The sequence below is a fragment of the Pseudovibrio japonicus genome (assembly GCF_014651595.1).
In the GTDB taxonomy this organism is placed as follows: Bacteria; Pseudomonadota; Alphaproteobacteria; order Rhizobiales; family Stappiaceae; genus Pseudovibrio; species Pseudovibrio japonicus.
In genome coordinates, this window is the sequence record NZ_BMXE01000004.1 from 226,636 (window position 1) to 284,306 (window position 57,671).

The window sequence follows — 57,671 nt, forward strand, 5'->3', positions numbered from 1 at the left end:
CCGCTTTGCCACGCCGTGCACCATTGGGCGCACTCATGATGAGCCGTTTGGTCATGACGTCAAAACCCCTGCCTGCCTAAGGCTTTCGTTGATCGCATAGCTGAGCTTTTCAACAATCTCCGCAACATGGCTGTCATCAATGATGAAGGGAGGTGCAAGCAAAACATGGTCACCGCGCTTGCCATCAATGGTACCGCCCATCGGATAGCAGATCAGACCTGCCTCTTTAGCAAGAGACTTGATCTTCGCATTAATCTTTAAAGCCGGATCCAAAGGTTCCTTGGTCTCCCGATCCTGCACCAACTCCAGACCGCGAAACAGACCGCGCCCACGAATATCACCCACATTCGGATGCTGACCAAGCGCCTGCTCCAAAGCCGCCTGAAGCTTCTCGCCCATAGCACGCACATGTTCCATACGGCCCGGCTCGGTAATCTGGTCCACAACCGCACTACCAGCAGCTGCAGCCGCCGGGTGCCCCATATAAGTGTGGCCGTGCTGGAAGAAACCTGAGCCCTGTGCAATCACGCTATAGATAGCCTCAGAACACAGCATCGCACCGAGCGGCTGATAACCAGCGCCAAGACCTTTTGCGATGGTAATGATGTCAGGAGCCACACCATCCTCATGGCACGCAAAAACGTGACCGGTCCGGCCCATACCGCACATCACTTCATCAAACACCAGCAGCACACCGTACTTGTCACAGATCTCACGGATCCGTTTCAAATACCCCGGCACCGCCGGAACCACACCCATGGTCGCCCCCACAACAGGCTCGGCGAAGAATGCTGCCACCTTCTCCGGACCCACGCGAAGGATTTCATCTTCCAGTAGGTTAGCAGCACGAAGCCCATACTCTTCCAGCGTTTCATCATCACGCTGATGACGATAGGCATAACACGGATCAATGTGAGACATTTCGATCAGCAGCGGGCCAAACATCTCGCGGCGCCATTTGTTGCCGCCAGCAGAAAGCGCTCCCAGAGTGTTGCCGTGATAACTCTGCCAGCGCGCAATCACGTGCGTACGCTCACTCTCACCTTTTTCGACATAGTACTGACGCGCCAGTTTGATGGCAGACTCAACAGCCTCAGAACCACCGGAAACCAGATAAACGCGATTAATACCTTCAGGGGCCTGTGCAATCAGTTTGTCTGCAAGCACTTCAGCCGCATCACTGGTGAAGAAGCCAGTGTGGGCAAAGGCAACTTTATCCAGCTGGTCTTTAATGGCTTGGATCACTTTCTCATTGGAATGCCCAAGACAGGAGACAGCTGCGCCTCCACTGGCATCAAGGTATCGCTTACCTGTTTCATCAATGAGGTAACACCCATCGCCCTTGACCGCTTTTGGAAGGGAGATACGAGTATTTCTAGGAAAGATGTGGCTCATTTTACAGCCTCCGGGCTGTAGCTTTTTGATTGATTGACCATGTGCGCACACGGAAAACTACCTGTGACAATTTGCACAAGCACCACTTTGCCTGAGCCAACCAAGTTGTCCATAAAAATCTATGAAATATCTCCAGATTGTAAGCGAATGCTCTGGCTCGAAACTGAGTTACGACACGATCCGATAATATCCGGTAATAAAATTAGGCAGGGTCTTACCGACGCCCGTAAATCCGCGCCACCTGACGCAATCGTCAGACAGCAAACAAGAAACACCACCGGCAAACTACATCGAAGTCTAGGCCGCCTCGGAGGGGGAGCGTTGGCTCTGCTGCACTATCCAGTGCGGCCTTTTCTGCATGAACATCCAAAGTGTCATCACCAGCGTCAGTGCCTCAGCCACTGGCAGCGCATAAAACACGCTCATCGGGCCAATCACAAACCACAAGCTCACAATCAGCACCAGCGGCATTACCAGCGAGCGGGACACTGCAATCAACGCAGACTGGGCCGCGCAGTGCATACCGGTAAAATATCCAGAAAAGGCTATGTTCACGCCATTAAACAGGAAGACAGGCCAGATCACACCGATAATCGCAACGGTCAGATCAATCGTCGTCTGATCAGCATCGCCAACAAAGGCACTGGCCAGCATCAGAGGCTGGAAGATCAAGAGAGACGCCAGCAGCAAACCCACTACAAAGTTCGTGCCAACCCCGAGCAATAGGAACTGGTAGATCCGCGTTGGTTTGCGGGCACCGAAGTTCACACTCACCAACGGACCAAGCGCTTCGCCCACACCGTAAAACACCATGATCCCGGTAAAGAATAGGTAGTTCACAATAGTGAAGGCCGCCACGCCCTGTGCACCCATCTCGGTAATCAGGATCCAGTTGAACAGGAAGACCACAATACCGCCGGAACTCTCGTTGATGAACTCTGAAAGCCCGTTGTAAGCCGCTGTAAACATCACTCGCCACGACCCGAAGGGCCGCAGGAACCGCAACTTGGCATCCTTGTTGGCAAAATGCAGAAGAAGAAACAGCATGCCAGCCTGACTGGCGAGTCCGGTCGCCAGTGCAGCACCCCAGACGCCCCAACCCAGATAGCCAATCATCAAGGCATCAAGCACAATGTTGACCACGGTGATCAGCATCATGCCCACAAGAGAAAAGTTAGGCCGCCCATCAACGCGCACGAAATGATTCAAGGCCGCAGCAATGCTCAACCCCGGAAAGAACCAGGCAACGACGAAGATGTAGGTCTCCACCAGCTCGGCAGTTTCGGCATTGGCGCCAAGCAAGCGGGCGGCAGTTGGCGTAAAAACCAGCAGTAAGAACGAAAAGACCAGGGAAAAAAACACAACGCTGACCAGCGCCTTCATGAAGATGTTGGAGGCATCCCTCTCCCGCTGCTCGCCAATGAACTTGCCTGCCATCACAGCAGCGCCAACAGTCAGCATCACCACTACGCCAAAATACAGCGCAAACATTGGCGCAACCAGACTGATCGCCGCCAATGCAGTGGAACCAACAAAATTTCCAACGAAGATACCGTCAACAATGCTGGCAGAGGCAATGGAGAACATGCCAACCACAGCCGGAACGGCAAACCGGAAAAACTCCTTCCCCGGATGCCCCGTTGTCATCTTTTCTTCTGCCAATGCCACGGACATGAAATCACCTTCGTGCTCACGAGGCATCATCCTCGCATTCAATCAACACTAAAACAGAAAGCAAATTGAACATTTGATCAACTTGGACATACGCTCAATTTCATGCTATGTCAAGAATGACCAATTCCAAGAAAGAGTGTGGAAACATAAATGGCCTATCTGGCTAAGGAAGAACGCCGCAAAGCAATCATTCTGGCAACACTGGAAGTTGCAAAGGAAAAAGGGTTCGCTGGCATCACCACCCGCGCGGTTGCCAAACAACTGGATGCTGCAACAGGCATTATCCATCATCACTTCAAGTCTCTCTCCGAGCTGAAGTGTGAGGCCTTGCGCTACCTATCCCAAAAAAATGGCGCCAACTGCATCACAATCTCAAATGACCTGCCTCCCACACAGGCTCTCCTGCGCCTCCTCAGCTTTAACGTCACGCCAGAAGAAAGATCCGAAACCAGCGTCTGGGTCAGCGCGGCAGACGAAGCCAACCGAGACCCCGAGTTTGCCCGTGTCTACGGCGAAGAGACCAACAAAAGCCACGAATGGCTGTGCAGCAACCTCAAGGAAGGCGCCAGAACCGGCGAGTATACCCTTACCCTGCCCGTTGAGTTTGCCGCGTGGAAACTTATGTCGCTGGCCTTCAATCTTTATGATGTTTCCAACCTGCCCGACACCGCCCTGACACCTGACATGGCAGTGCAAATCCTTAAGGACGAACTGAAATCAACCCTTGGCCTTGAAAGCAAAGACCTTGCGTCGCAGCTACTTTCAAGTCATTAAGGTGAGACCCGATCGACACGCAACTTCAGAGAGCTTTCATGAAGAAGATCCTCATCCTCAACGGACCGAACCTGAACCTGCTTGGAATGCGCCAGCCGGAAGTTTACGGCGCCACCACATTGGCGGAGATCGAGGATCAGTGCCGCGCCCACGCAAAACAGCTGGGCGTAGACATTGAGTGCAAGCAGTCCAATCACGAAGGCGAGCTGATCGACTGGATCCACGATACCCGCCAGTCCCACACTGCAATCGTGCTCAACGCAGGCGCCTTCACCCACACCTCCGTCGCTATTATGGACGCAATCGCCAGCGTTGAGCGCCCGGTGATTGAACTCCACCTCTCCAACATTCACCAGCGCGAAGAATTCCGGCACACCTCCTACATCTCCAAGGTGGCAAGAGGCATGATCTGCGGCTTAGGAGCCCACGGCTACATTCTGGCCATGGACGCAGCCCTGCGCATTCTGGAAGAAGACGACTAAGACCCGCAACAACGCGCGGTCCTACCTCACCTAATCGTAGTTCTTGGAGCTGCGCAGCTTCTTGATGTTGCCGCGCTGCTTTTTGCCTTCCACCCGTCGGCGCTTGGAGGCGAGCGTTGGCCGTGTTGCCTTGCGGGTCTTGGGCACATAGGCAGCCTTGCGAATAAGCTCTAACAGCCGCTCCAGCGCGTCTTCTCTGTTGCGCTCCTGCATGCGGAACCGATCCGCCGTCAGCACAATCTCGCCCTTCAGTGTCAAACGCGATCCGGCAATCTTGCGCAAACGCGCCTTCAGATCCTCCGGCAACGTCGTATTTCCATCCAGATTGAATCGCAGCTGCACCGCAGTGGAAACTTTATTCACGTTCTGGCCACCAGGCCCCGACGCTCGGATAAAGTCTTCCCTGATGTCCCGCTCTTCAATCGAAAAGCGCTCGTTCACCCTAATTTTTTTGCGCTCACTCATCTAGCTCGCCCTAGCACCGCAAATGCATAGCATTGATTGTAATAAGAAATTTTACTCTTTGGTCAAAAACAGCAATTATGGGCCCCATGTCCGCTATAAAGCCACGCCGGAAGATTTGCAAAGCTTAACCCGACAAAACTGATTGTCACCAAGGGTATAGGCCTACGTATAATACGCGCATAGGTTTGAAATACCTTGATTTACCTAGGTCTTCTACCTAGTCTCAAACGCATATCCTACCAGAGGGTAATAAAAAACGACGCTCAACCGAACGAACAGAATTCATCTCAAGCGTTCTTGGAGGGGAAATGACAGAGGCAAACATATTGGCGCGGGACGAGACCGAACAGATCGCCGGCCTGACCACAAATAATCTTGATGCCTACTGGATGCCTTTCACGGCAAACCGGCAGTTCAAGAAAGACCCACGTCTTCTGGTGAAAGCCAAAGACATGCACTACACCTCCGCCGATGGCCGCCAGATTCTGGACGGTACTGCGGGCTTGTGGTGCTGTAACGCCGGTCATGGCCGCCAGAAGATCGTTGAGGCCGTGCAAAAGCAGGTCGCTGAGCTGGACTACGCGCCGCCCTTCCAAATGGCCCATCCAATGTCATTTGAACTCGCCGCCCGCCTGGCCGCGCTCCTGCCAGACCCGCTCAATCACGTGTTCTTCACCAACTCCGGTTCCGAGAGTGTTGAGACCGCGCTCAAGATGGCGCTGGCCTATCACAAAGCAAGAGGTGAAGGCGGTCGCACCCGCCTGATTGGCCGCGAGCGTGGCTACCACGGTGTGAACTTCGGCGGCACCTCCGTTGGCGGCATGGTTGCCAACCGCAAGCAGTTCGGAACGCTGCTCGCAGGCGTTGACCACCTGCGCCACACCCACGGCATTGCTGGCAATGAGTTCAGCAAAGGCGTGCCGAAGAACGGCGTTGAGTACGCTGAAGACCTCATGCGCCTCGTCCAGCTTCACGATCCTTCCACCATCGCAGCGGTCATCGTAGAGCCAGTTGCTGGGTCTGCAGGCGTGATCCTGCCGCCAGAAGGCTACCTGAAGCGTCTGCGCGAGATCTGCGACGAGCACGGGATCTTGCTGATCTTCGACGAAGTCATCACCGGCTTTGGCCGTCTGGGCACTCCGTTTGGTGTTGACTATTTCGGTGTTACGCCGGACCTGATCACCACTGCCAAGGGCCTCACCAGCGGCGTCGTCCCTATGGGCGCTGTCTTCGCAAGCTCCAAAATTTACGATGCCTTCATGAACGGACCCGATCACCTGATCGAGCTGTTCCACGGCTATACCTATTCCGCCCACCCGCTGGCCTGTGCCGCTGCACTGGCAACGCTGGATGTTTATGCGGAGGAAGAGCTACTCACCCGCGGCGCATCCATGGCCGAGTACTGGCAGGATGCCCTTCACTCCCTGCGCGACTGCCCGCACGTGATCGACATTCGCAACATCGGACTGGTTGGAGCCGTTGAGTTGGAGCCAATGGCCGGTGAGCCTGCCAAGCGCGCGTTCAATGCTTTCCTCAAGGCTTATGAGAAGAACATCCTCATCCGCACCACCGGCGACACAATCGCCATGTCACCTCCGCTCATTATCTCAAAGGGCGAGATTGATGTGCTGATTGGCACCTTGCGCGAAACCCTCCAGGCTCTGGATTAAGCCACTGTCTCATCACGAACCCTTAGAGAGGCGCTCCGGCGCCTCTTTTGCATTCTGCTGCAAATTCAGCGACTTAAATAAATCTCCTAAAGTTAAACCTCATTAACTTTAACCAGATCCTGAATAGCAACTCACCACATATCAAAAACAGTCGGACAAAGCCTCTCGCCATAAAACAGCGAGCCTGATAGTGTCCGCCCGACTTGCAATAACGAACTTACGCATCAGGATATCCATGCTACCTTCCCGCGACATTTCCCGCCTTATCGAAATCATGAAGGCTCTAAGAACCCCAGTGACCGGCTGCCCATGGGATCTGGAGCAGAACTTCAAAACCATTTCGCCCTACACGATCGAAGAGGCCTATGAAGTTGCAGATGCCATTGAGCGCGAAGACCTACACGACCTGAAAGAGGAACTGGGAGACCTGCTCTTGCAAGTCGTCTACCACTCCCGCATGGCCGAGGAAGAAGACGCATTCAGCTTCGGCGATGTAGTCGAAGCCATCACTAAAAAGATGATCCGCCGCCACCCGCACGTCTTTGGAGATGAGGAGCAAAAGGCCGCTGGCTTCCCAAAAGGCACATGGGACCGCATCAAGGAAGAGGAAAAGCGTGAACGCAAAGCCCTGCGCTCCCAGATGGGCCTCACCGAAAAGCCGCAGGGCTTTCTCGATGAGGTTCCTTCCACATTCCCGGCGCTCACTGAAGCAGAAAAACTCCAGCACCGCGCCTCAAAAGTCGGCTTTGACTGGGGCGCAGCCGAGCCGGTCCTCGACAAGATCAAAGAGGAAGTGGAAGAGCTCACCGTTGAGGTCAAAGCAGGCACACCGGACCGCGCCAAGATCGAAGATGAACTGGGCGATGTCCTGTTCGCAATCGCGAACCTCGCTCGTCATTTGGAAATTCAGCCGGAAGCCGCCCTCAAACGCACCAACGCCAAATTCCGCCGCCGCTTCGCCCATATCGAACACGCCGCTAACGCCGAAGACCGCCCGCTTACAGACCTCTCCCTTGACGAGATGGAAGCCCACTGGCAGGCAGCCAAGAAGTTTGATCCGGCAGGATAGCAAGAAAATCAGGCGAACAGACCTCTGGTTCGCCTGCCCCCATTCACTCAATCAGCGGACAAGTTTCCCGATTGAGCTCACGCAGATAGCCAGCTTCAAGATATGGCTGGATCTTGCCCCACTCATCCAAAACCTCTTGTGCAAACTCAGGGTGCGTTGGCCAGCCCCCCACATCCACCGGATACTTATTCGCTGGCGCAATCATCTTGATAACCTCCGGCCAAAACCGCTCCAGCGTCATCAGATAGCGGCGCGATGCACTCACGCTGCCCACCGCAATCACTGACCCAACGCACTCAAAAAGCCCAAGCTCCTTCAAACGCGCAATCGAGAACTCCACATTTTCGCCCGTATTGGTCGCTCGTGTCTCCAGCATTATGCAGCGTTCAGGTACACCACCTGCAACCAGAGCCGCACACATATCACGCGCCTCAGGCACACCAAGCGCAGTGCGCTCTCCACCAGAAATCAGAATGCGTCGCACAAGCCCGTCACGCCACAGCTTCAACGCCACCTGCACCCGCGCTTCTGCACTTCTGTGCGATCCAAACACCAAACAAAGATCAGCCCTTCGAACCTGTGTCCTGACAAGCAGGTACTGATCGATCTCGGCAATCAACTCAGAGGTAAGCTTCAAAGGCGGATTGGCTGGGCGGGTCGTCATAAAAGATATTCTAGCGCTCCTAGCTATTCTTGTCATGATACGTCATGGACAGGCCTCCCCACCCCGCAACAAAAAGCCCCACTCTTTCAAGCGGGGCTTTCATGTCTTTGTCAGCTCATCAGAGGCAATCAGATTGGCGAGTAACCACCATCATCCTTGTCTTCTTCTGAGGCAGGCTCTTCTGCCAATTCCCGGCCCGCCACGAAGTACTTAGCAAAGCGCGAACGTACGCGGGAGCGGTGAGCATCTGGAACACGTACAGAAAGGCGAATGCCCTCCTCCTCGTCTTCGCGGGAGAGGATTTCGCAGTGCTGGTAAAGCCATGCATGACCTTCCCCATCACTGTGCGGCAGCACCATCACCACTGTATCCAACTGCTCAGCCAAACGGGCTTCGATACGCGCCAACAGATCCGAAATGCCATCACCAGTAAGAGCGGAAACCGCAATCGGCCCCTCATCAACCGCGTTGCCCTCCAGCAACTTGGCCCGGTGTGCCTCATCCAGCATGTCAATCTTGTTGTAGACCTCAAGAACGCGGTCACTCTCAGAGACTTTAAGACCAAGCATCTCCAGCGTTTCATTCACGTCCTGAGACTGCGCTTTGGTGTCTTCATGAGCAATATCGCGCACATGAAGCACAATATCGGCCTGAATAACCTCTTCCAGCGTTGCCCGGAAAGCAGCCACTAGATTATGCGGCAACTCGGAAATGAAACCCACCGTATCAGACAGAATGACCTCGCGGCCATGAGGCAGCTTCAAACGGCGAAGTGTCGGATCGAGCGTTGCAAACAGCAAGTCCTTGGCAAACACCTCCGCATTGGTCATGCGGTTAAACAGCGTAGACTTGCCCGCGTTGGTATAGCCCACAAAGGCAATAACCGGATGCGGCACCTTCTTACGCTGTTTACGGTGAAGCTTACGAGTCCGTTGAACCTGCTCCAACTGCCCCTTCAGCAAGGTGATGCGATCCTGAATGATGCGCCGGTCGGCCTCGATCTGCGTTTCACCCGGACCACCAACAAACCCAAGACCACCACGCTGACGTTCCAGGTGGGTCCATGACCGCACCAGACGGGATTTCTGCCAGGTCAGGTGAGCAAGTTCAACCTGCAGGCGACCTTCCTTGGTCTGTGCCCGATCACCAAAGATTTCCAGAATAAGGCCCGTCCGGTCAATGACCTTGACCTGCCAGTCCCGTTCCAGATTTCTCTGCTGGATTGGAGTAAGCGGATGATCCACGACAACCAGTTCAATATGTTCCAGTTCAATCTGCTGGCGGATTTCCTCCACCTTGCCAGAACCGAACAAACTTCCCGGTTTCACATTTGAAAGTCGCACCAGACCCGAGGAGACAATCTCCAGTTCGATTGCAGCTGCCAGTCCAACAGCTTCTTCCAGCCTGGCTTGTGGGCTACGCTCAGCACCAAAGGGGCGCTCGGGAGCACCTTTCCCTCTCGCCAGAGCTCTGCTTTGAATAATGGGTACGATGACGAGTGACCGGGTTCCCCGGGTCACTCCGTCTTCGCCGGCCTCAACATTCGCGTCGCGTTGCTTAGCGTTCAGACCGGCTTCTTTTTTAGATTGGGGCTTCATCAGCCTCCTGCTTTTTCGCCTTCTTCTTCAGCTGGTTCGAACAGCTGTATAGGGCTATTTGGCATTATTGTTGAAATTGCGTGCTTGTAAACGAGCTGGGAGTGCCCGTCACGCCGCAATAAGACGCAGAAATTATCAAACCAAGTTACTACACCTTGCAGTTTTACACCATTGATCAAAAAGATTGTCAGAGGCGTTTTCTGCTTCCTGACATGATTTAAAAATGTATCTTGAAGATTTTGAGCGCGGTCAGCCATATCTATTTTTTTCCTGTTCTCAGTGGACGCGGCCGCGGCATCCACCATTTACTGTTCCCATCCTCGAGACGGCCATGTGACACTCACCAACAAAAGAGAGATGCCCCAACACATTTAAGGTGCGCCGCCTTCGTAAGTTCCCTTCAGCAAACACCGGGGGCATTACCCCCGGCAACCGTCAGTTTAATCAACTCTGACGCGTCATGGAATGATTTTCTTAAGTCTTGGACGATTGGACCGGGCTGGCCATCACCCAATATTGTTTCGTTAATTTTCACGACTGGCATCACAAGCCCCGAAGCACTAGTTAAAAATGCCTCTCTCGCATTTTTTGCTTCATCCATAGAGAAACCGCGTTCTTCTACGGAAAAACCTTTCTTTTCCGCCAATTTCAAAACGCCCTCTCGTGTAATTCCCCTTAAGATTCCGTGGGTAGCCGGACGTGTTACCAAAGTGCCGTCCTTTAGAATTATCCACGCATTCGTTGAACCACCTTCAGTTATCAGGCCATTTTTATCCACAAACCATGCTTCATGAGCACCGGCTTCCTTAGCCTTTTGTTTAGCAAGGACATTAGGCAAAAGGCCAACAGTCTTGATATCGACCCGATCCCAACGATTCTCTTCTACCGTAACAACACCAACACCTTTAGCCGCAACTTGGTCCATTTTATGTGGAGACACCGATTTAGCTGTCATCACAACAGACGGCGGCGTACCTGCTGGCGGAAAATTGTGCTCACGCGGCGCCACACCGCGCGTGATCTGCATGTAGATGATGCCGTTATTCACCCTATTGAGAGAAATCACCTCTTTCATCACCCGCACCAGAGCCCGCCGCGACATAGGAGCAGGAATCTGCAATTCCTTGAGAGACCGATCCAAACGGTCCAGATGTGGGGTCATGTCTACGATCTGGCCTTTCCAGATCTCACAGACCTCATAAACACCGTCGGAGAACTGGTACCCCCGGTCCTCAACATGCACACTGGCATGAGAATGTGGCACATATTGTCCATTTACGTAGGCAACACGGCTCATCAACCACTCCAATTCAAGCAACAAACAGCAAGTCACACCTAATGGTGTTTATTTCGTATTATCAAGTCGTGATGACTACCCAAAACCGTACATTTCCGCGTCCAAACACTGAGAAACCCTGCATTCGCGCCGCAAAAACGCCGTTTTGTCCACTCCAAAACGGAAAAACCCCAACTTCGAGATGCCTCCCCGCCCTTGAGAGGACCGCAGCAAAGGCCGGGCCCTAGAAGAACTCCAGCGAAACGCGGAACATCTGCTCCACCTGACGAACCTTGTCGGCAACAGCGAAGATCACTACCCGGTCATGGGCCAGAATGCGCTCATCACCTGATGGCGTGATCACATTGCCATCGCGTAAAATACCGCCGATGCGGATGCCCTCTGCCAGCTCAACTTCACGTAAAGGACGGCCAACCAGCGGCGAAGTATCCAGTGCTTCCGCCTCAATAACTTCCGCAGCCCCATTTTGCAGCGCATGAACCGCACGGATACGGCCACGACGCACATGCTGCAGGATCTTGGAGATCGTCACCTGACGCGGGTTCACAAACGCATCAATGCCCAAAGCATTGGCAAACGCTGGATAACTGGTGTTGTTCAGCAGCGAAAGATTGCGCTTACAGCCCATTTTCTTTGCCATCACGCAAGAAAGGATGTTCACCTCGTCCTCGTTGGTGAGCGCCACCATCATGTCCGAGTCTTCCACATCCGCTTCCTGCAGCATCACCTGATCAAGCGCACTGCCATGCAAAACCACAGTTCTGCGCAGTTCATCAGCAATACGAATAGCACGATCACGGGAGTGCTCGATAATTTTTACTTTGGTTCTGCTTTGCTTGTCCTCAAGACGGCGAGCAACATAGGCACCAATATTACCACCACCTGCAATAAGAACACGCTTGGCCTCTGGCTCTTCATGACCAAAAATGCTTAAGGTCCGGCGCACCTGACCGCGCTCGCAGCACACATAAACCAGATCTCCTTCCCGCATCATATCCGAGCTGTGCGGAACAAAGACCTTGCCATCACGGGCAATACCAACCACCACGGCAGAAAGATCCGGAAACAGCTCCGTCAGCTGGCGCAGCGGAGTATCCAGCACCGGACAATCAGCACCGCAATCGATCCCAACGATGATCACTTTGTCATCGCCAAACCGCACTGTTTCCATCGCACCGGGCAGCGACAAGCGCCGGAGGATCATCTCGCCCACTTCGATTTCTGGAGAAATGATCACGTCAATCGGCATGTTATCGCGCGAGAACAAGTTGCGATAATGGGATTGCAGATAGCTTTGCGCACGAACGCGCGAAACCTTGATAGGCACGTTAAACAGCGAGTGCGCCACCTGACAGGCAACCATGTTGATCTCGTCATACAAGGTCACCGCAATAATCATGTCAGCCTGGTCTGCACCGGCTTGCGCCAGTATGTCCGGATGTGCCCCATGGCCGATGAAGCCGCGCACATCCAGCGTATCGCGGATGGCATGAACCAGCTGCGGGCTGGTATCAATCACTGAAACGTCGTTCTGTTCCGCGGCAAGTTTTTCGGCAATACCGTAGCCAACCTGTCCGGCACCACAAATCACAACCTTCATAATTCAGTCCTTTGCTCTGTCTCTAACGTCACCGATCAGGTGAGTCCAAGAGACTTGAGCTTTCGGTGCAATGCTGACCGTTCCATACCAATATATTCAGAGGTACGCGAGATATTACCACCAAAACGCTTAACCTGTGCTTGCAGATACTCACGCTCAAACTGTTCACGTGCTTCACGAAGTGGCAAGGACATCAGCTCCTCACCACCAGAAGCGCCCGGCATACTGGGCACGGTAGACGCCACCTCGGCAGGCAGAAGATCCGCTGTAATCACCGCATCTGCATCTGCCCGCGTCAGGATCATCAACCGCTCAACATTGTTGCGCAGCTGGCGCAGATTGCCTGGCCAGTCGTGTGTCTGCAGCACCGCCATGGCATCCTCACCAATCCGGCGCATAGGCAGACCTGTGGAGTTGGAAATCTGCTTCATGAAAAAGTGGATCAGCTGCGGAATATCCTCGCGGCGTTCTTCAAGCGCAGGCACCCGAAGCGGCACAACAGCCAGACGGTGGTACAAGTCCTCACGGAACAGGCCATCCGCGATCCGGTTCTCCAGATTGTAGCCACTGGAAGACAGGATGCGCACATCCACCTTCACCTTGTTATGCCCGCCCAGACGGGTAAATGTCTGGTCCACCAGTACACGCAGGATCTTGTTCTGCGTCTCCAGCGGCATATCCGCAATTTCATCCAGATAGATGGTCCCGCCATGGGCCTCTTCAAACGCCCCTACCTTACGCGGAGAACTCTCGGTCTCTTCAATCCCGAAGAGCTCCTCTTCCATGCGCTCGGGTGTAATATTGGCCGCCGAAAGCACCACAAACGGAGACTTGGCACGCGGAGACGCCTCATGGATCGTCCGCGCCACGGTCTCTTTGCCAGACCCGGACGGCCCCGTGATCATCACACGGCTGTTGGTCAGGCAGATACGCTCAATGGTCAGGCGCAGGTTGTTCATAGAGGAAGAGCTGCCCACAAGATTGGAAACATCCCCGGCCCGCTGCTTCAGTTCTTTGATCTCGCGCTTCATGGAAGAGGCTTCCAGTGCACGCTCCGTGATCAGAACCAGCTTATCTGCCTTGAACGGCTTTTCGATGTAATCGTAAGCACCCTTTTTGATTGCAGAGACTGCTGTCTCCACGTTGCCGTGACCGGAAATGATCACAACAGGCAGATCCGGGTTTTCTTTCTTGATCACCTCAAGAACCTCAAGCCCGTCCAGCTTGCTGCCCATAAGCCAGATATCGAGAATAATCAGAGATGGACGACGATCTGCAATCGCTGCCAACGCTGCATCACTGTTGCCAGCGGTGCGGGTGTTGTAGCCGTCGTCCTCTAAGATCCCGGCGATCAGCTCACGAATATCTGCTTCATCATCAACAATCAGAATGTCACTTGCCACGGCTTATCACCACCATTCTTAAGTTTCATCATCAGCGGGGGAAGGAACATCAAAACTGCGCAACGTCAGCCGAACCATGGCACCATGGCCTCCCTCGGCAACAGATGGCGCATCCAACAGTTCAATTCCACCCCCATGATCTTCCATTATCTTCCGCACGATCGCGAGCCCAAGGCCTGTGCCTTTCTCGCGGGTCGTCATATACGGCTCAAGCAGTCGTGCGCGCTGCTCGCTCGGCAGGCCAATGCCGTTGTCGATCACATCGATCGTATAAACCGACCCATCCACAGTAAGCCTGACCAGAACACGGCCCTGTTCCGGCGCTTCTTCCCGTGCCAGATAAGCCTCAACAGCCTCCGACGCGTTCTTGATTACATTGCCAACAGCTTGGCCGACCAGACGACTGTCAAACGTCGCCCGCACTGCATCTTCAGGCAGTTCGGTCTCAAAATGAACCTGCGAATTAGCCACCGAGACCATGAACGCAGCTTCCCGGATCACAGACCGCAGATCAGCAACTTCCATCTTCGGTTTTGGCATCCGCGCAAATGAGGAGAACTCATCCACCATGCGCCCGATGTCTCCCACCTGACGAATAATCGTATCAACGCACTGATCGAATACCTTGCGGTCGTCATCTTCAATGCGCTTGCCATACCGGCGCCGGATACGTTCTGCTGAAAGCTGGATCGGTGTCAGCGGATTCTTGATCTCATGCGCAATGCGCCGCGCCACATCCGCCCAGGCAGAGTTACGCTGTGCCGCTACAAGATCCGTAATATCGTCCAGCGTCACCACAAAACCGTGCTCAGAACGTGTCGCCTCTTCCGTCGTCACACGCACATTGAGCGTGCGCTCACGCCCTTTGCGCATAAGGGAAACCTGCGCCACCTGTGAGCCGCCACTACGCTCTTCAAGTGCTTTGGAAACAACAGCCTCCACCTCTGGAACAGCCTCGTAGATCGGCTTTTCCAACAGCTTCTCTTCACCCTGACTAAGCAGATGCTTGGCAGACCGGTTGACCATGGTCACATGGCCCTCATCATCAATGCCGATGACGCCGGAAGAAACGCCCGCCAGCACAGCTTCACTAAAGCGGCGACGCCGGTCAATCTGGTCATTCGCTGCCAGCAACGCATCACGCTGACCGCGCAACTGGCCGGTCATATTGTTAAAGGTGCGCCCAAGATTCTCAAGGTCGCCGCTCGCCTTCGCTGCCTCAACCTCAACATAGTAGTTGCCTTTGGAAACCTGATCCGCCGCACCAATCAGATTTCGGATCGGCAGCACCAGCTGGTTTGCAAACCCGAAGCCAACCCAGATGGAGGAGAGCAGCAAGACAAGCGCAACGCCCACATAAACCAGCGCGAATGCCAGCTGAACCCCGAACCGGCGTTCTTCCAGCTCTGCATATTCATCCACGCCAGCTTCCGCCAGTCGTTGGTATTCAACCACTCGTGGGTCCAGAGCACGCGTCACATAAAGGTAAAGGTCGTCAAAGGCGGAAAGCTTCATGACCCCGCCCACTAGGTTGGAAACCCCTGGCGCAATCAGAACCGGAGCCCCGTCAGCCGCCTGGTTCATCGCCACAGGCGGCGGCAACAAGGGCTCCACCTGCGGATCCCGCAGCACCCGCATTACAACAGTCCCGTCCTCTTTCAGAACATAGGCCCCCAGCAATCCGCGTACCCATGTCTGGGTTTCAAAGAAGCGGTCGAACCGGGATGGATCGTCATAGTAGGAGTTCCGGTTCTGATCCACATCACTGATCATACCAATCAAGGTAGAGCGCAGTGAGTTCCCATGCTCCTGAACATAGGCCGCCGCAACCGACTGCGCATTGGTAATGATGCTGCGCGTGCGCGTCTCAAACCAGCGGTCCAGCCCCTGATCCAGCGTAATTGTCGCCACCACGGCAACAATGAACGCTGGCAAAGCCGCCACCAGCGAGAACATGGTCACAATACGCACATGAAGCCGGGCAGCCGCACGCCCACGGCGGCGCGCCTGTAACAACTTCACCAGCTCATAGATGATCAGCCCGATGAGCAAAAACACAAGTGCGCCGTTAAAAGCCAGCGCGAGATAAACGACCCTTTCAGATGGAACGATGGGCGTAACGCCCATCAGCACAAGAAAGGAAACCCCGATAGAACACAGGGCCAGCAAAACCACAGAAAGGCCGAACATGCGGGACTTGCGACCCTTCCCATCAAGTTCTCGGGTATGTTCTTCTGCTTTTGATCTGACAATCATGAAACGAGAACCTGCGCAGCTGCTCTAACTTTATTAATTTTGAAAGAGACTATTAGCACGAATTGTTGCCAAAATGCGACAATGGGTTTTATTAGTCACACTCCGGATGGGGAAAACCTTCGGTCAAACACACCCAAATAAGCCGTCTGCGCGCAACAATTAAGGCAAAACGCCACACCAAAACCAAAATGGCGCCCGGAAAAGCGCCACTTTGAGAAATCAACCGACAAAAATCGATTATCTTGAACTGCGGATCACCTGCACATCCAGATCCCGTATCTTCTTGCGCAGTGTGTTGCGGTTCACACCCAGAAGCTCCGCCGCCTTGATCTGGTTGCCGCGCGTTGCAGCAAGCACCGCACTGATCAGCGGATACTCCACCTCCCGCAAAACCCGGTGGTAAAGGCCAGGAGGCGGCAACTCCTCACCAAAGCCGCTGAAATAATCCCCCAGATACCGCTCCACAGAGCCACCCAGATCCTGAGAAGACGGCACCTCCGCTTCACTCGCCCCGTTGGACGGCTGCGACAGCTCCAGATCAATCAGGCTCGCCGAGATATCATCCTGCGGATAAAGCGCAGCCAAACGGCGCACAAGGTTTTCCAGCTCTCGCACATTGCCCGGCCAGCGATAACGGCGCAGCTTATCAAGCGCAGCCACTTCAATCTGCTTGGCAGGCAAACCTTCACTCTCAGCCATGGAGAAGAAGTGCCGCACCAGATCAGGAATATCCTCGGTCCGCTCCCGCAAAGGCGGAAGCCGGATCGGAACAACATTGAGCCGGAAATACAAATCCTCACGGAACAGCCCCTGATTAATCAGCTGACGCAAATCCTTGTTGGTCGCCGCAATAATCCGCACATCCGTCTGGATAGGCGTGCGCCCGCCAACGGAGGTATATTCCCCCTGCTGCAGAACGCGCAGCAACCGGGTCTGTGCCTCCATCGGCATATCGCCAATCTCATCCAGCAAGAGCGTTCCGCCATCAGCCTGCTCGAACCGGCCCGAGGAACGCGCCTGTGCACCTGTAAATGAGCCCTTCTCATGACCAAACAACTCAGATTCAATCAGATCTTTCGGGATCGCCGCCATATTAACCGCAACAAACGGACCATTCCGGCGTTTCCCATAATCATGCAGTGCCCGCGCGACCACCTCTTTACCGGTGCCGCTCTCACCATTGATCATCACGGTCAGGTCGGTCTGCATTAAGCGCGCCAGCACGCGGTAGATTTCCTGCATGGCAGGCGAACGGCCAACCAGCGGAATGTTGTCATTCCCCTCACCGCCCATATCAAAGTGACGCCCCTTAGGCTCCGCCAGTGCGCGTCCTACAATTCCGGTCAGCTCTTTCAAATCGAAGGGCTTGGGAAGATACTCATAGGCACCATGCTCGGAGGCCTTAATGGCAGTCATGAAGGTGTTCTGCGCACTCATGATGATCACTGGCAGCTCAGGACGCAGCTTGCGGATGCGCGGCAGCACATCAAACGCGTTCTCATCCGGCATCACCACATCGGAAATCACCAGATCCCCTTCACCCGAACTCACCCAGCGCCACAACGTCGTCGCGTTGGATGTCAGTCGGACGGTATAGCCCGCACGAGACAGAGCCTGATTGAGAACGGTACGGATCGCAGAATCGTCGTCAGCAACTAAAATGGTTCCACTCGGCATACTCTTAGTCCTCAATTCCATTAGTCACGTCTGGCCCGGTAAAGGCAGGCATCAAAATGCGGAAGGTCGTCCCCCGACTACCACTCTCACATTCCACCACGCCGCCATGATCCCCCACGATCTTGGCAACCAATGCCAGCCCAAGGCCGGAGCCATTCGTCTTTGTTGTAATAAACGGATCAAACAGATGCGGCCGCAGATCTTCCGGCACCCCGCTGCCGTTGTCGCGCACGCAAAACTCCAGCGGCAAGCTCACACGCTCCTGCACGCCCGGCACAGACAATCGCACGCCCGGGCGGAAGGCCGTTGAGATTACAATCTCAGGCTCATGCACGCCATTCAGCGCTTCACTCGCGTTCTTGATCAGATTGATGAACACCTGCACCAGCTGGTCCCGGTTGGCATAAACCGGCGGTAGGGACGGATCATAATCCTCTACAATCCGCACTTTGGAAGCAAAACCGTTTTCCGCAACACGTTTCACATGGTCCAGCACCACGTGAATATTCACCGGCTCACGGTCAATCGGACGTTCATCGGAAAACACTTCCATCCGGTCAACCAGCTTCACGATCCGGTCCGTCTCCTCCATGATCAGGCGTGTCAGTGAACGATCTTCCTCACTGGCAGATTGCTCCAGAAGCTGAGCGGCCCCGCGAATGCCCGAGAGTGGATTCTTGATCTCATGGGCCAGCATCGCCGCAAGGCCCGTCACCGTGCGCGCTGCCCCCCGGCTGGTCAGCTGCTTATCCAGCTTTTCGGCCATGGTGCGCTCCTGAAAAAGCAGCACAACATTTCCCGGAGCCTCGCTTAGCGGTGAGGCATGAATATCAACCAGCTTTTCCTGTCCAATACGCGGCGTACCAATATCCACCTTGTATTCGTTGACCGCCCCGCCGCGTTCACGCACTTGTGCAATCAAGCCCAGCAATGGACTGCCAAACGGCACAAACCAAGACACCTCCCGGCGCTTCATCACAGAAAGGCTGGCATGGAAGAAGTCTTCCGCCGCGCTGTTTGCGCCAACAATCTTGTCGTCGCCGCCAACCACCACAACAGGATGCGGCAGGGAATCCAGAACCGCCTGCCCGGTCATGCCCTTAGTCAAGGCATCAGCAGCCTTCGTCAGAGTATCTCCCCCAGTCTCCCTCATCAGGCAGCACTCCTCATTGGCACTTGAACAAACCAGTCATAAAGGGTGCCACGCACCTGATCCGCATCCAGGCTGGTCATCAGCCCGCGCATAAAGCCTTGCGGAGCATCATCCAGCCGGCCTGTAGCCTCCAGATACCAACCCATATGTTTGCGGAAGGCCCGCACCCCAATCTCAAAGCCGTAATGCTCCAGCATGGCGTCGTAGTGCCCCACAACCAGCTCGGCCAGTTCTTCCCCATGCGGGTCAGCAAGCCGCTCGCGGGTCTCCAGATACCGCGCAATATGTCCCGGCACCCACGGGCGACCGTAGGCCCCGCGGCCAACCATCACCAGATCAGCTCCGGACTGCGCCAGCATCTCATCCGCATCCTCAAAGGAACAGCAATCACCATTTGCCACCAAAGGCACATCCGGAATCACATCACGCACCTGACGGATCGCCCGCCAGTCTGCCGTCCCCTTATAAAACTGAGAGCGGGTACGGCCATGCACGGTGATCATCTTCACCCCCGCATCCACCGCCCGCCTGGCAAGTTCCGGCGCATTGATGGAAGTCTCGTCCCAACCAAGACGCATTTTGAGCGTTACCGGAACAGCCACCGCATCGAGCGTTGCCTCGACCAGCGTCATGGCGTGGTCCAGGTCTTTCATGAGAGCGGAGCCGGAATAGCCGGAGGTCACTTTTTTGGCAGGACAACCCATGTTGATGTCAATCACATCCGCACCGGCCTTTTCAGCCATGCGTGCGCCTTCCCCCATCCAGTGCGGGTCTTTGCCCGCCAGCTGAACGATGTGAGGATCGATGCCCTCACCTTCTGCACGCATCAGCGATTCAGGATGGCCAGTGCACAGCGCCTCGCTGGCAACCATTTCACTCACCACCAGCCCAACACCGTAACGCAGAGCGATACGGCGGAACGGCAAATCCGAAACACCGGACATTGGCGCAAGAATAACTTTATTTTTGAGAGGGATATTACCGATCGTCAGCATTACGCATATTTCTTGAAAAGTACGGACTGCACATCTTATGAGCAGCATATTAAGTTGCACATATTCTAACCAATCTAAAAATTTAGGCAAGGGAATATTAACGAGAAGCTATTGAACTGTTGAGCTTCGCCTCCAAATCGAGCAAAACCGTCACCAACACAGTTTCCACTCAGCAACCCCGCACCATCGTGTGCCGCAGGGTTGCCAGAACCCAATCAGGTGACCCAGCTTTGCAGTCCACTGAAAAAATTGCATGTATCATTGTTGCTGCCGGGCGCGGCTCCCGCATGTCCACGCAAAATGACAGCAGCCCCAAGCAATACCGGGACCTTGGCGGAAAGACTGTTCTGCAAAGAACACTGGAGGCAATTCTGGCCTCCGAGCAGGTCAATCTGGTCCTGCCCGTCATCCATCCCGAAGATGGCGACGCCTACAAGGATGCAGCCAGCGCACTGTCCGACCCGCGCCTGATGGCACCCGTCATGGGCGGCGCCACTCGTCAGGCCTCTGTCGCTTGCGGCCTGAAAGCGCTGGAAGACGATGTACCCGATTATGTCCTGATCCACGACGCCGCCCGCCCGTTCATCACACCCGAAGTGATTAAAGACGCCATCACTGCCCTGCAAAACGGTGCACAGGCGGCCCTACCCGCTGTACCGGTGGCCGACACCCTAAAGCGTGCAAATGCCAACCAGCAGGTGGTGGAAACCGTTGATCGCAGCAACCTGTGGACCGCTCAAACTCCGCAAGGCTTTCCGTACGCTCTCATCTGGCAGGCACATCAATGCGCCATCCGGCAGAACATCGACAGCTTCACCGATGATACAGCCCTGATTGAATGGCAAGGCAAGGCCGTCACCATCACCACAGGCGACCCTCAAAACATCAAACTCACAACACTCAAAGATATGACAAACGCACAGGAACAGCTCGCCATGAAACACCTCGCAGACCTTGGCGATATTCGCGTTGGAACCGGCTACGACGTTCACGCATTTGAAGAGGGCGACGCCGTCATCCTCGGCGGCATCACCATCCCGCACACCCAAAAGCTCAAGGGCCACTCCGACGCTGATGTAGGCCTGCATGCCCTGACCGACGCCATTTTTGGCGCGCTTGCCGATGGCGATATCGGCTCCCACTTCCCCCCTTCCGATATGCAGTGGAAAGGTGCGGCGTCTGACCAGTTTCTGAAATACGCAATAGAACGGGTTCACAAGCGCGGTGGCATGGTCGCACACTTGGATTTAACGCTGATCTGCGAATCTCCCAAAATTGGTCCCCATCGGGAGGAAATGCGCAAGCAGATCGCGCAGATCTGTGATCTGCCCATTGGCCGCGTAGCTGTCAAAGCAACCACCTCTGAGAAGCTGGGGTTCACGGGCCGTAAAGAAGGCATCGCAGCACAGGCATGCGCCACCATTCGGCTTCCGTTCGAAGACTGAACAAGAGCCAGCAAACTAAGGGAGACAGAACCATGACCGATATCCTGAGCCTGAAGGAAAGAGCCCGCGTTCTTGTCTCACGCTACGCAGAAAAAGAGGTCAAGATCACGACAGCAGAAAGCTGCACCGGCGGTTTGCTGTCTGGCCTACTGACAGAAGTTCCCGGCTCCTCAGCAGTGCTTGACCGTGGTTTTGTCACCTACTCCAACGAAGCCAAGCACGAGATGATTGGCGTACCGGTGGATTTGCTAATGAGCCACGGTGCCGTCAGCTGTGAAGTCGCCAAGGCCATGGCCAGCGGCGCCCTCTTCTGCTCCAATGCGAACGTGGCTGTCTCCATCACCGGCATCGCCGGACCTGACGGCGGCACTAAGGACAAACCAGTCGGACTTGTCCACTTTGGCCTTGCAGCCGACAACAAGGAAGCCCAGCACACCCAATGCCTCTTCGAGAACACAGGACGCGACGGCATCCGCTTTCAGGCACTGGTACAAGCGTTAGAATTATTAGAAAATTTTATTGAAAACAGTTAAGCGAAATTAACTTTCACTCGAAAGGTCTATGGTCAAACCGAGAGTTACTGAGACATTCTATGAAAACATAGCTAAAATCTGTTTCAAATTTAGAACGGAATGTCGGTATGCGCATGAGATATTTTGCAAGCTTGTTATTTGGCATTTGCTTGAGCACCTCTGCGTTCGCGTCATCTGACGTATTCCTGATCTCGCGCGGGCTTGATGATGAGTTTTTGGGCTCACACAAGGTCCAGCAGTTACCGCGCACCGGCTACAAGGAGCTGCGTTTATGCAACCGCTCCTACTGGGTACGCCCCTACTCCGTCGCATGGACCAAATGGGAAGAGCAGCTGGGCCACGAAGTACGCCTGGAGGCAAACCAGGGCTATGGCTGGGTCGTGCTGTGCAACAAACCCACCACCAAACTGCGCCTGACAGACGTTGGCATCTACGCCACTCTTGAAAAAACTATGGAGCAAGGTGATCCGGACAGAGAGTTCACCAACCGCTTTCAGGCCATCCGCCGCACCTTCATCATGCGCAACGGCCTGACACCCGAAGAAGCAGAAGCCCTGATCGCGAAGAACTACGAACGAACCAGCTCACGCTTAAGCCAGTTCCTCAACCAACGCGACGGCGAGTAAGCCGTCAAGGTAACGATACAGGTCTAGACGCAGCGGCACTTTCTTGCGAGAGATCGCCTTCGCACGAGACCGCAACTGGGCAACATTAGCGCTTTGTTCAGGAACAAACGCATCACGCGAACCACTTTCTCACGTCTCAACGCTGTCCGCGTCCTTTTCATGTTCAACAACAAGAAAAAGACAGATCCATGTTCGCGAATGGAACCTGCAAAAAACTCCTAAGCGCTGCCTCTCTCGCCGCAGCGCTATCAATCGCCGCAACAGCACATGCCAAAAACGGGGTTCTGCTGACCCTGTCCATGTGCTCAGACAGCAACGGTTTCCGCGATGCCTACTGGGCTCAAAAGAATACCGGCGCAAAACAGTACCCCAATGTCTTCTACATGCGCGAAGGCGGCAGCATCGTGAAAGTCATTGGAACGGATGACCTTGCCGACATCACCGATCTGATGATCACCGCCCACGGCAACTGCTCGCAAATAAGCACCTGGACTAACTCTCAGTTTGCCCGCTTGTTAAAGGCAAACCTGCCCGTTTCAAAGGAAATCAAAACTCTGACAACCGTCTCCTGTCATGGTGCAGACACGATCGGTCCAAAGCCGGAGACAAATAGCCTGCTCACAGAGTTGCAAAAGTACTTTGTCGATGCCGACCTGATCACCGGCTTCAAAGGCGTTGCCTCAATCGCGGGCGATGGCAACGGCATTCTGGATTCTAAGTTCTCCGGAAATTCTTATACGGACAATGTTGTGGATCTCGGCAAACTTCAGGCGGCAAAAGTCGCAAACGAAACCTTCTGGAAAACCACAAAGCTGAAAATTGGCGTAATTGACCTACCCCTCAGAGACTTCTGCGATAAGGTCAGCGAAAACGCATCCTTCTTCTCCGACAACTTGCTCGGCGACACCATCAAAGCCCTCTATGAGAAGACCGTTGACGAGATTGAAACCCAGAACTCTGGATGGTCTGACATAACCAAACTGCTCAAGACCGGAGCGAAACCTGCAGCGTGCGGCCCGAAGCACAACGTGGATGCTGCAAACTATTCCTCGAACAACGAGAACTGCAACCAACTCTAGGAAGAACCCAAAAGCATCTCGCTGCATTGGCTACAATCCGGCGAGATGCACTGCCTACAACAGGCCCCTCCCTAGAGATCCTAGGGCATGTCGAGTCTGTAAGACCCCAACTCAACTGTGCCACGCCGTAGCCCCTCCAATAACCTCCTATCAACAAACCAACAGCCAAGCAGGATGTTCCATTGAGCAGCCTTTCTGAGCGGACACCTATGCCTCATATAACAGCCTAACCTATCCCCAATGACAAAAACTCAAGCTTAATTTGATTATGGAATATTTTCAGATTATTTATAGAGGTACAATAAGGCCATCCTTGATCTCTCGGATTTTTTAAGTTCCGTAGATCTTGTCGGCCCGATCTTCAAAGGCGGTGGAGAATTTGCGGAAGGCGCGGTCGAACATGGCACCCATTACGGTTCCCAGTGTCCTGCTCCTGAATTCGTAATTGATGTAGAAGCTCACATCACACTCCCTCTCGGAGAGCGCGTCAAAGCTCCAGACATTTTCCAGATGGCGGAACGGCCCGTCCAGATACTCAACTGTAATCTTGCTTGCTTGACGATCAAGAATGACGCGACTGGCAAATGTCTCTTTAAAAACTTTGTAAGCCACGGTCATATCTGCCACCATCATCTCGCGGTGGTCATCAATCTTTCGGCGCCCACGCACGTGCAAGCCCTGACACAAGGGCACGAACTGGGGGTACTGCTCCACATCCGCGACCAGATCAAACATGTCATCCGCACTGTGCTGAACTCTGTGTGTGCTTTCGAAAGACGGCATATACTCGTGTTCTTTTTCTTCTGGATTCTCAAATTAGTCAGGATGCTCTAAGCGACCTTGCTTGATTTGCCAAGATCAATCTCGGTGTTTTCTGTATTCCACAGGCCAGCGCGCGCCGAAAACATCAAATTTTGTTCATCTCGCAAGCTTTCAGCGACGATCTAACGCAACCATTTCACTCTAAAAACTCTGGCCAGCACTTAAAACTCAACTCTAGACTATGCGCTAATACTTAACTCCTTTCGAAAGCAAACCCAATGCTCAGCCCTTTTAAAATCTCCCGCCTCGTCAAAGAGGGCGCAAAACAAGACTATCTTAAAACAATAAACAGCCTTACCGAAGCCCCGGTGCAGGTCGTCAGTCAGGAAGAAACCAACAGCTACCGGCACACGACGACCATTGAAGGTGGCATTGAACGCATCAGATTCAGGCCGCACCACCCCAACGGCGCCCCTCCAATTATCTTTGTGCATGGCATGTGGCACGGTGCATGGTGTTGGAAGAACTATCAGCAAAAGCTCGCTGAGACCGGCTGGGAAAGCATCGCCATCAGCTTACCCGGGCACGGCTTATCGCCCGAACAACGGCCAACAGCGGAAGCCACACTGGGCTATTACCTGCGCTTTGTGCATGAGGAAGTCCAGCGCCACGACCAATCTCCCATCCTGATCGGACACAGCATGGGCGGTGCGCTTGTGCAGTGGTACCTGAAATACGTTGGATCTGTTAAGGCCGCCGTCTTTGTCGCCTCATGGACGGCCACTGACATTTTGAAGGGCTGTCTGAAGAACGCCATGTCCATCGACCTGCTCGGAACCGCCCTTTCTCCCTTTCTAGGCTACCGTTTCCAGTTCAGATCACCAGAAATCACCGCCAGATGGTTCCTTGCAGACGAAACCAATCCGGTCGCCAAGTACATTCAAAGCCAGCTGGGACCGGAATCGGAAGTGGTGCTCATGCAGCACCGCCCGCCGCACTGGCGCCCTCCCCTTGACGATAAAACACCCAAACTCTGGCTAACTGCCAGCGAAGACGCCATCATCCCGTTCAAACACTCCCGCGACTCTGCGGCGCTGTATAAGGCAACACACAAGGTGGTGCCCCACGCTGGCCATGACCTCATGCTGGAAGACAACTGGGAAGAAAGCCTCTCGCTCATCACCACATGGCTGCAAAACAACAACGCAGCCCAAAATCTCACCATCAGCTAACGCAGGCCTTACCCAGAACAAAAAGAGCGCCCCGCCTTACAAGGGGGACGCTCTTAAAATCTCAGAGGATAGAACCGAATCTTAGTTGCCCTGCTTTGCCTTGCGCGCTGCTTTCAGCTCTGCAAAGTCTTCACCTGCGTGGTGGGAAGAGCGGGTCAGCGGGCTTGCAGAAACCTTCAGGAAGCCTTTTGCATATGCAATCTTCTCATAAGCCTTGAAGTCTTCCGGTGTTGGGAAGTTCATCACCGGGTGGTGCTTCTTGGTTGGCTGCAGGTACTGACCAACGGTCAGGAAGTCCACATCAGCAACACGCAGATCGTCCATCAACTGAAGCACTTCGTTGCGCTCCTCACCCAGACCAACCATGATGCCGGACTTGGTGAACATATTCGGATCAATCTCTTTCACCCGCTGTAGCAGACGGATGGAGTGGAAGTAACGGGCACCGGGACGAACCTTCAGGTAGTTGGAAGGCACAGTCTCAAGGTTGTGATTGAACACGTCAGGCTTTGCCGCCACAACAATCTCAAGCGCACCATCCTTACGCAGGAAGTCAGGTGTCAGCACTTCAATTGTAGTCGTTGGAGACACTTCACGGATCGCCGCAATCACGTTGGCAAAGTGCGTTGCACCGCCGTCATCAAGATCATCACGGTCAACAGAGGTGATCACCACATGCTGCAGTTCCATGGCGGCAACTGCCTTGGCAACGCTTGCAGGTTCACTCTCGTCAACAGCACCCGGCATACCGGTCCGTACATTACAGAACGCACAGGCACGGGTACAGGTATCCCCAAGGATCATGAAGCTTGCATGTTTCTTGGACCAGCACTCACCGATATTCGGGCAGCCAGCTTCCTCACAAACTGTCACAAGGTTGTTCTTGCGAACCAGCTCATGGGTTTCTTTGTAAACCGGAGATGTGGGCGCCTTTACACGGATCCATTTTGGCTTGCGCTGAACAGGGTTATCCGGGCGATGCGCTTTTTCCGGATGGCGCGGACGCACTTTTTCCTGCTCTGCTGACGCAGCTTGGCTCTTATGATTAGGATCGAGTGTATTTACCAGTGTAACCATATCAGTTCCGTCAGGTCCCAGATGCACACTGCCCAATTGCCTTACGGGTCAGTGATGCTGTCTCTTACAAATTTAGTGGTCCATAACAGGATTTAAAGCATCTCTCAATGCCGGACACCGGTGTAACGTCAGTTCCGTGCCCAAGGACCACGCCTATTCAAAGCCAATCGCATTTCCACCAATAATGGCAAAGGCAAGTGCGCCAACCATGCTGGATCGAGTGCGTAAAATCTACAGGTACGCTCCTTTGTAACGAAAAGAGTACCTAGGAAGAATTAAACCCCTCTCACTGGCGAGATTCCAGTGAGAGGGAATTGTTTTACATATTCAAAGAGCGTCCGTAGGCGTCCAGAACACTTTCTTTCATCATTTCAGAAAGGGTCGGATGCGGGAAGCAGGTGTGCATCAGCTCTTCTTCGGTGGTCTCAAGACCCATGGCAACGACGAAGCCCTGAATGAGCTCAGTCACTTCAGCACCCACCATGTGCGCACCAAGCAGCTGACCGGTCTTCTTGTCGAACACAGTCTTCACAAGACCTTCAGGCTCACCAAGCGCAATCGCCTTACCGTTGCCCATGAACGGGAAGCGGCCAACGCGCACGTCATAGCCAGCCTCTTTTGCCTTCTGTTCGGTCAGACCAACAGAGGCAACCTGTGGGTTACAGTAGGTACAGCCCGGAATCTGGTCGCGCTTCATTGGGTGAACATCAAGGCCTGAAATCTTCTCAATGCAGATCACGCCTTCATGCTCGGCCTTGTGTGCCAGCATTGGAGGGCCAGCAACGTCGCCAATCGCGTAAACGCCAGGAACGTTAGTGCGGTTAAACTCGTCAGTGACAATGCAGCCACGATCAGTCTTGATGCCAAGCGCTTCAAGGCCAAGGCCTTCAATGTTACCAACAACACCAACAGCAGAAATCAGCTTCTCGGCAGTGATGTCCTGCTTCTTACCGTCTTTGGTTTCAACAGTAGCCGTTACCTGACCCTTGCCCTTAACAACCTTGGACACCTTCGCGTCCATGATGAACTTCATGCCCTGCTTCTCCATCTGCTTTTTTGCAATCGCGGAGATTTCAGGATCTTCAACCGGCATGATGGTCGGCATCATTTCAACAACGGTCACATCAGCGCCCATTGTCTTGTAGAAGGAGGCAAACTCGATACCGATCGCGCCTGAACCCATCACAACGATGGACTTAGGCATCTTTTCTGGAACCATCGCTTCAAAGTAGGTCCAGATGTTTTCTTTGTCAGGCTCAATGCCTGGAATAACGCGCGGCTTCGCACCAGTCGCAACAATGATGTGCTTGGCGGAGTACGTGCCATGGCCCTTAACACCCTTAGGAGTTGGGTGCTGTGGCAGCATGGCGTCTTTGGAAGAAGGACCAACGGAAACTTCACCCGGTTTGGTGAGCTTTGCTTCACCCCAGATAACGTCCACTTTGTTCTTCTTCATCAGGAAGCCGACACCGCCATTCAGCTGGCCGGAAACACCACGGGAGCGCTTCACGACTGCAGAAGCATCAAAGCTCACGTTTTCAGCGGAAAGACCGTAGTCCTTGCCGTGCTGCATGTAGTGGTAGATTTCAGCAGAACGCAGCAGCGCCTTGGTTGGGATACAGCCCCAGTTCAGGCAGATACCGCCCATATGTTCACGCTCGACAATCGCGGTCTTAAAACCAAGCTGCGCGGAGCGGATTGCGGTTACATAGCCACCAGGACCAGAACCAATGATAATCACGTCGTAGGCGTTGCCACTCATCAATTTAACCTCGCCAAATCGGCCTCAAGGAGCTTGAGGCTCCACATAAAGGTGGGAGAACTTGGGAAAATTCTCCAAAACGTAGTCCGGCAGTTCTCCGCTGTCCTTAGTGACCAGCTTGCCTCTGCCATCACCTGCTTCCAGACGGTCCAGCGTTCGCTGTGCACGGCCCAGATAGGCATCATTCATGTGTTCGGTGTGCGAGTAAGCCTCAAGCTTCGTAACCACCTTGTCCATGTCCCCCAAAAAGCTGAAATGCCAGCTGGAGGAAGGGATCAGTTCACGTCGCATAAGTCGGCTGTGCCGTAAAAGTGCTTTCCAGTGCCACAAAGCAACTTCCAAAGAAGACGGAAGACTTTTGCTTTGATATGCCCGCTCACGCCGCAAAGCCTGAGCTCCTTTGAAAAACAAGGCACTGATCATTCGCGGGCACGAGGTAAAATCCGAGACGTCGTCTTTAAAGTTCAGTCTGTATCGGAAAATATCCGCGCCAAAGAATGTCAGGCTCTTCCAACTCTTGGGATCATTCTTCGCTCTGAGCAACGCCTCCGGCTTTGGAATTTCATCCACGTCGGAAACAACGATCAGATCTTTCACCGCAAGGTCTTTAAGGCCGCGTTCTATGCAGTCGCGTTGGTGGTACTCCCTTGACCAGGCGCTTTGCGCTGCCTCTGGCATATCCTCGACAATCACATGTCGGATCTTGCTCAAAAACGGTGCAAACCGCGACTTGTTATCAGCAAAATAGAGTGGTTTTTCCTGTCCGGTAAAGGTTTTGGTTGCCTCTACAAGAATAAACTCATCCACCACATCAAACAGTTCGCCAAGGCGAATTTCAAGGGTATCGAGTTCGTTGAAAAACGTGAAGCCATCGACAACTTTGACCATATCTCACGGTCTCCTTGCTCAAACGGTCTTCAGCTTACTCCACTCCTTTTGCTCACACCTACCACTTGGATTTACCGGCAGAAAACTGAGGGTTCCCCGCGTTCTGCCGGTAAGTCCGGATTAAACCAACATGGACATCGGGTTTTCGATGTAGCCTTTGAAGGCCTGCAGAAGTTCTGCACCCAGCGCACCGTCCACCGCGCGGTGGTCAGTGGAAAGAGTCACAGACATCACAGTTGCAGGAACGATCTCGTCGCCCTTCACAACCGGACGCTTCTGACCAGCACCAACAGCAAGAATGGTTGCATGCGGAGGATTAATCACCGCAGCAAACTCCTTGACGCCGAACATGCCAAGGTTGGATACGGAAGTCGTACCGCCCTGGAATTCGGTTGGAGCCAGCTTGCGCTCACGAGCACGCTTTGCCAGATCTTTCATCTCGATGGAGATGGTAGAAAGCGTTTTCTCTTCAGCACGGCGAATGATCGGAGTGATCAGGCCGCCATCGATGGAAACTGCAACACCAACGTCAGCATGTTTATGCATAACCATGCCGCTCTCAAGGTAAGATGCATTCGCGTTTGGAACTGCTTTCAGTGCCAGCGCGTGCGCCTTGATGATCATGTCGTTGACGGAAAGCTTATAAGCTGGCTTGCCATCGCTGTCCTTTGGCGCAGATGCGTTCAGCTGCGAGCGCAGAGCCAGCAGGTCGTCCAGTTCACACTCTACAGTTAGGTAGAAGTGTGGAACGGTCTGCTTGGATTCGGTCAGACGCTTCGCAATGATCTTGCGCATGCCATCATGAGGAACCAGCTCGTAGCTGTCTTCATCAAACAGCTTGAGGGTCTGTTCATCAGATGGACCAGACGCCAGCGCGGCTTTTGGAGCCTCTGCCGCCTTAGGTGCTTCCGCAGCCTTAGGAGCAGCTTCCGCCTTACCGGTGCCAGCAGCAACCGCAGCCTCAATGTCACGCTTCACAACGCGGCCATGCGGGCCAGTGCCAGCAACCAGCGCAATGTCCAGACCATTCTGCTTCGCCAGACGGCGCGCCAGAGGAGAGGAGAACACACGCTCGCCGGAAGCCGCCACAGGAGCAGCCGGTGCCGGAGCAACCGCAGCAGCAGGCGCTGCCGGAGCAGCTGGTGCCGCAGGAGCAGGAGCCGCCGCCGCAGGAGCAGCTGGTGCTGCGTCCATTGCAGAAGCGTCTTCGCCCTCTTCCAGAAGAATCGCGATCGGTGCATTCACCTTCACGCCTTCAGTTCCCTCAGCAACAACGATCTTACCGATGGTGCCTTCATCGACAGCTTCCACTTCCATGGTCGCTTTGTCGGTCTCGATCTCTGCAAGCACATCACCTGCAGAAACCGTGTCACCTTCTTTAACCAGCCACTTGGCCAGATTGCCTTCTTCCATTGTAGGAGAAAGCGCGGGCATCAAAATGTTGATCGGCATACCACTTATCTCCTGAAATTAGGCAGTGTAGGTCACAGCCTTGACAGCATCGATAACTTCCTTGGAGTTTGGCAGAGCCAGCTTCTCAAGGTTCGCTGCATAAGGCATTGGAACGTCTTTACCGGTTACGCGCAGAATTGGCGCATCCAGCCAATCGAAGGCTTCGCTCTGAACCTGATAAGCAATTTCAGAGGAAACAGAACAGATCGGGAAGGCTTCTTCAACAGTAACCAGACGGCCTGTCTTGCGAACAGATGCCAGCACCGTATCCATGTCCAGCGGACGAATGGTACGCAGGTCAATCAGTTCAACAGAAACACCCTGCTTTGCCAGTTCATCAACAGCCGGGATTGCGTAGGTCATGCCAATGCCCCACGAAACCATGGTCGCATCAGTACCTTCGCGAACAATCTTCGCCTTACCGATTGGCAGAACCAGATCTTCAACATCCGGCACATCGAAGTGGTGACCGTAAAGGATCTCGTTCTCAAGGAACACAACCGGGTTAGGATCGCGGATCGCCGCTTTCAAAAGACCCTTCGCATCAGCTGCGGTGTAAGGCTGAACAACCTTCAGGCCCGGAATGGACGCATACCATGCCGCAAAGTCCTGAGAGTGCTGTGCACCCACACGAGCTGCCGCACCGTTTGCACCGCGGAACACCATAGGCGCACCCATCTGACCACCAGACATGTAAAGCGTCTTGGCAGCAGAGTTGATGATGTGGTCAATCGCCTGCATTGCGAAGTTGAAGGTCATGAACTCAACGATTGGGTTCAGACCAGCCATCGCAGCACCAACAGCAAGACCGGTAAAGCCATGCTCGGTGATTGGAGTGTCGATCACGCGCTTTTCGCCGAACTCATCCAGAAGGCCCTGGGAGATCTTGTAGGCACCCTGATACTGAGCAACTTCTTCGCCCATCAGGAACACGTTCTCGTTGCGGCGCATTTCCTCGGCCATCGCGTCGCGCAGGGCTTCACGAACGGTAATGTTCACCATGTTGGTGCCCGCAGGAATTTCCGGATCAGCAGGCGCAACACTTGCAACCGGAGCTGCCGGAGCCGCAGGTGCTGGTGCTTCAGCAGCCGCAGGAGCAGCCGGAGCCTCTGCCGCAGCAGGGGCAGCAGTAGCTAGATTGTCAGCAGCAGATGCGTCTTCGCCCTCTTCCAGTAGAACTGCAATCGGAGCGTTGACCTTAACTTCCTCGGTACCTTCCGCAACAAGGATCTTGCCAAGCACGCCCTCGTCGACAGCTTCCACTTCCATGGTCGCTTTATCGGTTTCGATTTCCGCGATCACATCACCTGCAGAAACGGTATCGCCTTCTTTCTTAAGCCACTTGGCAAGCTTGCCTTCTTCCATGGTCGGAGAAAGCGCAGGCATTAGAATTTCAATAGCCATAATTAATTTGTCCCGACCTTAGAGCACGATATCTGTGTAAAGCTCAGATGCATCCGGCTCCGGATCGTTCTGTGCAAACTCAGCAGAAGCAGCAACAACTGCGCGCACTTCCTTATCGATCGCTTTCAGCTCGTCCTCAGAAGCCCATTCTTTTTCAAGAAGGCGGGCACGAACCTGTTCAATCGGGTCATGCTCGGAGCGCATCTTCTGGACTTCGTCTTTACTGCGGTATTTTGCAGGGTCAGACATAGAGTGACCACGATAACGATAGGTGATCATCTCAAGGATGTAAGGACCATTGCCTTCACGGCACCACTCCATGGCATAGTCGGTCGCAGCTTTCACCGCGCGCACATCCATGCCATCAACCTGAACACCCGGAATGCCGAAGGACGCACCGCGCTGGGAAAGGTCGGTTGTGGAAGAAGCACGTTCAACGGACGTACCCATGCCGTACTTGTTGTTTTCGATCACGTAGATCACTGGCAGGTTCCAAAGCTTCGCCATGTTGAAGCTTTCATAAACCTGACCCTGGTTGGCAGCACCATCGCCGAAGAACGCCATGGAGACTTTGCCGTTCTCCTTGTAGCGGTTCGCAAATGCCAGACCGGTGCCGAGCGCTACCTGCGCACCAACAATACCGTGTCCGCCATAGAACTCTTTTTCTTTGGAGAACATGTGCATGGAACCGCCCTTACCTTTGGACAGACCACCCTGACGACCGGTCAGTTCGGCCATCACGCCGTTCGGGTCCATACCACAAGCAAGCATATGAGCGTGGTCACGATAAGAAGTGATCATCTGATCACCCTGTTCCTTGGCCATCTCCATACCAACAACAACAGCTTCCTGACCGATATAAAGGTGACAGAAGCCACCGATCATACCCATACCATAAAGCTGACCCGCCTTTTCTTCGAAACGACGGATAAAAAGCATTTCGCGATAAGCGTTTAGCTCTTCTTCTTTGGAAAATTCTGAAATGGCGGGCACGTTTTTCATCGCACCGCGGGCTTTGGTTGCGCTTTTTGCGCGACCGCCTGAAGACTTGGATTGAGTTCCAGCCATGAGCCTCGTCTCTTTTGACGTGAATTGGTGAGTGCACCCTATCCCGCGCGGGACGGATTGCCAACATTCGCAATAACACTTGGGGATTTAGATAAGACGCTGATTTTATTGTATTTTTAAACTTAACCTAATTTAGGTTAAGTTGTAGAAATTAACCTACATCGGGTTAATGCACGCTGATGTTTCAGCGACGCATGATTGCAACTTCATTCACATGCGCCAGATTCAGGGAGGCGCGGGCGCGCTCATCCACCATGTCCGGGTCAAGGCTTTCCGGGTCAAGTAACATGACACGGCGTTGTAATTGCAAGCGTTCTTCCCGCAGTTCATGAAGCTCCAGTTCAAGCGCAAGAATTTCATGCTCAATCTGTGGTCGCCCCACAAGTCCCAGCTTACCGTTGAGCGCGTGAAATGCAAAGTAGCAAAGCGCCCCAATGGCAATTCCTGGCACCACGAGATTTTTCAGATAGGAGTGTTTTCGCTGACGTGTAGTTGCTCGCACGGACTGACCTACTCATTACAAAAATGGTCACATGCCAAAACTATTTCACAACGCCCTTAACCAACAGTTTCCACGCAGAACGAAAATCGGTTTTCTCTGCTAATTTTTTGAAAATCAGATTAATTTGCCCACACCGCTGTTGATCCAACGATTGTGCCGTTGACTTAAACGAGTGCCAAAGAGAGCATGCTGAATCAGAGGATTCAGGAGATTGAGGGGCTGCTATACCGATGAAACTGAGCGGAACTTTCTTGGTAGCAATTGCGCTCGTCCTGTACGCAGCTATCGTTATTCGCCTGCCGGAGGCACCAAAGGAATGCAATCCAAACCCGACTGATGAGGACATAAGGCAAGTCTTGCTAGCTGAAATGAATGCTCGAAGCATTGACGTGGAGAATTTGTTGCCAACTGAAGGTTCGAATTTGCATGCAGGTGACATGACTATTCGACCAGCAGATCATGACCCCAATGACAACTCAAACTCTGAGTACAATTTGTCAAAATTTGAGGTCCAGTTCACCCATACAGACTTTGAATTCTGGGCACTAATTGATGCGTGTGGGAACGCGCTTATGGCCGGACGCGGTAGATATCGATATTAGAACCTCGCCCTCTCTTTCTGCCATGCAAAAACTCTTGCAACCTAAGGCAACCGTGATAGTACAGCTGCATCAACATATGAGGGATACTTTTTATGCAGCACAGTATCAATGAAGCCAAAGACTTGAGCATGGTTCTAACCGACGCAAAATATCCTGAGCTGCCAGGGTTTCGCAGTAACAAGGTTCGCGATACCTACCAATTGCCAGGCGGCAAACGTCTATTGATCTCCACCGATCGCCAATCTGCATTCGACCAGATTCTGGCCGCCGTTCCGTACAAAGGTCAGGTACTCACTCAGGTAGCGCGCTACTGGTTTGACCAGACGCAGGACATCTGCCCTAACCACGTCATCAGCTACCCGGACCCGAACGTTGTGCTGGTTAAAGACCTCAACATGCTTCCAGTAGAGGTCGTGGTCAGAGGCTATCTGACAGGCTCCACAAACACCAGTATCTGGCCAATGTATGAGCAAGGTCAGCGTGAAGTTTACGGCCACAAACTCCCAGATGGCCTGAAGAAAAATCAGAAACTTCCCAAACTCCTCATAACCCCGACCACAAAGCCCGTGGATGGAGGGCACGACGCCCCGATCACAGAAGAGGAAATCCTTCAAAGCCAGCTCGTAAAACCAGAGCACTGGCATGAGATCGTGGAAAAAAGTCTGGCACTCTTTACCCGTGGACAAGAGCTAGCCGCTCAAAAGGGCCTCATCCTGGTCGACACAAAATATGAGTTCGGTCTGGATGAAAACGGAACAGTTGTAATAGCCGACGAAATCCACACACCAGATTCCAGCCGCTATTGGATTGCCGGGAGCTATCAGGAGCGTCTCGATGCAGGAAAAGAGCCCGAAAGCCTCGATAAGGAATTCTTACGCTTGTGGGTGGCCGGCCAATGTGACCCTTACAAGGACCCAATTCCAGAAATTCCTGAGGAGACACTGCTGGAATTCAGCAATAAATACATCTCCCTCTTTGAAAAAGTGACGGGCCAGACTTTTGAGAAACCCGACCAATCCATCTCCGTCCACGACCGCATCCACAACGCCCTAGCCAAGGCATTGCCGGAGTATTTTTAAGGTCCAAACTCATACCCCAATGGTGACGGGAACTCTAAATGCAATCTGGCAAAACAGGATGTTCAGCTCACCAACATCGATCCTCCGGCAATGCACTTATGCCGGAGGAGTCCTCTAACGAAATAGTAGGGGCTCAACCCGTGGGGTCTTTTCACCTGGAACCGGGAGCAGCATTTTCCCGCGAGAGAATACTCGACAACATTTAGTCCAATAAGGGAGAAAACCACCCTTAACCGCGCGTTTCAAGTGTCTAAGTCCAACGCATTTTGTGGCGTTATGCTGAAGAAAAGAAAGTGTATAAGCATCACCCCAAAGCCATAAAATTACTCATCAATTCCACTTAGCCGCCTTAAGAGCGCAGCCTTGTATAGATGAACCGTCTAATACGGATGCCTAATACATTAGCCTAGCTAATATACATTCTTAAGAATAACTCACCACTATAAAATACAAGGGAAGCAAGCACTTATCATGTCAGCAGCCTTCACTGATTGTTTGTTGTGCAATCATAATATTTGCTAAATGCCGCTTACTCTGCTGGCATCCCTCAAGATTTCCGTCAACTATTGAGATTAGCTGGAAAGCTCGGACAAGAAATAATTTGCCCATTTAGATGAAATTTTATTATCTTATACAGGTGAAATCGATTTCCTTTTGTGATGCGTTAATTTTGTGAGGTCATCAATACCTGCTCACTTGCAAATATGAAGGGCCTCACAGCGTTACCCCGCATCCCAGGCTGTATCTTAGTATGCATCGGTCAAACTTAGATCCAACTAAGGAGCAAATCATGTTAGAAGTTCTGGTCGGTCTGGTTGCCCTCTTACTACTCCTAATCCTCAAAGAACTGAGGGGAATTCATAGCGTTGTTGGCAATGCGATCACCTATGGACCGGGGAATGCAATCTATCAGATCAACAGCGGCATAGCAGACCTAGCCGGAACTGAGCATTTGGACACAGAGCCAGACCCTACAGGCTCCGTACGACAGCTTTCTGAACAGATGCAGAAAACCAATGATCTACTCACAAACATTGAGAGCCAAATGTCCCCGGCCCCCTATCACTCACGCATTGACACTGACTCCTATTAAAATGAAGCCAGTCTGGCTGGCACAAAAACCGTACCGCGCACGTGTTGCCTATCGAAGCTATGAAGGCTGCAGCTTGTTCTGCCAACGAAATAGCTACGCCAAACTCCAGCCGCTATTGGATTGCTGAGAGCTATCGGGACAGCTTCATTTCAGGAAAATATCCGGTGCCGCCTCTCCGAAAACCGGATCGCTCCCTGCCCACGCCGGCATCCGCAATGCACTATAGACAAGCCAATGCCAGAATACTTTTAGGGTCCATGCTTGCAGCCAACAACAGATCGTAGTCATCAAAAGAAACTCGGGTGATCCACTCGTTAAAATTCAGTCACATGCCAAAACTATTTCATAACGCGTTAAACCAAGAGCTTCCACGCAAATCAGATTTGTTTTTCTATGCCATTTACGAGAACCAGGTCTATAGGTACAGACGAGTGCGAATTTGGTTGTGGTGTTTTGATTGGTACGAGTACCAAGGTGAGTCCACTGGATAAGGGGCTTAAGGAAATTATAAAGAAGGTTTACCGCTGACGTCGGAGTACTGGCACAGCAAGTGACACAGAAAAGACTAGCGCGCGCTTAGGCCGATCCCTCAGAATAGAAAACAAAACACTGAACTTAGGTAAGCTACCTATCCTCACTATCAATAACGTATAATTTCGCGAGTTTCACATGCAAATATTGAAATTATAATATTCAATAGTACTCACTCATACTCCAGATTCTTAGCAAATCACGGATAAGAACTCACACCAATTTCGTTTGAAATGAGAGACACATTAGTAAATATCACTAAATTACAATCACATCCATAATCTACTACCGGATAAATAGGTTTCTAGGGGGCATTCTTGTATAATAAAGCTGTAATTCATCTAGGTGCTCACAAGACAGGTACGACTCATTTACAGTTAGCTTTAGAGAAGAACCGAGAACTATTAACAAGTAAGGGCATCACCTACCCAACCAGATCAACGTTCTCGGCTCAGTTTACGATTAGATTTCGTACGGCTGTTCGGCTCAACGCTTTCGATAGCAAAACTTTCCTCCCGTTCTTTCACGACGTGATTGGTAGCAAATCAACCTGCTCGAGCGGCATTATCCTCTCCGATGAGGAGTTATTGGGATCACCCGATTTAGCAGCAACTAAAACGCTATACCCCCGTGCTAATGCACATGTATCGTCCCTGTCAGAGCTTATTTCTGCAGAACAAAGATTATGGATTTTAACCATCAGAAGCATAGCAGATTTTATCGCGTCAACCTATATTCAAAGATTTAAAGTCTGGAGGCCCATTTCTGTAGAAGAGTATCTTTCAAGGTTGGATATACACAATATTAGCTGGCTCAAAGTTGTGCAAGGTATCCTTGCGAGCATTCCTTCTGGAGACGTTTTGGAGGTATTTAATTACTCAGGCCTAGAGACGAACAACACTATTTTCGACCGTCTGGCCATGCACTTCGAACTTCTTGATGTAGACAGAGAGATGCCAAGTACGACACCTAATCAAGGCTATAGCAGCACTGGGCTTAAAATTATTTCAGGATTAGCGCCAATTGTGAGTGATAACGGCCAAAGAATGGCAATCAGAAGGTTTGTTGAAAAAGAGTTTAGCAGAAGCCCTAACGATTCGTTTAATTTATTGCCTGAGAAACTAAAAGACAGATTTCAAGCCGCAACGGTCGCTGACATTAAACAGATTAAAGCTATCAGCGATCCGCGCCTTAGAGTCTGCTTTTAGTAAAACCAAGCGACCTTCTCCCATTAAAATTGGTTTCAAATATCTGGGCGAGTAAGGAGCTATGTTCGGGGCACTGCAAGGGCATCTTAGGATGTTTTGACTCTATATTCTTCTCTTCAGATTATAGTTTCAGAAAAGGAAGCATTTCTTTCTATGCAAGTTTTTGAAATTGATCGTGATTATGAATCTGAGCATAGGGTAAAGGGTCTTTGGTCACCAGACCATACCAAAGAGTCAGCTCACAAGTTAGACGCCTGGAATCCTGGTTTTAATCTTGTTTTTGACGCGACTGGGAAGGTCGCCCCTGATGATATTAACCGTTTCAGGGAGAGCTGGTTGGTTATAACTGTAAAAGACCTTGTAGATTTTGATGCCATTGGTGTCTTCTCACAACATCAGCGTTCCATGCCAGCAATCAATGCTGCAATGAAAAAAGCTTTTGAACATGTTGCACCTAACGCAGCCCAATTTATCGAGACTGATAAGGTTTGGGCGGAATACCAGGATCGCCAGGTTCCAGGTGGTCCGTTCTATGTAACTAATCTTCTCGTTTCGCAGGATTCGTGGGATTCCGACGCGATGGAAATCAGCAAAATGACGAGAAAAGATGGCTCTTCATTTGAGCTGGTAGAGGGAGCTAAGCGGGCTGTTCGCAGCTCCTCCCTGACCGATAACCCTATCTGGCGGGAAAGCCGTACAGGTCATGTGTTGTGTACGGATGTAATGAAAGAGGCGCTCCAAGCAGCAGGTTGCCGTGGGTGGTATTTCCGACCCGTTACCGTAACTGATCAGTGACCAGAAATGATCTCCCGCCCATCCAAAACCAGCAACATCTAACGACGACGACCAGCAGAGCCCAGACCGGAGCTCTGCTGGCTCTCCAGATGCTATTTGACGCCCAATCGCCCCCCCACACCTTTCAAAAAGCTGGAAGCATTGCCCTCACCTATTCTGGAGAACATGATCAGGTTCCCGAACAGGATGAGAGAGACACCGGTGACGGCAGGGAGCGTCCATCCATACCCTTCGACAACTGTTGAAAGAAGCAAGGCAACAACGGGAAAGAGCACCGTCGCATACCCGGCTTTTGCCGATCCGATGCGGGCCACAAGCAGCAGGTAGGTGGTAAAGCCAATGACACTTGAAAACGCTGCAAGATAAATAAGGGCAGCCACATAAGAAACTGTCGTTGGCAGAACCACCTCATTACCGGTAACCGCAATAAGCACCAGTATGATGAGCGCGCCAATGCCCATGCCCCAGCCATTGGCCGTAACGGTACTGATACCCAGACTCGTATTCTTCCGCGAAACCATGGTGCCCAAAGAAAAGAAGTAGGTGCCAAGCATAGCCCACCCCACACCCCAAAGCGTGCTGGCGTCAAAGGAAAGCGCCAGACTTTGCCAGAAAATGAAAATGAGGCCACTCACACCGAAGAACCCGGCAACAACAACGCGCTTTGTGATCGTCTCGCCATAGAAAAAGCGGGCATTCACAGCATTGAAGATGGAGGCAAGAGAGAAGATCACCGAAACCAGTCCTGAAGGAATGAGCGCAGTTGCATTATAAAACGCCACAAAATTCAAACTAAACAGGCAGAGCGCTTGCAACACCACATAGCGCCATGTGCTCGGCAGACTTAAGCGCCTGAGCACCACCAATCCAGCAAGCATCAGGACGGCAGCCATCGCAAACCGATAGAAAATGGAGGTTAGGATAGGCACCTCCCCAATTTGCCAGGCGATCGCCAGCCAGCTCGTACCCCAGAGGAGAACGGTGGCAATAAATAGGAATGCGGTATTCATAATGTCGTATCTCCTTGACCTTGAGATACGCCCGGCCTCCTGTTCCTTCTTGCATAATCTTGCGGTTTAATCGCGTCCGACCTTTTTCTGCCCTTCAATCCGATATATTCTGTCTGCATGAAACAGACTGTCACAGATGTCCTTGAAGCCTCCTCCGGAGCACATGCCACCGCGCGGCTGGACCTAGGTGCCGGGCAAACGGTAATTCTCTGGGAAAACCGTGGAGACCGGATTTTCTACGATCATCCAGACGGGCACACGTTCAGCTTTTATCTTAAGGGCGGCACTGGAACCCGCCGTCTTGATATTGGTGGAGCAATAGGCCACCCCGGAGCAGTCTGCGTCATGCCAGCAAACCAAAGCTCCGACTGGGAAATCACCTCAAGTTTCCAATTTGTCCATTTTCACGTGCCCGACGCCACGCTGCGCGCAAGCTACGCGCATATTCATGACCGCGACGCGCGTCTACTGGAAGTTCGGGAAAGCACATTTGCCGATCAACCCGAAATCGCCGCCCCCATGTTTCAAATGGCCGTCGCAGCACAACAAGGCGACCGCCTCGCCGCAGAAGTTGCCCTCTCAACGCTCGTTGCTCATTTGCCGGAAGAAAAACTCATCCTGAAAGGCGGGCTTTCTCCTCAGCAACTACGCAGAACAGATGAGTGGATCTCTGCAAACATAAGCGGGTCAATTCTTCTAGCCGATCTTGCCAACACAGCAGGACTGTCAGAATTTCATTTCCAGCGCATGTTCACCCTGTCGCGCGGCGTATCCCCCCATAAGTGGGTAATAAACAAGCGCATCGAGTGCGCAAAAGATCAGCTAAAGGGATCACAAACCATCGCCCACATTGCAAGCGCCTGCGGCTTCTCATGTCAAAGCCACTTGACCCGCGCCTTCAAAGCAGAAGTCGGGACCACTCCGGCACAGTACCGTGCTCAGGTGTCCGGTTAGCCGCTTACGCACCTTTCACTCAGCACGCCCGCCCCACACATTCTCAGATGACCGTCTCCCGCATATCTAAGGCGCTTTACCTGCAAAGCAACGCAACAGAGGCGTAAAAAACGCAAATCAACGCACATAACAACGCAAAACCGGGGGCCCAATTGGATCCCCAGCAATAAGCGTACGATGACAAAGACTTAGGCGTTTGCAGCCAGTTTGGTCAGCTTGGACAGCACCGCAGCTGTTCCTTTCAAGCGATCATCCGCTGTTGGCCAGTCACGGGTCAGCACCACCTTCTGATCAGGCCTGATCTTGGCGAGGATAGTTTGCTCGGCAATGTAAGAGACCAGCCCCGCCGGATTGCTGAATTCGCCATTGCGGAAGGCAATCACTATGCCCTTCGGCCCAGCGTCAATCTTTTCAACATTCGCTTTGCGGCACAGCCCCTTGATATAAACGATCTTCAGAAGGTGTTGAACTTCCTCAGGAAGTGGCCCGAAGCGGTCAATCATCTCCGCCCCAAACCCGTCAATATCTGAAAGTTCCATCAGGTCTGCCAGACGTCGATAAAGCTCAAGCCGCAACTGCAGGTCCGGCACATACGTATCGGGGATAAGTACCGGCGTTCCAATCGCAATCTGCGGCGACCACTGATCTTCCTGGAAGTCCTCACCGCCTGACTTCAGCTGAGCCACCGCCTCCTCCAGCATCTGCTGGTAGAGCTCAAAACCCACCTCTTTAATATGCCCGGACTGCTCTTCACCAAGCAAGTTACCCGCCCCGCGAATGTCCAGATCATGCGAGGCAAGCTGGAAACCTGCACCCAAATTCTCTAGGCTTTGCAATACCTTAAGGCGACGCTCGGCGGTAGGCGTAAGGGTCTTGTTGGCAGGCACTGTAAACAAAGCGTAGGCCCGAGTCTTAGATCGACCCACACGGCCACGGATCTGATAAAGCTGCGCAAGACCAAACATGTCCGAGCGGTGCACAATCAAAGTGTTGGCGTTTGGTATGTCCAGTCCAGATTCCACAATAGTGGTCGCCAAAAGCACATCAAACTTCCCCTCATAAAAGGCATTCATGATGTCATCCAGCTCACCGGCAGGCATTTGCCCGTGAGCAGAAACCACTTTAACTTCAGGCACATTCTCTTCCAGAAAGGCCCTCACCTCCGCTAGATCAGAAACACGCGGACACACATAAAAGCTCTGCCCCCCACGATAATGCTCACGTAAAAGGCTTTCGCGGATAACCATCGGATCAAACGGGGATATGAACGAACGCACAGCCAACCGATCTACCGGCGGCGTCGCAATAAGGGAAAGCTCCCGAACCCCTGTTAGCGCCAATTGCAAAGTGCGCGGAATCGGTGTCGCAGAAAGGGTCAAAACGTGAACATCACTTTTCAGCTCTTTCAACCGTTCTTTATGCTTTACCCCAAAATGCTGTTCCTCATCGATAATGAGAAGACCCAAGTCCCTGAAACCAATAGCTTTACCAAGCAACGCATGCGTACCGATCACCACATCAACGGCCCCCTCTTTCAGGCCCTTCTTGGTTTCTGAAAGCTCCTTACCGGGGACAAGCCGCGACGCCTGACGCACTTCAATAGGCAATCCATTAAAGCGATCCGCAAACGTCCTGTAGTGCTGACGCGCCAACAAAGTCGTGGGCACAACAACCGCCACCTGCCTCCCTGACATCGCCGCCAAATACGCTGCTCTTAGAGCTACTTCCGTCTTACCAAAGCCCACATCACCGCAAATGAGCCGATCCATCGGACGACCGGATGCCATATCGTCAAACACAGACTCGATGGCGCTCATCTGGTCATCGGTCTCGTCATAAACAAACCGGGCAGAGAATTCGTCATAAGCCCCTTCAGGCGCTGTAATCGCCGGAGCGGTTCGTAAAGCACGTTCAGCAGCAATCTTGATCAAGCCATCGGCAATCTCAAGAATACGCTTTTTCATCTTAGCTTTACGGGCCTGCCACGCCCCGCCGCCAAGCTTATCTAATTGAACTTCCTGATCTTCCGAGCCATAGCGTGTCAGCAGCTCAATGTTCTCTACCGGAAGGTAAAGCTTGTCCGAACCCGCATATTGCAGCTCAAGACAATCATGGGGCGCCCCAACCGCCTCAATGGTCTTAAGCCCAATAAAGCGCCCAATACCATGTTCAACATGAACAACCAGATCACCCGGAGAAAGCGCCGAGGCTTCTGTAAGAATGTTCGCGCCCTTGGACTTACGCCGACGCTGACGCACCAGACGATCACCGAGGATATCTTGTTCACCGATGAAGGCCAGATCATCAATCTCAAAGCCGTGCTCAAGCCCAAGCAGGATCAAGGTCGTCAGCCCAGCGGGCACTTTTTTCAACTCAGCAGAGTTACCCGCATACCCCGTTCGGTCCAGTCCATGATCAGCAAGCACCTGCGCCAAACGCTCGCGGGAACCCTCACTCCAGCAGGAAAGCACCGCCCTCTTCCCATCTTTGGAAAGTGCCTCCACGTGGGTAGACAGAGCGTCAAAGATGTTTACGTCACCAGCAGCACGCTCAGCTGCAAAGTTACGCCCCTGGCGACCACCCATATCGATAGCGGTCTTACCTGTACCCGGAGGCATGGCAAACGGGGATAACTGCGCAGAGGCCCTGTCAGCAATGAAGCTCCCGAACTCCGGCTCCTGAAGATACAAGGCGACCGGCGGAACTGGCTTATATGGCACCCCTGATGAAAGCGCCTTGTTGTTTAAGCCGTCCTGGCGCGCCCCGTAGTGTTCCTCAACCTGCTCCAGCCGTTCCTTGATCATGTCCTCTGTATTGGCATCCAGTAAAACCGGCGTTTCACCAATGTAATCAAACAGGGTAGCAAGATTATCGTGGAACAGCGGTAGCCAGTGCTCCATCCCCGCATAACGGCGCCCTTCACTGATGGACTGATAAAGAACATCATCCGGCCCAGCGGCCCCAAAGGTGGTCACGTAATTCCGGCGGAAGCGAGAGATTGTCTCAGGTTCAAGAATGATCTCGCTCATGGGGACAAGTGTTAGCCCCTTCTTCTGAGCGAGCGTCATTTGCCTATCCGTATCAAACGAGCGAATGGACTCAAGCGTATCCCCGAAGAAATCCAGACGAACCGGCTCTTTGGTTGCCGGAGAAAACAAATCAATGATCCCGCCGCGCACCGCATATTCGCCGGTTTCGCGCACGGTTGGCGTTCGGGCAAACCCGTTCACTTCCAACCACTTAATGATCTTGTCCGGATTAATGCGATTGCCCGGCTTAAACGAGAGAATATGGTTGGCTGCCCAGTCCCGAACCGGCATCCGCTGCAAAGCCGCATTGACCGTAGTGATCAACACGAACTTCTTTTTCTTTGGCAGCCCCTTCGCCAGTCGCAGTAAAGTCAGCAATCTGCGCGCAACAATCGCTCCATGCGGCGAAACACGGTCATACGGCAAACAATCCCATGCCGGAAGCTGAAGCACTTCCACATCAGGCGCAAAGAACCCCAGAGCCTCGGTCAGCGCCGCCATGCGCGTTGCATCACGGGCAACATAAGTCAGCGCAAGGCCGCCCTCCTGGACTTCTGCAAGTATCTTTGAAAGCACGTAAGCTTCCGCTCCATCTGGAACAGAGGCCAGCGTTATGTTTTCACTTTTCTTCAGCAAACTTTCAAACACGGACTGGGCAACCTTATTTCTTAAAATCATCAGCAGACAAAACAAAGGCATCTGATTGCGCCCAACCAGATGCCTTAAAACATTAGCTTCCGCTCTTATCCTTGTAGTAGTTCAGGATCTTACGGAAGAGCTCTGTGTTGGCTTCATCAGGGACCGGTTTCGTTCCAATAAACCATGAAAACAGGTCCTGATCGTGGTGCTGCAAAAACACCTCCAGCTCATCCAACTCACCATCAGACATCTGGGCAATATGCTTTTCAACGTATCCACCGAGCATAATGTCCATTTCTTTCATACCGCGATGGTGACAGCGGAAAACTATGCGCTTTCTCCGGTTATCTAGCTCCATGTTCTCGTTTTGATCCTCGCTCTGCGCACTATGATCCATCGTCATTCCCCTAGACGGTCGCTTATGCCTGTCACTATCTGCAGTTAGATAGGGCCAAATCGTTTCGCCTGTATACAACCCTTATTTTCATCTGTCAGTGTTTTCTTAAGGGCGTTGCACAAATCACAGGAACATGGCACAGATCAGTCTACCTGTTCCCGTTATGGTCTATATGGTATGCGCCCTACTCGCCTTGATCCTCTTTTCGCCTCCGTTACCAAACTTCCCGGTATCGGACCCAAGATTGCCAAGACCATAACGAGCCTGCTCGTCGGCAGCCCGGACCGCGAAGCCCGCATTGCCGATCTTCTCTTCCACGTTCCCGTCAACGTCATCGATCGACGCTTACGCCCAGGTGTTGCTGGCTCTCCTGAAGGGGAAATCGTAACCCTCAACCTCCATATCGATCAACACCGTGCGCCCCCACGTGGTAGCCGCGCGCCCTATAAGGTTCTGGCACATGACGAGACCGGCTCAATCGAGCTGGTGTTCTTCCACGCCCGTGGCGACTACCTTCAGCGCGTGCTGCCAGTCGGCGAAAAACGCATCGTCTCAGGCAAAGTTGAATGGTTCAACGATCGCGCGCAGATGGTCCACCCCGACCATATGGTCTCAGAGGAAGAAGCCGAGGCACTGCCGCTTGTAGAGCCCGTCTACCCCATGACAGCAGGCCTTGCCTCCAAAACCCTTCAACGGGCCATGGGAACAGCGCTTGAGTTCCTGCCGCAAATGCCAGAATGGCAGGACCGGCCCTTTATCGAGCAACGCGGCTTCCCGCCATTTGATGTGGCGCTGCGCTCCATTCACAAACCAGAGGATGCCAGAGATCTGGCTCCAGAGGGCAAAGCCCGCGCGCGACTAGCCTATGACGAGTTTCTGGCTAACCAGCTCGCGCTGGCACTGGTACGCAACTCACTGCGCCATTTGGGAGGTAAATCCCGTAAAGGCGATGGCTCCCTGCGCCGCAAGATCCTAGCAGCCCTACCGTTTGAACTCACAGGCGGTCAGGAAGAAGCACTAAAAGAGATTTTCGCAGACCTCGAAGAGCCCTCCCGCATGCTGCGCCTTCTACAAGGCGATGTAGGCTCCGGTAAGACCGTCGTTGGGCTCATGGCGATGGCAGCAGTCATTGAGACGGGCGGACAAGCCGCCATGATGGCGCCAACCGACATTCTCGCCCGCCAGCACTGCGCCTCCATGAAACCACTGTGTGAGGCTGCGGGCATTCGCATGGCCGTCCTTTCCGGCAAAGACACAGCCAAAACCAAGCGCGAGATTGGCGAAGCGCTGGAAGCAGGTGACATCGACCTGATCGTCGGCACGCACGCTTTGTTCCAGTCCACCGTCAACTTCAAAGACCTCGGCATCACCATCGTGGATGAACAGCACCGCTTCGGCGTCCACCAACGTCTTGCGCTGTCCTCCAAGGGCGCCAACGTGGATGTGCTTGTGATGACAGCAACCCCGATCCCGCGCACGCTGGTGCTTTCTTACTTCGGCGACATGGACGTCTCCCGTCTAACCGATAAACCCAAGGGGCGTCAGGAGATCAAAACAGTCTCCATATCCCTGGACCGCATTGGAGAAGTTGTTGACCGTCTCAAGGCCATGATCGCCCAAGGCCAGAAGATCTACTGGGTGTGTCCGCTGGTAGAGGAATCTGAAAAGATCGACCTTGCTGCCGCTGAAGAGCGTTTCAACGACCTTCGAAACGCGCTTGGCCCCGTCGTTTCTCTCGTGCATGGCCGTCAGAAGCCGGAGGAAAAGCAGGCAGCCATGGAGGCCTTCAAGAATGGTGATACCCGCGTTCTTGTGGCAACCACTGTCATTGAGGTGGGTGTTGATGTTCCCGATGCTACAATCATCGTCATCGAACATGCAGAACGTTTCGGTCTTGCCCAGCTACACCAGCTTCGGGGACGCGTTGGCCGTGGAAGCCTCGCTTCCTCCTGCCTGCTGCTCTTTAAAGCACCACTCACTGAAACCGCGGCCGCGCGCCTGAATATCCTCCGCCAGACCAACGACGGATTTCTCATTGCAGAAGAGGATTTGCGCCTGCGCGGTGAGGGGGAACTTCTGGGCACCCGTCAATCCGGCTCACCGGGCTTCAGACTAGCATCCATCGAGGATCATGCTGATTTGATGGAAATCGCGCGCGACGACGCCAAGCTCATTTTGGCGACAGACCCTGACCTTAAATCAGAAAGAGGCGACGCCTTGCGCCACCTCTTGTATCTCTTTGGCAGAGATGAAGCCATCAAACTGCTAAGGGCTGGCTGATCTAGTCAGCTGCCACGGTTTGGTGACTACCTTCTTTATTACCTGCCTTCTTCCGCTGATGCTCCTCAACAGCCTGCTTGTCCTCGCCTTCCAGAAGCGCTGGGTACTCAGGGCTGACAAGGCCTGCTGAAATAACCAGCTTGGCCGCGTCCTCAACACTCATGGAAAGCTCTATGATGTCCTCACGCGGCACAAACAGCAAAAAGCCGGAGGTCGGGTTTGGCGTGGTAGGCAAAAAGACAGAAACCGTATCCGCCTCATTTGCAAGATGCGCGGCGACCTCACCCTTTGTGTCTGTCGCAAGAAACACAAGCGCCCACAAACCCTCTCGCGGATATTCAATCAAACCGGCCTTGGTAAAATTGCGCCCGCTGTCATTCAAAACAGTCTCAAAAATCTGCTTGAGCGCTGCATAAAGGTTACGCACCAACGGCATGCGGCCAAGAATGGACTCGCCCACACTAACGAGCGACCGGCCCGCAATGTTCGCCGTCAGGAAGCCGATAATTGTAATCGCCACCAACGCAGCAAACAAACCAAAGCCTGGCACTTCCACCGGCAGGTAAGTGTCAGGATTATAGATAGACGGCAGGAAGGGCTTCACCCATCCATCAATCAGTTGAATAAGCGACCAACTCAGATAAAGGGTGATACCCACCGGCCCCGTAATCACAAGGCCAGTAAAAAAATAGTTCCGCAACCGCGTCATAAAACCAACGCGCTTTGGTTTTCTATCCCCGTCAGATCCCATCGGCCAATCTTTCTTATCTCGGGAACCAACCGCATTCAGTCTGCGGCAAGGTGTAGGTATATCCGTACATCTTTACGAACTAGTGTATTTTGTAGGTATTGCAAGTTCCCCTTGAAAAAGAACTCACGCTTCTCATGTAAGCAGGTGGATATGTTATCCATGGCCGCCGATTAACGTGCCAGTAGCCAAACTCTTACTATTGTCAGCACTTACCAACGCGGCGTATAAGGCATATTATGCTTGCCGGACATGGAGCACCCTGTGAAGAAGCTACTCTACCTAACGCTTGGTTTAGCCCTTGTGGCCACAGGGATCGTTGGCATCTTTTTACCACTACTGCCGACGACCATTTTCTTTATCCTTGCAGCGGGCTGCTTTGCAAAGTCCAACCCGCGTCTGGAAAACTGGATACTAACACATCCCAAGATTGGCCCAAACGTAATCCAGTGGCAAGAACATAAGATCATCCCGAAAAAAGCAAAACTCTTCGCCTTCACAGGCTTGGCCTTCGGCTATTTGATGTTCCTGAAAATGTCACAACCAGCCCTACCGCTCGCGCTCACCGTAGCCCTCATCATGTGCGCCATAGCCACCTACATAGCCACCCGCCCCTCCAAGCCAGCAGCAGCCTGAAAAGGCTGGTCTATTCCTCTGCAAGCTCATCAAAAAAATGCTCAGCATTAGGCCATCCTGCCAAATATATGTGGGAGAGCAAAAATGCATCATAGTAAGCGTCAGCTGTAGTGGTTTCCAGAGTATCCGATTACTCCACTACAGCAGCCCGACTAAACCATCACATCTCCCGGTCACATATTTGCGAAATCATTCAATCAGAAAATTTACAAAATCCGCACCTTTGGTGAGAGAATGTTCGTTTTTGGGAATCTGAGCGAATGAGCGTTGTCGCCGGCACCTTCGTAGCTCGGCAACACCCCATTAAGCGGGACTACGGAAGGTCTGTACGAATACTCCCGGCAGTGTTGCACGCTTTTGGTTAAGATCATCATCAACAATCAGCTGTCTAGTCACCTCACTGCGATCGAAAGCAGAAACTGCTCCTGGAGGAACCTTTAACATTCGAAATCACCATCGGATGATTGAGACAGGCGCCACAAATAGTCCTGACAGAAAATCACTGTAAGTGTTTTTTAATCAGGTAACGGATCACTAACGCCAAGTCCATTTTGGCTTTCAGCCTAGCCTCGCACAACTGCGATGCTATCTGACAAAACTTCAAGATCTAGTTGTGAACCATCTCGCCTAGAAATTAAGCCATAATCCAACGGATATTCAAACAGCGCCAAAATGGCGGGTAACTGTTCCGCTGACTAAAACCCCACTCCAGGAACCTTTATTATGACCAAGACAAATCTTATCACAGGCTCAACTGACGATATTGACCTTTTGGTGGCAAAGAATTGGCTGGAGAAGGTCAGACGATTCTACTGCATGGCTGCAACAAGCAGAATCTCCTGGTCGCAGAAGAAGAAATCAGCGAAAACACAATGACTTACAGCGCTGACCTATCCGATCTGGAAAATATGACAAAGTTGGCCACTGCGATTACCAAAGACATCAAGGACTCAATGGACTCATCAACAATGCCGGTGTCATCAAACTCCCAAATCCGTTAACGATGACGGTTTCGGTTTGCGCATTATAGTCAATATGGTTGCCCCTTACTTTTTGACATAAATACTCTTTCCATCGATCCCAGCTGATGGCCGGATAGTTAATCTGGCACCTGCTGCGCAAACGCCTGTTAACCTCAATATCTTCATTGGTGGGGTTCGATTAACTGATAATGAAGCCTATGCCCAAAGCAAACTAGCACTAACAATGTGGTCAATGCAGCTTGCCGCGACGCTTGGAAGCGGCATGCCATCCATCATTGCAGTAAACCCGGCGTCGGTTCTGGCAAGCAAGATGGTAATGGACGCCTATGGTGTTGATGGCAGTAATTTATGTGTGGGGGCTCAACATCCTTATCCGCACCGCTCTGAGTGATGAGTTCGCACATGCATCAGGTCGCCACTATGACAACGATCAGGGGCGGTTCGCTACACCTCATTCCGACGCACTGGACGCCAATGAGAATAAGAAACTGGTCGAAGCGATTGAGAGAATACTCGGCTAAGCTGGGAAGCAAGATGTTCAAATACGTAGCTCATTGCAGACGATACCACGAGATGTTGGCCATCTGAACAGCCTTGCCATGCGGCTGGAGCACGATTGGGAAGTCAAAGTTGTCATCTTCCAGTCCGCAAATCCAGACATCTGGGTCTGTCAATATGACACCGAGTTGCAGAAAGATATGTCGAAGGAAGCGGTTTCTCGCGATGATGCGGAGTTCCTCGATCTTCAATCTGTCTGCGAACGTATCAGCAAGGTACCTCAGGCGACCATCGCCAAGCTCGAAGGCTTTGCGCGTTGTAGCGGTCATGAACTCGCCTTTGCTCTAGATATGCAGTTTGACGCCCGTGGCAAGTTCATGCAAATAGAAGTCGGCATGGGCATTCTACCTTGTGGCGGTGGTGCATCACGCATGGCTAGACAAACCGGACTGGGTCGTGCGTTTGAGATTATCCTTTGCGCACGTGAATTTGATGCAGATGAAGCGGAATTCTTAGGCACCATCTACAAAACACTGGAAGCGGACGAGATAAGTGAATATGTCGATAGCCTCGCCAAACGTATTGCCCAGTTTCCCACAGATACAATAAATGCGTGCAAGCAAATAGTCTACCAACCCATTGATAAACCGATTGGTGAAGCCCTAAAGGCGGAGGCCTATTGGCTATATCAAGCGACCAGCAAAACACCCGCAAACAAGCGTTTCACCATTGCGGATGAACAAGGCTTAGAACACGACATTGAAAACCAACGCAACTGGAATGAACACAAGCTTACGAGTAAACACCTCTTTCTTCAGTTCACCCGATTTGTTTATAAGCTAACAATAACAAATAGTATCGCAGGAATGTTTGATAAATCTGCGCAACGCTTATGTTTAAATATTTGATATCAGGCGACGGCCCTACTGAAGCAATCGTCTCACGTCATGCCACTTCCCGGCACGAACCCGCATGGTTCAGCTATCCTTAGAGAATAAACTCTGAATCGGCATCCTCGGGCATTTCAGCCGGTATGCGCAGGCCGGTGTTTGCATCGAAGACGTGAGACTGGCCGGGTTGCACCGAAAAGCTCATTGTTTTGTTGGTTTCAAGTAGGGAATGCACGCCCGGCAGGCTGACGGTGAAGGTATCTGGGTGTCCTTGCAATTTGCCGTGAAGCAGCGTGTTCGCGCCTAAGGGTTCCGTCATCAGTACATTCACTCTCAGGGGGCCGTTTTCATCAGGTGTCATGTGCTCTGGTCGAACACCGAACTTAACGGGGCCATTCGCGTGCGCAGAATTTTCAATCGCGGTGCCGTCTATCATTACTTTGCCGTTTTCGATCTGGGCATCGATAATGTTCATGGCGGGGCTGCCAATGAATTGCGCCGCAAAGAGCGTGCGAGGTGTTTCGTAGACCTCAAGGGGCGAACCGATCTGTTCTGCCACACCGCCGTTCATGACGATCATTCGATCTGCCATGGTCATCGCCTCTACCTGATCGTGCGTGACATAAAGCGAAGTGATCCCCAGCTTGGCCTGCAACTCCCTGATCTCTAACCGCATTTGGACACGCAGTTTGGCATCAAGATTGCTGAGCGGTTCGTCGAACAGGAAAACAGCGGGCTCGCGCACGATGGCACGGCCCATCGCGACACGCTGTCGTTGACCACCTGACAACTGCCTTGGCTTGCGGTCAAGGAGGGGTTCGAGCTGCAACAGGCGCGCAGCCTCTTCCACCTTTGCGTTTATCTCCGCCTTTGGCAGTTTGGCGATCTTCAGCCCGTAGCCCATGTTCTGACGCACTGACATATGCGGGTAAAGCGCATAGTTTTGAAACACCATCGCGATATCGCGGTCCATCGGCTCTTTGTCGTTGGCGCGTATGCCACCGATCAACACATCGCCTGCACTCACTGTTTCCAAGCCCGCCACCATACGCAGTAAGGTGGATTTTCCGCAGCCAGAAGGGCCGACGATGACAATGAATTCGCCATCTGCAATTTCTACGTCGATGCCGTGAATAACCTCTGTGGACCCAAAGCTCTTCTTTACGCCCTGAAGTGTGACTGTTGCCATTTCTATTTCTCGCTATCTACAAGGCCACGGATGAAGAGGCGCTGCATACCAACAACGACGATCACTGGCGGGATCATCGCAAGGATAGACGTTGCCATGATTGTAGGCCAATGGGCAAAGTCATCACCGCTGGGGAACATCTGTTTAATGCCCATGACTATTGTGTTCATCTCTGGGTCTGTGGTGATTAGAAGCGGCCAGAGATACTGATTCCAGCCATAGATGAAGAGGATGACAAAAAGGGCCGCTATGTTTGTCCGGCTCATGGGTACAACAATATCCCAGAAGAACCGCATGGGACGCGCACCATCTACACGGGCGGCTTCGGCCAGCTCATCGGGGATGGTGAGGAAGAACTGGCGGAACAGGAAGGTCGCAGTGGCCGATGCAATCAGCGGAAAGATCAGACCTGAGTAGCTGTTGAGCATCCCGAACCCGGCAACCACCTCAAACGTTGGTACAATCCGAACCTCGACAGGCAGCATCAGCGTCAGGAAGATCATCCAAAAGAAGAAATTGCGCCCGAGAAAGCGAAAATAGACAATCGCAAACGCCGACAGAAGCGAGATTATGATCTTGCCCACTGCGATGCCAACGGCCATGACGAGTGAATTGAACAACATCGTCGCGACGGGCACGTTTACCCCCGAAAAGAGGGCGTTCTTGTAATTGACCCAAAACTGATCCCCGGGCCAGACCGGCATTGGCGGCTGGATAATGTCTTGCTGCGCCACCGTCGAGGCAACAAAGGCCAGCCAGATTGGGAAGAAGATCACCAGCACGCCAATGATCATAAATACATGCGTCAGCCACAGGCCCGCACCGCGTTTTTCCACCATGCCCTGTATTGCGCGTTCCATCAGTAATGCACCCGTTTTTCGATGAACTTGAACTGGATCACAGTGAGCAGCCCGACGACAAGCAGCAAAATCACCGATTGCGCCGATGACGAACCGAGGTCCTGACCGACGAACCCATCAGCGTAGACTTTGTAGACCAGTATGGTGGTGGATTGCTGCGGCCCGCCAGCGGTGATCGTATGGATCACACCGAAGGTCTCGAAGAAGGCGTAGACAACGTTGACGACCAGCAGAAAAAACGTCGTGGGTGATAAAAGCGGTAGCACGATGGTGAAGAACCGCCGCCAGAAGCGTGCTCCATCAATCGCCGCTGCCTCAATGACCGAGCGTGGCACTGCCTGCAAAGCAGCAAAGAAGAACAGGAAGTTATAGCTGATCCGCCCCCATGAGGAGGCCACGACAACGAGCCCCATCGCTTCGCCTCCATTCAGAACATAGTTCCAGTCATACCCCAGAGTGCCCAAATACCATGAGATGATGCCAACACGCGTGTTGAACATGAAGAGCCAAAGAACCCCTGCGACTGCCGGGGCCACTGCGTAGGGCCAGATCAGCAGAGTACGATAAACGCCGGATCCTTTAATCAGACGGTCAGCAAGGACGGCCAGAAAGAGCGCCGGGACCATCGAACACAAGGTAACAAGGACTGAGAAAACCGCCGTGGTGACAAAGGACGCGCGGTAGAAAGGATCACTCAGCAGGAACGTGAAGTTATCTATTCCCACGAATCTGGCTGATAGGCCAAAGGGGTCCTGAATGAACAATGACTGCCAGATTGCCTGACCTGCCGGATAGAAAAAGAAGACTGCCGAGATAACAACCTGTGGCAAAATCAACAATAAGGGCAGCATCCAGCCCCTAAAGGTGACGCGCTTTTCCATATCTGTCCCCCGTCAGAAAACGGGCAGGCCAAGAAAAGGCCCACCCGATCAGTCTTTTAGTTATTTGCAGTTTCAAAGCGTCGCAGCAACGTGTCGCCTCGCTCTTTAGCGCTGTCCATGGCCTCTTGCGCGGACTTGTCACCCGCCCAAATCGCCTCCAGCTCTTCGTCAATGATCCCGCGGATCTGGTCAAAAGACCCAAGACGCAGACCTTTGGAATTGGCCGTAGGCTCTTTGGCGGTCATCTGGATCACCGCAATATCAGTACCGGGGTTTTCATCATAAAAACCTGCGGCACGAGTCGCCTCACCCGCTTCCGCAGTGATCGGAAGATAGCCAGTGTCCTGATGCCACTTGGCCTGCACGTCCGAGGAGGACAAATAAGCGAGGAACTCACCTACGCCTTTGTATTCCTCTGCATCATGGCCTTCGAGCACCCAGAGCGAGGCTCCACCGATGATGGTGTTTTGCGGTGCGTTGCCAACGCCGTCCCAGTAGGGCAGCGGGCGCACATCAAAATCGAACTCCGCTTCAGCCTTGATTCCTGCATATCCCGCAGAGCTTTCAGTGAAGAGAGCGCATTCACCCGAGCGAAAGTTTGCCCCGCCCTCGTTGCGGCGCCCCGTGTAGATGAACTTGCCATCTCTGGCCCACTCGCCCATCGCACTCAGATGCTTAACTTGTGCCTCACCATTCAACATTAGCTCGGTATCAAGTCCGGCAAATCCGTTATGTTTCGATGCAAAAGGTACGTCGTGATAGGCCGAGAAGTTTTCAAGATGAATCCAGCTTTGCCATGCAGTAACGAGCGGGCACTCCTCGCCACCTGCCTTCAAGGCCGTCAGGGTTTCACCCACTTTTTGCCAGGTAGAAAGGTCTGTGTCCGGGTCTACGCCAGCTGCCTCGAAGGCATCGCGGTTTACCCAAAGAACGGGCGTGGACGAGTTAAATGGCAGCGAGAGCATTTCGCCATCCGTCGACGTGTAATAGCCTTTTACCGATCCAATATAGGCATTGGGATCAAAGGTGGCTCCACTTTCAGCCATGACTTCATAGACTGGCTTAGTCGCCCCTTTAGCAGACATCATCGTGGCCGTGCCAACTTCAAACACCATCAAGATGTGCGGTTGTTCGCGCGCGCGGAACCCCGCTATGCCAGCATTCAAAGTTTCAGAATAGTTGCCCTTGTGGCTTTCAACGACAACGTAGTCGCTTTGGCTATTGTTGAATTCCTCAACCTGAGCCTTCACCAGTTCACCAAGGCGTCCGGTGAATGCATGCCAGAATTGCACTTCAGTTTCAGCGTACGCAGCCAACGGTGACAACACTGTTGCCGACGCCAGTAGCGCTCCAATCAGTGACTTCCTCATAATTCCCCCCTATCAAAACAACCAGCTTTCCTCAGCAGCTCTACTTGCGGTTGCTCATCTTAGGAGTTCAACAATACGTTCTTATGACTGCTTTGCAAGAGATAGAACAATTACTTCAGATAGCATGTCGACGAGAAGAGTGAAGTACATCTTGCTGACCGGGCCTTTGGACTGCTACACATCATGATTGCTGACACTTTAGAGTTCATCTCGGCCCACATGGTTTTTGCTGCAGCATTGGGAAATAACGTTCTAGGCAACCAGCGCCTGAGTTGCAGTTTGCAACAGAATCCAGCCTCGTCATATAATTGTGACCAATTGCCGGGTTTGAGACAATCCGTATGCAGATGCTCGGAATATGGGCAGGAGATTTTGCTTATCTGCTAGGAAATCGGTCAAGCGGTTGATTGAGAGCCCCTGCAGTTCATGAGAGCCTTGTTCTCATGGTTACAGATGATCTAGAAATTTTGCTGGTTGACGCAAACGAAGCAAGCACCGCAGTTATAGAAGCTGGCTTGCATGCGGCGGGTTTAAACCGCGTGACTGTCGCGAGTGACCTTAATGGCATCGGCCGGGTCATTGAGCGCGCGCGACCGGATGTGATTGTGATCGACCTTGGCAATCCACAACGTGACACACTTGAGAGCGTTTTTCAGCTCACTAGATCCGCTAAGCGGCCGATTGCCATGTTTGTAGATCAGTCAGATCAAAGTGACATCGAGGCCGCCATTGATGCAGGTGTTTCCGCCTACGTGGTGAATGGCCTGCGCCAAGATCGCGTAAAGCCCCTGCTGGATCTAGCCATCCATCGCTTCAACGCGACCACAAAGCTTGAACGGGAGTTGGAAGACGCGCGAAACGAGTTGACCGACAGAAAGATCATTGACCGTGCTAAGGGAATCCTGATCGAGACACAGAGTATTCCGGAAGCCAAGGCCTACGCCTTGCTACGGCAAACAGCCATGAACCAAAACCAGACAATTGCTGAGGTAGCAAAGAGCATTATCACAACCTCCAGCCTCTTGAATCTGGAGAAGGTGCGTTCGTAAAACACTCCATTCAGGCAAGGTGGCTCACATCATTCAATTTCACTACTCTTGCGGACCCATCTTCATCGCGTTTCAAATGTGTAATACTGCATGGCCTGATATCGTACATGATATTTTGCAAGTGAGTATCGTCTGACAGACCAAGCCACCAATTGATCATGCAGATTATTGAGTTAGCGTGACTAACAATCAGGATTTTCTCAGCCTCAATTCTCGTCAGATCCTCCATGAAACGCTCTATTCGGGAATATAGCATTCTCCAACTCTCTCCCTTATTATACGGGATCCAGTCGAGAATTGGTTGAGTTGGAGGGTTCCAGACTTTCTGAGCCTCCTCTTTTGTAAGGCCCTTTGCCACCCCGTTGTTCAGTTCACGTAGTTGCGGTGTCTGGACAAATTCATTTCCAGTCTCTTCCGCAACCCATTCAGTTGTTTGTATTGCCCGCTTCAGATCACTTGAAAAGATCGGGATCGGGCGAAACTCAACGTACCGCGGTAGAAATGAGGCAGTTTGCTTTGCTTGGCGAATACCGTGAGGTGTTAGTGCGGAATCGGTCCAACCTCCAACAACTCCCTCCAGATGGTGTTCACTTTCTGCGTGTCTTAAAAGAATTAGTTCATTCAACATTTTCCTCCCGCGAGTGTCTAACGTCCACTCAATGGAATGTGCACTTTGTAAAACTGCTTATCATTGAGCCTTGATGGATGCGTACTCTTTGGCCAGTTCATTGAATCACATCCCAGTTGGTTTACCCGACCCTTTATACCAGCCTGACATCTACATTGCAGGATTAGACCCTTCTCCCGCCCAGCGTCCAGTTTCAAGACTGAGGCTTTCCTGGCTGATAGGAGTCGCCCTTACGTGCAGTGTAAGCACAGCCTGAATGCACTTGATCAAAATTTAACCAACAAGCAATAACGCTCATTTTTTGTGCATACACATTCTCA

53 protein-coding genes (1 of these 53 running past the window's edge) are annotated in these 57,671 nt (G+C 52.7%); 21 read left to right on the forward strand and 32 right to left on the reverse strand.

The window, feature by feature from the left end:
- The 3 genes from IE076_RS12675 to IE076_RS12685 form a co-directional block, all read right to left on the reverse strand.
- Positions 1–55, reverse strand: partial view of a beta-keto acid cleavage family enzyme gene (locus IE076_RS12675; RefSeq protein ID WP_189437165.1) — the 5' portion only. 782 nt of this gene lie to the left of the window's left edge; only the first 55 of its 837 coding nucleotides appear in the window; it begins with the start codon at positions 53–55; its stop codon lies beyond the left edge, outside the window.
- Positions 52–1,395, reverse strand: a complete 1,344-nt coding sequence (locus IE076_RS12680) for an aspartate aminotransferase family protein (RefSeq protein ID WP_189437166.1) — start codon at positions 1,393–1,395, stop codon at positions 52–54. Before IE076_RS12680 ends, IE076_RS12675 begins: the two co-directional genes overlap by 4 nt.
- A gap of 297 nt (positions 1,396–1,692) precedes the next feature.
- The gene (locus IE076_RS12685) at positions 1,693–3,099 is read right to left on the reverse strand and encodes an MATE family efflux transporter (RefSeq protein ID WP_209009075.1); all 1,407 of its coding nucleotides are present in this window, start codon (positions 3,097–3,099) and stop codon (positions 1,693–1,695) included.
- A 120-nt stretch (positions 3,100–3,219) separates the two neighbouring features.
- On the opposite strand from IE076_RS12685, the gene IE076_RS12690 reads away from it, so the two are divergent.
- The gene (locus tag IE076_RS12690; protein ID WP_189437167.1) at positions 3,220–3,843 is read left to right on the forward strand and encodes a TetR family transcriptional regulator C-terminal domain-containing protein; all 624 of its coding nucleotides are present in this window, start codon (positions 3,220–3,222) and stop codon (positions 3,841–3,843) included.
- A 38-nt stretch (positions 3,844–3,881) separates the two neighbouring features.
- Positions 3,882–4,325 (forward strand): type II 3-dehydroquinate dehydratase, encoded by a 444-nt coding sequence (gene aroQ, locus IE076_RS12695; RefSeq protein ID WP_189437168.1) that lies wholly within the window; start codon positions 3,882–3,884, stop codon positions 4,323–4,325.
- 30 nt (positions 4,326–4,355) lie between these two features.
- Here the strand turns inward: aroQ and arfB are convergent, their stop codons facing one another.
- Positions 4,356–4,790, reverse strand: coding sequence for an alternative ribosome rescue aminoacyl-tRNA hydrolase ArfB (gene arfB, locus IE076_RS12700; protein WP_189437169.1), 435 nt, complete (start codon positions 4,788–4,790; stop codon positions 4,356–4,358).
- A 308-nt stretch (positions 4,791–5,098) separates the two neighbouring features.
- Between arfB and aptA the strand changes: the two genes are divergently transcribed.
- Together aptA and mazG are read left to right on the forward strand one after the other, a co-directional pair.
- Positions 5,099–6,460 (forward strand): omega-aminotransferase AptA, encoded by a 1,362-nt coding sequence (gene aptA / locus IE076_RS12705; protein WP_189437170.1) that lies wholly within the window; start codon positions 5,099–5,101, stop codon positions 6,458–6,460.
- A gap of 235 nt (positions 6,461–6,695) precedes the next feature.
- Entirely contained in the window at positions 6,696–7,529 is an 834-nt protein-coding gene (gene mazG, locus IE076_RS12710; RefSeq protein ID WP_189437171.1) for a nucleoside triphosphate pyrophosphohydrolase, read from the forward strand.
- A gap of 43 nt (positions 7,530–7,572) precedes the next feature.
- Here the strand turns inward: mazG and IE076_RS12715 are convergent, their stop codons facing one another.
- From IE076_RS12715 to dusB, 10 genes are all read right to left on the reverse strand, one after another.
- Positions 7,573–8,193: a YdcF family protein gene (locus IE076_RS12715; protein ID WP_189437172.1), complete on the reverse strand. Its 621-nt coding sequence runs from the start codon at positions 8,191–8,193 to the stop codon at positions 7,573–7,575.
- Between the two features lie 128 nt (positions 8,194–8,321).
- Entirely contained in the window at positions 8,322–9,791 is a 1,470-nt protein-coding gene (hflX, locus tag IE076_RS12720) for a GTPase HflX (protein ID WP_189437173.1), read from the reverse strand.
- Positions 9,791–10,048: an RNA chaperone Hfq gene (hfq, locus tag IE076_RS12725; RefSeq protein WP_008546823.1), complete on the reverse strand. Its 258-nt coding sequence runs from the start codon at positions 10,046–10,048 to the stop codon at positions 9,791–9,793. The genes hflX and hfq overlap by 1 nt, the downstream gene beginning before the upstream one ends.
- A gap of 143 nt (positions 10,049–10,191) precedes the next feature.
- A complete protein-coding gene (locus IE076_RS12730) occupies positions 10,192–11,088 on the reverse strand; it encodes a D-amino-acid transaminase (protein WP_189437174.1) in 897 nt (298 codons plus the stop codon).
- Between the two features lie 223 nt (positions 11,089–11,311).
- Positions 11,312–12,688 (reverse strand): Trk system potassium transporter TrkA, encoded by a 1,377-nt coding sequence (gene trkA, locus IE076_RS12735; protein ID WP_189437175.1) that lies wholly within the window; start codon positions 12,686–12,688, stop codon positions 11,312–11,314.
- Positions 12,689–12,723: 35 nt separating this feature from the next.
- Positions 12,724–14,091 carry a nitrogen assimilation response regulator NtrX gene (gene ntrX / locus IE076_RS12740; RefSeq protein ID WP_189437176.1) on the reverse strand — a complete coding sequence of 456 codons (1,368 nt, stop codon included), beginning with the start codon at positions 14,089–14,091 and terminating at the stop codon, positions 12,724–12,726.
- Positions 14,092–14,109: 18 nt separating this feature from the next.
- Positions 14,110–16,347 (reverse strand): sensor histidine kinase NtrY-like, encoded by a 2,238-nt coding sequence (locus IE076_RS12745; protein WP_209009076.1) that lies wholly within the window; start codon positions 16,345–16,347, stop codon positions 14,110–14,112.
- Positions 16,348–16,584: 237 nt separating this feature from the next.
- Positions 16,585–18,024: a nitrogen regulation protein NR(I) gene (ntrC, locus tag IE076_RS12750; protein ID WP_189437177.1), complete on the reverse strand. Its 1,440-nt coding sequence runs from the start codon at positions 18,022–18,024 to the stop codon at positions 16,585–16,587.
- 4 nt (positions 18,025–18,028) lie between these two features.
- Positions 18,029–19,177: a two-component system sensor histidine kinase NtrB gene (locus IE076_RS12755; RefSeq protein WP_371871500.1), complete on the reverse strand. Its 1,149-nt coding sequence runs from the start codon at positions 19,175–19,177 to the stop codon at positions 18,029–18,031.
- Entirely contained in the window at positions 19,177–20,172 is a 996-nt protein-coding gene (gene dusB, locus IE076_RS12760; protein ID WP_189437178.1) for a tRNA dihydrouridine synthase DusB, read from the reverse strand. The genes IE076_RS12755 and dusB overlap by 1 nt, the downstream gene beginning before the upstream one ends.
- A 230-nt stretch (positions 20,173–20,402) precedes the next feature.
- Here dusB and IE076_RS12765 point away from each other — a divergent pair, with 230 nt between their 5' ends.
- The 4 genes from IE076_RS12765 (at position 20,403) to IE076_RS12780 (ending at position 23,855) form a co-directional block, all read left to right on the forward strand.
- The gene (locus IE076_RS12765; protein ID WP_189437179.1) at positions 20,403–21,617 is read left to right on the forward strand and encodes a bifunctional 2-C-methyl-D-erythritol 4-phosphate cytidylyltransferase/2-C-methyl-D-erythritol 2,4-cyclodiphosphate synthase; all 1,215 of its coding nucleotides are present in this window, start codon (positions 20,403–20,405) and stop codon (positions 21,615–21,617) included.
- A 32-nt stretch (positions 21,618–21,649) separates the two neighbouring features.
- Positions 21,650–22,150, forward strand: a complete 501-nt coding sequence (locus tag IE076_RS12770) for a CinA family protein (RefSeq protein WP_189437180.1) — start codon at positions 21,650–21,652, stop codon at positions 22,148–22,150.
- A 107-nt stretch (positions 22,151–22,257) separates the two neighbouring features.
- The gene (locus tag IE076_RS12775) at positions 22,258–22,776 is read left to right on the forward strand and encodes a hypothetical protein (protein ID WP_209009077.1); all 519 of its coding nucleotides are present in this window, start codon (positions 22,258–22,260) and stop codon (positions 22,774–22,776) included.
- Between the two features lie 188 nt (positions 22,777–22,964).
- Complete coding sequence (locus IE076_RS12780; RefSeq protein ID WP_189437181.1) at positions 22,965–23,855, forward strand: hypothetical protein; 891 nt, start codon at positions 22,965–22,967, stop codon at positions 23,853–23,855.
- A gap of 330 nt (positions 23,856–24,185) precedes the next feature.
- Here IE076_RS12780 and IE076_RS12785 read toward each other — a convergent pair whose 3' ends face one another.
- Positions 24,186–24,638: a type II toxin-antitoxin system RatA family toxin gene (locus tag IE076_RS12785; protein WP_189437182.1), complete on the reverse strand. Its 453-nt coding sequence runs from the start codon at positions 24,636–24,638 to the stop codon at positions 24,186–24,188.
- 257 nt (positions 24,639–24,895) lie between these two features.
- Here IE076_RS12785 and IE076_RS12790 point away from each other — a divergent pair, with 257 nt between their 5' ends.
- The gene (locus tag IE076_RS12790; RefSeq protein WP_189437183.1) at positions 24,896–25,849 is read left to right on the forward strand and encodes an alpha/beta hydrolase; all 954 of its coding nucleotides are present in this window, start codon (positions 24,896–24,898) and stop codon (positions 25,847–25,849) included.
- An 81-nt stretch (positions 25,850–25,930) separates the two neighbouring features.
- On the opposite strand, the gene lipA is transcribed toward IE076_RS12790, so the two are convergent.
- The 7 genes from lipA to IE076_RS12825 all read right to left on the reverse strand — a co-directional run bounded on the left by lipA (position 25,931) and on the right by IE076_RS12825 (position 33,954).
- The gene (gene lipA / locus IE076_RS12795; RefSeq protein WP_189437184.1) at positions 25,931–26,926 is read right to left on the reverse strand and encodes a lipoyl synthase; all 996 of its coding nucleotides are present in this window, start codon (positions 26,924–26,926) and stop codon (positions 25,931–25,933) included.
- A 319-nt stretch (positions 26,927–27,245) separates the two neighbouring features.
- Entirely contained in the window at positions 27,246–28,688 is a 1,443-nt protein-coding gene (gene lpdA, locus IE076_RS12800; RefSeq protein WP_189437185.1) for a dihydrolipoyl dehydrogenase, read from the reverse strand.
- Between the two features lie 24 nt (positions 28,689–28,712).
- Entirely contained in the window at positions 28,713–29,576 is an 864-nt protein-coding gene (locus IE076_RS12805) for a glycosyltransferase family 17 protein (RefSeq protein ID WP_189437186.1), read from the reverse strand.
- A gap of 120 nt (positions 29,577–29,696) precedes the next feature.
- Positions 29,697–31,028: a pyruvate dehydrogenase complex dihydrolipoamide acetyltransferase gene (locus tag IE076_RS12810; RefSeq protein WP_189437187.1), complete on the reverse strand. Its 1,332-nt coding sequence runs from the start codon at positions 31,026–31,028 to the stop codon at positions 29,697–29,699.
- Between the two features lie 18 nt (positions 31,029–31,046).
- The gene (locus tag IE076_RS12815; RefSeq protein ID WP_189437188.1) at positions 31,047–32,432 is read right to left on the reverse strand and encodes a pyruvate dehydrogenase complex E1 component subunit beta; all 1,386 of its coding nucleotides are present in this window, start codon (positions 32,430–32,432) and stop codon (positions 31,047–31,049) included.
- Positions 32,433–32,450: 18 nt separating this feature from the next.
- Complete coding sequence (gene pdhA / locus IE076_RS12820) at positions 32,451–33,500, reverse strand: pyruvate dehydrogenase (acetyl-transferring) E1 component subunit alpha (RefSeq protein WP_189437189.1); 1,050 nt, start codon at positions 33,498–33,500, stop codon at positions 32,451–32,453.
- A gap of 184 nt (positions 33,501–33,684) precedes the next feature.
- Positions 33,685–33,954, reverse strand: a complete 270-nt coding sequence (locus IE076_RS12825) for an FtsB family cell division protein (protein ID WP_054666183.1) — start codon at positions 33,952–33,954, stop codon at positions 33,685–33,687.
- A 278-nt stretch (positions 33,955–34,232) separates the two neighbouring features.
- Between IE076_RS12825 and IE076_RS12830 the strand changes: the two genes are divergently transcribed.
- The 5 genes from IE076_RS12830 (at position 34,233) to IE076_RS12850 (ending at position 39,310) form a co-directional block, all read left to right on the forward strand.
- Positions 34,233–34,604, forward strand: a complete 372-nt coding sequence (locus IE076_RS12830; RefSeq protein ID WP_189437190.1) for a hypothetical protein — start codon at positions 34,233–34,235, stop codon at positions 34,602–34,604.
- Between the two features lie 128 nt (positions 34,605–34,732).
- Positions 34,733–35,683 (forward strand): phosphoribosylaminoimidazolesuccinocarboxamide synthase, encoded by a 951-nt coding sequence (locus IE076_RS12835; protein WP_209009118.1) that lies wholly within the window; start codon positions 34,733–34,735, stop codon positions 35,681–35,683.
- 790 nt (positions 35,684–36,473) lie between these two features.
- The gene (locus IE076_RS12840; protein ID WP_189437192.1) at positions 36,474–36,776 is read left to right on the forward strand and encodes a hypothetical protein; all 303 of its coding nucleotides are present in this window, start codon (positions 36,474–36,476) and stop codon (positions 36,774–36,776) included.
- 848 nt (positions 36,777–37,624) lie between these two features.
- The gene (locus IE076_RS12845; protein ID WP_189437193.1) at positions 37,625–38,515 is read left to right on the forward strand and encodes a hypothetical protein; all 891 of its coding nucleotides are present in this window, start codon (positions 37,625–37,627) and stop codon (positions 38,513–38,515) included.
- A gap of 153 nt (positions 38,516–38,668) precedes the next feature.
- The gene (locus tag IE076_RS12850) at positions 38,669–39,310 is read left to right on the forward strand and encodes an imm11 family protein (protein WP_189437194.1); all 642 of its coding nucleotides are present in this window, start codon (positions 38,669–38,671) and stop codon (positions 39,308–39,310) included.
- Between the two features lie 92 nt (positions 39,311–39,402).
- Here IE076_RS12850 and IE076_RS12855 read toward each other — a convergent pair whose 3' ends face one another.
- Complete coding sequence (locus IE076_RS12855; protein WP_189437195.1) at positions 39,403–40,320, reverse strand: DMT family transporter; 918 nt, start codon at positions 40,318–40,320, stop codon at positions 39,403–39,405.
- A 117-nt stretch (positions 40,321–40,437) separates the two neighbouring features.
- Here IE076_RS12855 and IE076_RS12860 point away from each other — a divergent pair, with 117 nt between their 5' ends.
- Positions 40,438–41,274, forward strand: coding sequence for a helix-turn-helix transcriptional regulator (locus IE076_RS12860; protein WP_189437196.1), 837 nt, complete (start codon positions 40,438–40,440; stop codon positions 41,272–41,274).
- A 188-nt stretch (positions 41,275–41,462) separates the two neighbouring features.
- On the opposite strand, the gene mfd is transcribed toward IE076_RS12860, so the two are convergent.
- Positions 41,463–44,951 carry a transcription-repair coupling factor gene (gene mfd / locus IE076_RS12865; RefSeq protein ID WP_189437442.1) on the reverse strand — a complete coding sequence of 1,163 codons (3,489 nt, stop codon included), beginning with the start codon at positions 44,949–44,951 and terminating at the stop codon, positions 41,463–41,465.
- A gap of 82 nt (positions 44,952–45,033) precedes the next feature.
- Positions 45,034–45,339: an FAD assembly factor SdhE gene (locus tag IE076_RS12870; RefSeq protein WP_244649666.1), complete on the reverse strand. Its 306-nt coding sequence runs from the start codon at positions 45,337–45,339 to the stop codon at positions 45,034–45,036.
- A gap of 72 nt (positions 45,340–45,411) precedes the next feature.
- Here IE076_RS12870 and recG point away from each other — a divergent pair, with 72 nt between their 5' ends.
- Positions 45,412–47,619, forward strand: coding sequence for an ATP-dependent DNA helicase RecG (gene recG, locus IE076_RS12875; protein ID WP_371871507.1), 2,208 nt, complete (start codon positions 45,412–45,414; stop codon positions 47,617–47,619).
- Position 47,620: 1 nt separating this feature from the next.
- On the opposite strand, the gene IE076_RS12880 is transcribed toward recG, so the two are convergent.
- A complete protein-coding gene (locus IE076_RS12880; protein ID WP_189437199.1) occupies positions 47,621–48,370 on the reverse strand; it encodes a DUF502 domain-containing protein in 750 nt (249 codons plus the stop codon).
- Positions 48,371–48,631: 261 nt separating this feature from the next.
- Between IE076_RS12880 and IE076_RS12885 the strand changes: the two genes are divergently transcribed.
- The 3 genes from IE076_RS12885 to IE076_RS22695 all read left to right on the forward strand — a co-directional run bounded on the left by IE076_RS12885 (position 48,632) and on the right by IE076_RS22695 (position 50,507).
- Positions 48,632–49,003 (forward strand): YbaN family protein, encoded by a 372-nt coding sequence (locus IE076_RS12885; RefSeq protein ID WP_308936434.1) that lies wholly within the window; start codon positions 48,632–48,634, stop codon positions 49,001–49,003.
- 723 nt (positions 49,004–49,726) lie between these two features.
- Positions 49,727–49,879 (forward strand): hypothetical protein, encoded by a 153-nt coding sequence (locus IE076_RS22690; protein ID WP_209009079.1) that lies wholly within the window; start codon positions 49,727–49,729, stop codon positions 49,877–49,879.
- Between the two features lie 442 nt (positions 49,880–50,321).
- Positions 50,322–50,507 carry a hypothetical protein gene (locus IE076_RS22695; RefSeq protein WP_209009080.1) on the forward strand — a complete coding sequence of 62 codons (186 nt, stop codon included), beginning with the start codon at positions 50,322–50,324 and terminating at the stop codon, positions 50,505–50,507.
- Between the two features lie 30 nt (positions 50,508–50,537).
- On the opposite strand, the gene IE076_RS23000 is transcribed toward IE076_RS22695, so the two are convergent.
- Positions 50,538–50,660 carry a hypothetical protein gene (locus IE076_RS23000; protein ID WP_280514301.1) on the reverse strand — a complete coding sequence of 41 codons (123 nt, stop codon included), beginning with the start codon at positions 50,658–50,660 and terminating at the stop codon, positions 50,538–50,540.
- Between IE076_RS23000 and IE076_RS12895 the strand changes: the two genes are divergently transcribed.
- On the forward strand, positions 50,646–51,392 hold the full coding sequence (locus IE076_RS12895) for an enoyl-CoA hydratase/isomerase family protein (protein WP_244649679.1): 747 nt from the start codon (positions 50,646–50,648) through the stop codon (positions 51,390–51,392). The genes IE076_RS23000 and IE076_RS12895 overlap by 15 nt on opposite strands.
- Positions 51,393–51,471: 79 nt before the next feature.
- Here the strand turns inward: IE076_RS12895 and IE076_RS12900 are convergent, their stop codons facing one another.
- The 4 genes from IE076_RS12900 to ugpB are packed head-to-tail and all read right to left on the reverse strand — an operon-like array spanning position 51,472 to position 55,674.
- Positions 51,472–52,563: a sn-glycerol-3-phosphate import ATP-binding protein UgpC gene (locus tag IE076_RS12900; protein ID WP_189437201.1), complete on the reverse strand. Its 1,092-nt coding sequence runs from the start codon at positions 52,561–52,563 to the stop codon at positions 51,472–51,474.
- Positions 52,564–52,565: 2 nt separating this feature from the next.
- Complete coding sequence (gene ugpE / locus IE076_RS12905; protein WP_189437444.1) at positions 52,566–53,402, reverse strand: sn-glycerol-3-phosphate ABC transporter permease UgpE; 837 nt, start codon at positions 53,400–53,402, stop codon at positions 52,566–52,568.
- Positions 53,403–53,422: 20 nt separating this feature from the next.
- The gene (ugpA, locus tag IE076_RS12910; protein WP_189437202.1) at positions 53,423–54,304 is read right to left on the reverse strand and encodes a sn-glycerol-3-phosphate ABC transporter permease UgpA; all 882 of its coding nucleotides are present in this window, start codon (positions 54,302–54,304) and stop codon (positions 53,423–53,425) included.
- A 56-nt stretch (positions 54,305–54,360) separates the two neighbouring features.
- A complete protein-coding gene (gene ugpB, locus IE076_RS12915) occupies positions 54,361–55,674 on the reverse strand; it encodes a sn-glycerol-3-phosphate ABC transporter substrate-binding protein UgpB (protein WP_189437203.1) in 1,314 nt (437 codons plus the stop codon).
- 443 nt (positions 55,675–56,117) lie between these two features.
- Between ugpB and IE076_RS12920 the strand changes: the two genes are divergently transcribed.
- The gene (locus tag IE076_RS12920; RefSeq protein WP_189437204.1) at positions 56,118–56,723 is read left to right on the forward strand and encodes an ANTAR domain-containing response regulator; all 606 of its coding nucleotides are present in this window, start codon (positions 56,118–56,120) and stop codon (positions 56,721–56,723) included.
- 10 nt (positions 56,724–56,733) lie between these two features.
- Here the strand turns inward: IE076_RS12920 and IE076_RS12925 are convergent, their stop codons facing one another.
- Entirely contained in the window at positions 56,734–57,351 is a 618-nt protein-coding gene (locus IE076_RS12925; RefSeq protein ID WP_189437205.1) for a histidine phosphatase family protein, read from the reverse strand.
- Positions 57,352–57,671: the final 320 nt, after the last annotated feature.

What these genes read in the sequence shown, in the direction of transcription:
- IE076_RS12770 (WP_189437180.1), top strand. Translation starts at nt 21,650, where the DNA reads ATGACCGATATCCTGAGCCTGAAGGAAAGAGCCCGCGTTCTTGTCTCA.
- IE076_RS12815 (WP_189437188.1), bottom strand. Translation starts at nt 32,432, where the DNA reads ATGGCTATTGAAATTCTAATGCCTGCGCTTTCTCCGACCATGGAAGAA.
- IE076_RS12685 (WP_209009075.1), bottom strand. Translation starts at nt 3,099, where the DNA reads ATGATGCCTCGTGAGCACGAAGGTGATTTCATGTCCGTGGCATTGGCA.
- dusB (WP_189437178.1), bottom strand. Translation starts at nt 20,172, where the DNA reads ATGCTGACGATCGGTAATATCCCTCTCAAAAATAAAGTTATTCTTGCG.
- IE076_RS12850 (WP_189437194.1), top strand. Translation starts at nt 38,669, where the DNA reads ATGCAAGTTTTTGAAATTGATCGTGATTATGAATCTGAGCATAGGGTA.
- lpdA (WP_189437185.1), bottom strand. Translation starts at nt 28,688, where the DNA reads ATGAGTGGCAACGCCTACGACGTGATTATCATTGGTTCTGGTCCTGGT.
- aptA (WP_189437170.1), top strand. Translation starts at nt 5,099, where the DNA reads ATGACAGAGGCAAACATATTGGCGCGGGACGAGACCGAACAGATCGCC.
- IE076_RS12920 (WP_189437204.1), top strand. Translation starts at nt 56,118, where the DNA reads ATGGTTACAGATGATCTAGAAATTTTGCTGGTTGACGCAAACGAAGCA.
- hflX (WP_189437173.1), bottom strand. Translation starts at nt 9,791, where the DNA reads ATGAAGCCCCAATCTAAAAAAGAAGCCGGTCTGAACGCTAAGCAACGC.
- IE076_RS12855 (WP_189437195.1), bottom strand. Translation starts at nt 40,320, where the DNA reads ATGAATACCGCATTCCTATTTATTGCCACCGTTCTCCTCTGGGGTACG.
- IE076_RS12805 (WP_189437186.1), bottom strand. Translation starts at nt 29,576, where the DNA reads ATGGTCAAAGTTGTCGATGGCTTCACGTTTTTCAACGAACTCGATACC.
- ugpE (WP_189437444.1), bottom strand. Translation starts at nt 53,402, where the DNA reads ATGGTGGAAAAACGCGGTGCGGGCCTGTGGCTGACGCATGTATTTATG.
- lipA (WP_189437184.1), bottom strand. Translation starts at nt 26,926, where the DNA reads ATGGTTACACTGGTAAATACACTCGATCCTAATCATAAGAGCCAAGCT.
- IE076_RS22690 (WP_209009079.1), top strand. Translation starts at nt 49,727, where the DNA reads ATGACCAAGACAAATCTTATCACAGGCTCAACTGACGATATTGACCTT.
- IE076_RS12780 (WP_189437181.1), top strand. Translation starts at nt 22,965, where the DNA reads ATGTTCGCGAATGGAACCTGCAAAAAACTCCTAAGCGCTGCCTCTCTC.
- trkA (WP_189437175.1), bottom strand. Translation starts at nt 12,688, where the DNA reads ATGAAGGTTGTGATTTGTGGTGCCGGACAGGTTGGCTACGGTATTGCC.
- ugpB (WP_189437203.1), bottom strand. Translation starts at nt 55,674, where the DNA reads ATGAGGAAGTCACTGATTGGAGCGCTACTGGCGTCGGCAACAGTGTTG.
- IE076_RS12775 (WP_209009077.1), top strand. Translation starts at nt 22,258, where the DNA reads ATGCGCATGAGATATTTTGCAAGCTTGTTATTTGGCATTTGCTTGAGC.
- IE076_RS12730 (WP_189437174.1), bottom strand. Translation starts at nt 11,088, where the DNA reads ATGAGCCGTGTTGCCTACGTAAATGGACAATATGTGCCACATTCTCAT.
- mazG (WP_189437171.1), top strand. Translation starts at nt 6,696, where the DNA reads ATGCTACCTTCCCGCGACATTTCCCGCCTTATCGAAATCATGAAGGCT.
- ugpA (WP_189437202.1), bottom strand. Translation starts at nt 54,304, where the DNA reads ATGGAAAAGCGCGTCACCTTTAGGGGCTGGATGCTGCCCTTATTGTTG.
- IE076_RS12745 (WP_209009076.1), bottom strand. Translation starts at nt 16,347, where the DNA reads ATGATTGTCAGATCAAAAGCAGAAGAACATACCCGAGAACTTGATGGG.
- ntrC (WP_189437177.1), bottom strand. Translation starts at nt 18,024, where the DNA reads ATGCCGAGTGGAACCATTTTAGTTGCTGACGACGATTCTGCGATCCGT.
- IE076_RS12680 (WP_189437166.1), bottom strand. Translation starts at nt 1,395, where the DNA reads ATGAGCCACATCTTTCCTAGAAATACTCGTATCTCCCTTCCAAAAGCG.
- IE076_RS12715 (WP_189437172.1), bottom strand. Translation starts at nt 8,193, where the DNA reads ATGACGACCCGCCCAGCCAATCCGCCTTTGAAGCTTACCTCTGAGTTG.
- IE076_RS12810 (WP_189437187.1), bottom strand. Translation starts at nt 31,028, where the DNA reads ATGCCGATCAACATTTTGATGCCCGCGCTTTCTCCTACAATGGAAGAA.
- IE076_RS12925 (WP_189437205.1), bottom strand. Translation starts at nt 57,351, where the DNA reads ATGTTGAATGAACTAATTCTTTTAAGACACGCAGAAAGTGAACACCAT.
- IE076_RS12830 (WP_189437190.1), top strand. Translation starts at nt 34,233, where the DNA reads ATGAAACTGAGCGGAACTTTCTTGGTAGCAATTGCGCTCGTCCTGTAC.
- IE076_RS12860 (WP_189437196.1), top strand. Translation starts at nt 40,438, where the DNA reads ATGAAACAGACTGTCACAGATGTCCTTGAAGCCTCCTCCGGAGCACAT.
- IE076_RS12880 (WP_189437199.1), bottom strand. Translation starts at nt 48,370, where the DNA reads ATGGGATCTGACGGGGATAGAAAACCAAAGCGCGTTGGTTTTATGACG.
- IE076_RS12690 (WP_189437167.1), top strand. Translation starts at nt 3,220, where the DNA reads ATGGCCTATCTGGCTAAGGAAGAACGCCGCAAAGCAATCATTCTGGCA.
- IE076_RS12785 (WP_189437182.1), bottom strand. Translation starts at nt 24,638, where the DNA reads ATGCCGTCTTTCGAAAGCACACACAGAGTTCAGCACAGTGCGGATGAC.
- IE076_RS22695 (WP_209009080.1), top strand. Translation starts at nt 50,322, where the DNA reads ATGGCAGTAATTTATGTGTGGGGGCTCAACATCCTTATCCGCACCGCT.
- arfB (WP_189437169.1), bottom strand. Translation starts at nt 4,790, where the DNA reads ATGAGTGAGCGCAAAAAAATTAGGGTGAACGAGCGCTTTTCGATTGAA.
- IE076_RS12840 (WP_189437192.1), top strand. Translation starts at nt 36,474, where the DNA reads ATGTTAGAAGTTCTGGTCGGTCTGGTTGCCCTCTTACTACTCCTAATC.
- IE076_RS12870 (WP_244649666.1), bottom strand. Translation starts at nt 45,339, where the DNA reads ATGGATCATAGTGCGCAGAGCGAGGATCAAAACGAGAACATGGAGCTA.
- hfq (WP_008546823.1), bottom strand. Translation starts at nt 10,048, where the DNA reads ATGGCTGACCGCGCTCAAAATCTTCAAGATACATTTTTAAATCATGTC.
- IE076_RS12835 (WP_209009118.1), top strand. Translation starts at nt 34,733, where the DNA reads ATGGTTCTAACCGACGCAAAATATCCTGAGCTGCCAGGGTTTCGCAGT.
- IE076_RS12755 (WP_371871500.1), bottom strand. Translation starts at nt 19,177, where the DNA reads ATGAGGGAGACTGGGGGAGATACTCTGACGAAGGCTGCTGATGCCTTG.
- IE076_RS12900 (WP_189437201.1), bottom strand. Translation starts at nt 52,563, where the DNA reads ATGGCAACAGTCACACTTCAGGGCGTAAAGAAGAGCTTTGGGTCCACA.
- pdhA (WP_189437189.1), bottom strand. Translation starts at nt 33,500, where the DNA reads ATGGCTGGAACTCAATCCAAGTCTTCAGGCGGTCGCGCAAAAAGCGCA.
- aroQ (WP_189437168.1), top strand. Translation starts at nt 3,882, where the DNA reads ATGAAGAAGATCCTCATCCTCAACGGACCGAACCTGAACCTGCTTGGA.
- IE076_RS12790 (WP_189437183.1), top strand. Translation starts at nt 24,896, where the DNA reads ATGCTCAGCCCTTTTAAAATCTCCCGCCTCGTCAAAGAGGGCGCAAAA.